Consider the following 56,241-nt stretch of genomic DNA (forward strand, 5'->3'; position numbering starts at 1 on the left):
AGAGCTTCAACGGCGCCTGGATCGAGCCCTGGCTTTCCAGACGCAGGTAGACGCGCTGCGGCTGATTGGGCTGCAGGCTGAGTTCGAACAGGTAGTTGTTCTGTTTGATCTGCCGGCTGGCGAACGGCAGCGCATCGCCAGTCCGCTGGGCTCGTTGGAAGCCCCCCTGGCCATCCGCCAGATAGAGATCCAGATGATCGAGCGGCGGGTAGGCCAGCTCCAGCAGCCACGGCTGCTGACCGACCAAGGTCTGCGGGCGATAGGCCAAATCCAGGCGCAGCCAGAACACCGAGCGCGAATAACCGGCGTTGAGTACCGGCTTATCGTGCCGCCGGAAACTGGCCTGCAGGGCCGGCGAGGTGATTTCGTTGATGCTGGCGTCGCCGCGCACATCCTCGAACACGTCCATTTCCTGGCCCAGCACTAGGCTGCGGGTATGCTCGTCGAACTCGACTGCGCCAGCCACCGCCGAGCACAGATAAAGGAGTAAAAAAAGGCCGTAGCGCATGCTGCCCCGCAAAGGCTTTGTCGGGCCACGCCGGAGAGCCCCACCTCCCCTGAATGACGCCGCCGCGCAGAGCCTGGTTATTCGAATTGGGCTCACTCTAGCACAGCCGCCCGGCGGAAAAAGCCGCTCGCCATCAGGCACTTACGCCCTTTCTCTGGCGCCGGCTCGGATACTGGCACTGTGCCTGGCAAGACGCGCAGTTGTGCACCGAACATTGCCGTGTCGAACGCAGCACGGAGGGCGTCTCAGCCAGCATCGGCTCATCGACGAAGCGGCCAATCCGGGCCCAAAAAAGGTGATTAGTGATAAGCTCGCGAACCATGAATATCTATAGCTCCCGTCCCGTTGTCCTCTGCCTCTCCGGCCATGACCCCAGTGGTGGCGCCGGCCTGCAGGCCGATATCGAAGCCCTGCTCGCTCAGGGTTGCCACGCCGCGCCAGTGGTCACCGCGCTGACTGTGCAAGACACGGTCAACGTCCGCGACTTTCGCGTGCTCGACCGCGCCTGGGTGATCGCCCAAGCCAATGCAGTGATTGCTGACATGCCGGTGGCTGCAGTCAAGCTGGGCATGCTTGGCTCCATCGAGATGGTCGAGACCGTACTGGAAATCATGCAAGCACTGCCCGGCGTACCGCTGGTCTGCGATCCGGTGCTGCGCGCCGGTGGTGGCGGCGCTCTGGGTAAAGATGAAGTCGGCTATGCCATGCGCGAGCGTCTGCTGCCACTGGCGACTATCGCCACGCCGAACCTGCCGGAAGCGCAAATCCTCGCCGAACTGCCAGACGGCACGGCGGATCAGTGTGCGGAAAAACTCCTGCCCTACTGCCAACACCTGCTGATCACCGGCGGTCATGGCGACGAGCAGGAAGTGCATAACCGCCTGTACTCGCGGGACGGTAGCCGCCAAACCTTCACCTGCCAGCGCCTGCCCGGCAGCTATCACGGCTCTGGCTGCACCCTGGCCAGCACCCTGGCCGGTCGCTTGGCGCAGGGGGAAAACCTGGCCAGCGCCGTGCAATCGGCACTGGCCTACACCTGGCGCACCCTACGCGATGCCGAGCAACTGGGCCATGGCCAGTTCGTCCCGCGCCGCCTGCCGTTGGATTTTTCTTCATGAGCCCGCAGTCAGTGAGGCTACGCGGCCTGTACGCCATTACCGACAGCCAACTGCTGGCCGATGGCAAGCTGCTGCCATACGTCGAAGCGGCGCTGGATGGTGGCGCGCGCCTGTTGCAATACCGCGACAAGTCCACCGACCAGGCACGCCGTCTGCGTGAAGCAGAGGCGTTGCGCAGCCTCTGTGAGCGTTACGGCGCCAACCTGCTGATCAATGACGACGCCGAGCTGGCCGCGCGCCTAGGCGTCGGCGTCCACCTCGGCCAAGGCGATGGCTCACTCGCCGCCGGCCGCGCCCTGCTCGGCAGCCAGGCGATCATCGGCGCCACCTGCCATGCCCAGTTGGCTCTGGCCGAACAGGCCGCCCGCGAAGGCGCCAGCTATGTGGCCTTCGGCCGTTTCTTTAATTCCAACACCAAACCCGGTGCGCCCGCTGCCACCGTCGAGCTGCTGCAGCAGGCCCGCGCCTGCTTGAGCCTGCCGATCGTCGCAATCGGCGGTGTCACCCTGGAAACCGCACCACAGCTGATTGCCAATGGCGCCAGCCTGCTGGCGGTGATCCACGCGCTGTTCAGCGCCGAGAGCGCCCAGGAAGTAGCGCGCCGCGCCCGCGCCTTCAGTGATCTGTTCGCAACTAACTGATACCCAATTACGGTGGATTACGCTGCGCTAATCCACCCTACGTTTTCGAGAGGTTCAACATGTCCCGTTCCGAAACCCTATTCGCCAACGCGCAAAAACACATCCCCGGTGGCGTCAACTCGCCGGTGCGCGCCTTCAAAAGCGTGGGCGGCACTCCGCTGTTCTTCAAACACGCGATTGGCGCCTATGTGACGGACGAAGACAATAAACAGTATGTCGACTACGTCGGCTCCTGGGGCCCGATGATCCTCGGCCACAGCCACCCGGACGTACTCGACGCAGTGCGCAAGCAGCTGGAACACGGCCTGTCCTACGGCGCGCCGACCGCGCTGGAAGTCGACATGGCGGATCTGGTCTGCTCGATCGTGCCATCCATGGAAATGGTGCGGATGGTCAGCTCCGGCACCGAAGCGACCATGAGCGCCATCCGCCTGGCCCGTGGTTTCACCGGGCGCGACAGCATCATCAAGTTCGAAGGCTGCTACCACGGGCATTCCGATAGCCTGCTGGTAAAAGCCGGCTCCGGCGCCTTGACCCAAGGCGTGCCGAGCTCCGCGGGCGTACCGGCGGCCTTCGCCAAACACACCCTGACCCTGCCGTTTAACGACATCGGTGCAGTCGAAAAAATGCTTGCCGAGGTCGGTAGCGAAGTGGCGTGCATCATCGTCGAGCCGGTGGCCGGCAATATGAACTGCGTGCCGCCGGCGCCAGGCTTCCTTGAAGGCCTGCGCGAGCAGTGCGACAAACACGGCGTAGTGCTGATTTTCGACGAAGTCATGACCGGCTTCCGCGTCGCCCTCGGCGGCGCTCAGGCGCACTTCGGAGTGACGCCGGACCTCTCCACCTTTGGCAAGATCATCGGCGGCGGTATGCCCGTCGGCTGCTTCGGCGGCAAACGCGAAATCATGTCGCACATCGCACCGCTCGGCCCGGTTTACCAAGCTGGCACGCTGTCCGGTAACCCGCTGGCCATGGCCGCAGGCCTGACCACCTTGAAGCTGATCAGCCGCCCGGGCTTTCATGCCGAACTGAGCGACTATACCCGCCGCCTGCTCGCCGGCCTGCAACAGCGCGCCGATGCCGCTGGCATTCCCTTCGTCACCACGCAAGCGGGCGGCATGTTCGGCCTTTACTTCAGCGCGGCCCCAGCCATCGTCACCTTCGACGATGTGATGACCAGCGATGCCGAACGCTTCAAGCGCTTCTTCCACCTGATGCTGGAAGGCGGCGTGTACCTGGCGCCCAGTGCGTTCGAGGCTGGCTTTACCTCCATCGCGCATGGCGACAAGGAACTGCAAATCACCCTGGACGCCGCCGAGCGCGCCTTCGCGGCCTTGCGCTAGTGCAATACAGCACGGCACTGTCCGATGGCATCCTGGCGCTGGCCTGCTTGGCTGGCGCCTTATGGATTTACCGCGCCCGAGCACCTTTTCCCGAAGCCGAGCGATCCACTTGGTTCTGCGCGCTACTCGGTTTTGCCTTACCGGCCAGCGCCGCGCTGTGCGGGGTACTGCGCTATGGCCTCGACCCAAGCTGGCAAGAGGCTCATGCCAGACTAAGCCAGGCCAGCAGCCTGCTCGGCCTGCCATTGCTTGGTATTGCCGCCCTGACCTTGGCTCGTGGCTGGGCGTGGCCGCGGATAGTCTGGTGTTGGGTACTGATCGGACTGAGCCTGCTGTTCGAGGCGGCCCAACGGCTGAGCCTGCTCGACGACTATCGCCTGCTGCTCAACCTCGTCACCTTGCTGCTGCTTCTCTATGTCGGCGCCCTGCAACTGCCGCAACGCGCCACGCCACTGCTGGCCGCTGCAGCAGCAGTGAGTTTGTTGCTGTTCGCCGGCTTGCTCGTAGGCACCGAGGGCTTTATCGGCCCGTTACGCCGCGTCGACCTGTTCCACGCCCTGCTCAGCCTGGCTTATCCACTCTTTGCCTGGCTCTTACTGGCATTGCCCGGCGGCTCCCGCTCGCATGCCCTTCTGACAGAAAAGCCAGAAAAGCCCGTAAAGACTTTGTAAGGATGGCCCCGCTTATTTCATAATGTGATGGCCGACGCGTTTCGTCGGCCGAGCACATTGCTCGTACTGCTTTTGAGGCACGCCGATTTCCATGAACCGCACCGGCCGCACCCTAACCTTGGGCTGCCTGTTGCTCTTTCTCCCGCTGCTTGCATCCGCCGGCGGTAATTCCTTGCTGATCCCGGCGACTGGCCGCTGCTCGCTCAACACCCTGCCCGAGGATCTGCCGGAGGCCTTGGCCGCTTGCCAACAGGCCGCCCAAGCAGGTGACCTTGAGGCAGAGTTCGAGCTCGGCGAGTTCTATTACGACGGCAAGCGCGCCCCGCGCGATCTGGCGCAAGCACTGAATTGGTTCGAGCAAGCCTCACTGCAAGGCCATGCGCAGGCACAATATCGCCTGGGGGTGATGTTCTACCGTGGCGAAGGCGTACCGGCCAACAATGTGCAGGCTTATATCGTGCTGAAGATGGCCGCCGTGAATGGCTCCGAAGATGCGCTGGACACCGCCGATCAGGTCGCCGCGCAGATGCCACGCGAGCAGTTGGAGATCGCCACCCAAGTGCTTGGGCAGATTTTCCGTAATTACCTGCTGGAGCTGCAGACCGCTGACGGCGGCTCGCCGTTCGCGCCGCTGCCGTAATTCGTAGGCTGGGTAGAGTCCGCAGGGCGAAACCCAGCGGGGGTTAATCGCTGGGTTTCGCTTCGCTCTACCCAGCCTACGGATTTTGCGCAGAATCGCGAGCAGAGCTCGCTCCTACTTATCCGGCATCGGCATCGGGAACGGCATGATATTGCTCACACCGCGTGCTTCGCTGATCTTCGGCGTGCCCAGGCGCTCGACTTCGTCGATCCGCACAATCGCGTGCATGGGCACGAAACTGCGCACCACGCCCTCGAACTGCGCCTTGAGCTTCTCTTCGCTGGGATCGACTACCACCTGCGTACGCTCACCGAAGACGAACTCCTCCACCTCTAGGAAGCCCCACAGATCACTTTGATAGATCTGCTTGGCGTACATCTCGTACACCTGGCCTTGGTTGAGGAAGATCACCTTGTAGATAGGTTCACGCTTGCTCATGGATGGCAGATAACCATGGGAGGAATTAGGGGGGCGAAATCATAGCATAGCCTCCGCGCAGGCAATGCTAGGAAGCCCACGACTCGCCCACTATAATGCGCGGTTCTTCGAACCACCCGACGACCTCGCATGACCAAGAAGCTTTATATCGAAACCCACGGCTGCCAAATGAACGAGTACGACAGCTCGCGCATGGTCGACCTGCTGGGTGAACATCAAGCCCTGGAAGTCACTGCGCGCGCAGAAGACGCCGACGTCATCCTGCTCAACACCTGCTCGATCCGCGAGCGCGCCCAGGATCGGGTGTACTCGCAACTCGGCCGCTGGCGTGAACTGAAATTGGCCAAGCCGGACATGGTGATCGCTGTCGGCGGCTGCGTGGCCAGCCAGGAAGGTGCGGCGATCCGTGATCGCGCGCCCTATGTCGACGTGGTGTTCGGCCCGCAAACCCTGCACCGCCTGCCGGAAATGATCGACGCCGCGCGCAGCACCCGCTTGCCGCAGGTGGATGTGTCGTTCCCGGAGATCGAGAAATTCGATCGCCTGCCCGAGCCGCGTATCGACGGCCCCAGCGCCTTCGTCTCGATCATGGAAGGTTGCAGCAAGTACTGCACCTTCTGCGTGGTGCCCTACACCCGTGGCGAAGAAGTCAGCCGGCCGTTCGACGATGTACTGGCCGAAGTCATCCACCTGGCCGAGCACGGCGTGCGCGAAGTCACCCTGCTCGGGCAGAACGTCAACGGCTTCCGCGGGGCAACCCATGATGGCCGCACCGCCGACCTCGCCGAGCTGATCCGGGTGATCGCGGCAATCGACGGGATCGACCGCATCCGCTACACCACTTCGCACCCGCTGGAGTTCTCCGACAGCCTGATTCAGGCCCACGCCGAGGTTCCAGAGCTGGTCAAGCACCTGCATTTGCCGGTGCAGGCCGGCTCCGACCGTATCCTCGCGGCGATGAAGCGCAACCACACCGCGCTCGAGTACAAGTCGAAGATCCGCAAACTCAAGGCTGCCTGCCCGGGCATCAGCATTACCTCGGACTTCATCGTCGGCTTCCCCGGCGAAACCGAGAAAGACTTCGAACAAACCATGCAACTGATCGCCGACGTCGGCTTCGACTTCTCCTATTCCTTCGTCTATAGCGCACGCCCGGGCACACCGGCGGCCGACCTGCCGAACGAGATTTCAGCCGAAGTGAATCGCGAACGCCTGGCGCGCCTGCAACACCTGCTAAACCAGCAAGGCTATGAGATCAGCCGACGAATGGTCGGCAGCGTTCAGCGCATCCTGGTCAGCGATTACTCGAAAAAAGACCCCGGCCAGCTCACCGGCCGCACCGAGAATAATCGGATCGTCAACTTCCGCTGCGACAATCCACGCCTGATCGGCCAGTTCGCCGACGTGCAGATCGATGAGGCTATGCCCCATTCCCTGCGCGGCAGTTTGTTGGCAGAGCACACCGCGAAACCGAGCCAACACTAAAGCCGTAGAAGCCCGAGCTTTCACCCTTGGACGCTCGGGGTTATCCTTCGATTCATCACCCCTGCCGACTGGCGGCTAACACACGACCTTGAACGCACCCATAGAACCGCATCGCTTCATCCTCGAGCCCTTTGAGGCTCGCCGCTTCGCCAATCTCTGCGGGCAATTCGACGAGCACCTGCGCTTGATCGAGCAACGCCTGGCTATCGAAATCCGCAACCGCGGTAATCAATTCGAGCTGATTGGCCCTGCCGAACACACTAACTCCGCCGAGCAGCTGCTGCGCCGGCTGTACCGCGAAACCAACGCTACCCAGCTGTCGCCGGATCTGGTGCACCTGTTCCTGCAGGAGTCCTGCATCGAAGAGCTGAACAACCCGCGAGCCGAGGCCAGCGTCACCCTGCGTACCCGCAAGGGCATAATTCGCCCCCGCGGTGCCAACCAGCAGCGCTACGTCAAAGCGATCCTCAACCACGACATTAACTTTAGCGTCGGCCCGGCCGGCACCGGCAAGACCTATCTGGCCGTCGCCTGCGCGGTGGATGCGCTGGAGCGCGAGCAGGTACGCCGTATCCTGCTGGTGCGCCCGGCGGTGGAAGCGGGCGAGAAGCTCGGCTTCCTCCCTGGCGACCTCGCGCAGAAGATCGACCCCTACCTGCGCCCGCTGTACGACGCGCTGTACGAGATGCTCGGCTTCGAACAGGTCGCCAAACTGATCGAGAGGCAGGTGATCGAAGTCGCGCCGCTGGCTTATATGCGCGGCCGCACGTTGAACAACAGCTTCATCATCCTCGACGAGAGCCAGAACACCACACTGGAACAGATGAAGATGTTCCTCACCCGCATCGGCTTCGGCTCCACCGCGGTCATCACCGGCGATATCACCCAGGTCGACCTGCCGCGCGGCACAAAATCAGGGCTGACCCATGTGATCGATGTGCTACGCGACGTACCCGGCATCTCCTTCACCCACTTCAAGTCCAAAGACGTGATGCGCCACCCGCTGGTGCAGCGCATCGTCGAAGCCTACGAGCGCCACGAGAACCGCATGCACGGCAAGCTCGACGACGAGTTCGACACGGATGGCGGCAATGCTTGAGCTCGACCTGCAAAACGCCAGCGCCGCCAACAGCCCCAGCGAAGCCGAGTTCCGCCACTGGTGCGAACTGGCCCTGCGCCAGCGCAGTGCCGATTCCGAGCTGACCATCCGCCTGGTCGATGAGCCGGAAGCCCGCGAGCTGAACCACACCTACCGGCACAAAGACTACGCCACCAACGTACTGTCATTCCCGGCCGATGTACCCGACGAGCTGCTGGATATCCCACTGCTCGGCGATCTGGTGATTTGCGTGCCCGTGGTCGCCCGCGAAGCGGCCGAGCAAGGCAAAACGCTGGAGGCCCACTGGGCGCACCTGGTGATTCACGGCTGCCTGCATCTGCTCGGCTACGACCATATCGAGGATGAAGAGGCCGCCGAGATGGAAGGCTTGGAACAACAATTGCTCGCCGAACTGGGTCACCCCGACCCTTACGCCGGCGACGAATAGCCTGACCACCGTCAGGCACCAGAAAGGAACACTGAGTAACCAGCATGAGCGAAGACCGATCGAGCAACGGGCAAAAATCCTGGTTGGGAAAAATCACCCAGGCCTTTGCCCACGAGCCGAAAAACCGCCAAGAACTGCTGTCGCTACTGCGCGAAGCCCATCAGAACAAGCTTCTCGACAGCGAAGCGCTGGCCATCGTCGAAGGTGCGATTCAGGTCGCGGACCTGCAGGTCCGCGACATCATGGTCCCGCGTTCGCAGATGATCAGCATCAAGTCCAGCCTGACGCCCCGGGAGTTCCTCCCGGCGATCATCGAGTCCGCCCACTCTCGTTACCCGGTGATTGGCGAAAGCCTTGACGACATTATCGGTGTGCTGCTGGCCAAAGACCTCTTGCCGCTGGTGCTGCACGACGAGAACCACACGTTCAACATCAAGGACCTGCTGCGCCCGGCCACCTTCGTGCCGGAGTCCAAGCGCCTCAATGTGCTGCTGCGCGAGTTCCGCGCCAACCACAACCACATGGCCATCGTCATCGACGAATACGGCGGCGTGGCGGGCCTGGTGACCATCGAGGACGTGCTGGAACAAATCGTTGGCGACATCGAGGACGAGCACGACGTCGAGGAAGACAGCTACATCAAACCGCTGCCCAGCGGCGACTTCCTGGTCAAAGCACTAACGCCGATCGACAGCTTCAACGAGTCCTTCTCCAGCCAGTTCTCCGATGACGAGTTCGACACCGTCGGCGGCCTGGTGATGGGTGCGTTCGGCCATCTGCCCAAGCGCAACGAAGTGACCGAGATCGGCGATTTCCGTTTCCGCGTACTGAGCGCCGACAGCCGCCGCATTCATTTGCTGCGCTTGACGCCAATGTCGCGCTGAACCAACGTGCACGCTTTGCCCATTGGGTAGAGGCTTTTTCTCGCCCTTCTCTCTGCCTGATGCAAGCCAAGCTAGAGAACCTGCTTAAGATCGTCGCGAGCGCAGGGCCGGCAAGGCGCAACGTAGCGAAGCGGAGTAACAACCAAAGGCTGGCCCGCAGGGCGAGCGAAGCGAGTCAAACAGGTGAGGAAGCGGAGTTGACTGCAGTCAATGAGCATTCCGAGCCTGTTTTCAACGCGGCATCACGCGCGAAGCCCGCAGCAGATATTAAGTAGGTTCTAAGGATTGAGCATGAATTGGATCGTTCGCCCGGGCTGGCCCGGCAATTTGCTGGCGACGCTGGCCGGCGCCCTGACCACCCTGGCACTCGCCCCCTTCGATATCTGGTCACTGGCGCTGCTGTCCATCGCCCTGCTCTACCTCGGCTTGCGCGACCTCAGTCCGCGTCAGGCGCTGTGGCGCGGCTGGTGCTATGGCTTTGGTCTGTTCGTCGCTGGCACCAGCTGGATCTATGTCAGCATCCACGACTACGGCGCCGCCTCGGCTCCACTGGCGACCTTCTTGACCCTGGTTTTTTGTGCCGGCGTGGCGCTGTTCTTTGCCTTGCCCGGCTGGCTATGGGCGCGTTGGTTACGCCGCAACGAGGCGCCTCTGGCCGACGCGCTGGCGTTCGCCGCCCTGTGGCTGGCCCAGGAGGCCTTTCGCGGCTGGTTTCTTACCGGTTTCCCCTGGCTCTACGCCGGTTACAGCCAACTGAACGGCCCACTCGCCGGGCTCGCACCGGTGGGCGGCATGTGGCTGGTGTCGTTCGTCCTGGCTCTGACCGCAGCCTTGCTGGTCAACCTGTCACGCCTACGTAGCCGCAAACTGTTTCTGGTCATCGGCCTGGTGCTGCTGGTCGCGCCCTGGGTCGCCGGTCTTGGCCTGAAAGGCCTGGCCTGGACCGAACCCGCTGGCGCCCCCCTGAAAGTGGCGGCGATGCAGGGCAATGTCGCGCAACAGATGAAATGGGACCCCGAACAGCTCAATGCCCAACTGGCCCTATACCGCGACATGACCTTCAGTGCACAGCCGGTCGACCTGATCGTCTGGCCGGAAACCGCAGTCCCCGTACTCAAAGAGTTCGCCGAAGGCTATCTCGGCGTCATGGGGCGCTTTGCCAACGAGCATCAGGCTGCGCTGATCACCGGTGTACCGATCCGCCAGGTCGATGAGCAAGGGGCGAAGCGCTACTACAACGGCATCAGCATTGTTGGCCAGGGCCACGGCACTTATCTGAAACAGAAGCTGGTGCCGTTTGGCGAATACGTCCCCCTGCAGGATGTGCTGCGTGGATTGATCGCCTTTTTCGACCTGCCGATGTCCGACTTCGCCCGCGGCCCGGCCGATCAGCCGCTACTCGTAGCCAAGGGGTACCAGATTGCTCCTTATATCTGCTACGAAGTGGTCTACCCGGAGTTCGCCGCCAGCCTCGCCGCGCAAAGCCAGATCCTCCTGACCGTCAGCAACGACACCTGGTTTGGCACCTCCATCGGCCCGTTGCAACACCTGCAAATGGCGCAAATGCGTGCCCTGGAAGCTGGCCGCTGGATGATCCGCGCGACCAACAACGGGGTGACCGGCCTGATCGACCCGTTCGGCAAGCTGGCCGTGCAGATTCCGCAGTTCCAGCGCGGCGTGCTGTATGGCGAAGTGGTACCGATGCAGAACCTGACGCCCTATCTCAAATGGCGCTTCTGGCCACTGGCGATCCTCTGTGGCCTGCTGTTTGGCTGGGCTTTACTGGCCAGCCGGATGGCAAAAACCCTATAAGAAGCTGTTCACGATCTAATCGTGCAGTAGCCGTAGGCTGGGTAGAGCGCAGCGAAACCCAGCGCTGTTTGAGCTGGGTTTCGCCAAGGCTCTACCCAGCCTACAGCCCTGCCGGCCGCTCAGCGGTAGACCAACGGATAAGCGAGCAACCCGACCGCCTCGTTCAGCAGCATGCCACTCTGCCAAACAGCCTTACTCTCCGGCAGCCAGCCACCCAACGGGCGAGCATTCGGCACGCCGAGAAAACCTACCGGCGCGGGTATCACCGTGAAACCAACCCGTTCGAAGCTCCAACGTGAGCGCGGCATATGTCCGGCCTGAGTGACCAGCACGACCCGCTTGATCCCCGCCTCCCGCAACATGTCGGCGCTGTAGCTGGCGTTTTCCCAAGTGGTGCGGCTCAGACCTTCCTGCCAGCGCACGGTGACGCCGAAGTCACGAGCCAACACCTGCGCCATCAATGCCGCCTCACTGGGCGGCTGACCGTAATGCAGACCACCACTGGTCAGCACCGGCAAGCCTGAGACCTTGGCCAGGCGTGCCGCATAGCGCAGACGCTCCACCGCTAGCGCGCTAGGTTGATCGCCACCCCAGGCCGGATCGTCCTTTTCGCGCCCGCTACCCAGCACCACAATGGCATCGGCACGCTGCGCCAAGCCGGCCCACTCGACCTCGGCCAACGCCGGCTCGCGCTCCAGCGCGCGCGCCGCCCACTCCACGGTGATCGGCAAACTCAGCAGCCAGAGACCAGCAAAACCCAGCACGAAGCAGGCCGCCGCCACGCGCGGGGAGCGGCGACGCAGCCACCAGCCGACGAGCAGCAACAGCAGCAAACCGCCCGGAGGCAGAACCAATTGTTTGAGAATGTATCGCAGCGGCATTGAGCACCTCCCAGGGTGCCCGCAGCCTAACGGGGATTACCGGCGCGGAAAAGCTGTGAACCACAAGCGAGACAGGCCTCAACACCCTCCCCCGGTTGCCAGTGCGCAGCCGTACCGCAAAGGGCGCAGAGTAGTTTTTGCCGACGCTTGAGCAGCGCTTTCGGTTTGTCATCCAGCCTATGACTGGTACGACTGGGTTTAGTCTGACGTAGCGGCATTTGCTCGAGCAGCGCCAACTCCGCAGCAGCAGCATGCCACCCCCGCAACCAATGCAGATCGCGATCCAGGTAAGCGCGAATCAGCTCCAGTTCGGCCGGGCTCAGCCCACGCAACTCCAACTCACGTGGTGGTTCCTTATGCAGGCGAGTAGCGCTATCGGCCTCATCCAGCGCCAAGGCGAGGCGTTGCAGTAACCGTTCATACAGCCCGCCTCGCGCGTCAGTTCGCCGCAATTCGCCCATCCACTCACCTCGCGCAACGCACGCCCCAAACCCACCCCCTTATTCAAAGCTTAGCGTGACGCATTCAACCGGATACGCGCCGCGACCAACGGTGGCCCGGGGCCAGCCCCACGTGGTGCCCAGCGTAATCAGGGTTTCCCACGGCCAAGGGCGCTCATGTATGCTACGACGTTTCCTGTAAGAGCCTGTTCACGATCTCGCGAGCTAAGGTCAGGCAAGGCGAGATCGGGCGCAACGTAGCGAAGCGGAGTAACAGCCAAAGGCTGGCCCGCAGGGCGAGCGAAGCGAGTCAAAAGCGCAGTTTACAAATAGTAAATGAGCATTTTGAGCCCGATTTCAACGCAGCATGGCCGACGCGCAGCAGATCATGAACAGGTTCTAAGCCCCCTTTTTCAGCCTAAGTAGCCATGCACGAACTCTATCAGCCCCGTGAAATCGAAGCCGCCGCGCAAACCTACTGGGACGAGCAACAGTCCTTCGTAGTCAGTGAACAACCAGGCAAAGACACCTTCTATTGCCTGTCGATGTTCCCCTATCCCAGCGGCAAGCTGCACATGGGGCACGTGCGCAACTACACCATCGGCGACGTGATCGCCCGCTACCAGCGTATGCAGGGCAAAAACGTGCTGCAGCCGATGGGTTGGGACGCCTTCGGCATGCCGGCGGAAAACGCCGCGATGAAGAACAACGTCGCGCCGGCCAAGTGGACCTACGAAAACATCGCCTACATGAAAACCCAGCTGAAAAGCCTGGGCCTGGCCATCGACTGGTCGCGCGAAGTCACCACCTGCAAACCGGACTACTACCGCTGGGAACAATGGCTGTTCACCAAGCTGTTCGAAAAGGGCGTGATCTACCGCAAGAACGGCACCGTCAACTGGGACCCGGTCGACCAGACCGTGCTGGCCAACGAGCAAGTCATCGACGGCCGCGGCTGGCGCTCCGGCGCCCTGGTCGAAAAGCGCGAAATCCCGATGTACTACTTCAAGATCACCGCTTACGCGGATGAACTCTTGAGCAGCCTGGACGAGCTGGATGGCTGGCCGGAACAGGTCAAGACCATGCAGCGCAACTGGATTGGCAAATCCCGCGGCATGGAAGTCAGCTTCCCTTACGACCAGGCGTCGATCGGCACAGCGGGCGCCTTGAAAGTTTTCACCACCCGTCCGGACACCTTGCTCGGCGCGACCTATGTCGCCGTCGCCGCCGAACACCCGCTGGCAACTCTTGCCGCCAAGGGCAATGCCGAACTGCAAGCCTTCATCGACGAGTGCAAACACGGTGGCGTGGCCGAAGCCGATATCGCCACCCAGGAAAAGAAAGGCCTACCGACACCACTGTTCGTCGAACACCCGCTGACCGGCGCCAAGCTGCCGGTTTGGGTCGCCAACTACGTGCTGATGAATTACGGCGAAGGTGCGGTGATGGCCGTACCGGCGCATGACGAGCGCGACTTCGAGTTCGCCCACAAGTACAACCTGCCGGTGAAAGCGGTGATTCGCACCGCCGCCGGCGATGAAACCCCGGCACCCTGGCAAGACGCCTATGGCGAGCACGGCCAACTGATCAACTCCGGCGAATTCGACGGCCTGGACTTTGCCGGCGCATTCGACGCCATTGAAGTCGCCCTGCTGAAGAAAGCCCTCGGCCAGGCGCGCACCCAGTTCCGTCTGCGCGACTGGGGCATCAGCCGCCAGCGTTACTGGGGCTGCCCGATCCCGATCATCCACTGCGACAGCTGTGGTGACGTGCCGGTGCCGGAAGAGCAATTGCCGGTCGTTCTACCGGAAGACGTAGTGCCGGATGGTGCTGGTAGCCCGCTGGCGCGGATGCCTGAGTTCTATAGCTGCACCTGCCCGAAATGCGGTGCGCCGGCCAAGCGCGAAACCGACACCATGGACACCTTCGTCGAGTCCTCCTGGTACTACGCGCGCTACGCCTCGCCGCAGTACAGCGGCGGCCTGGTCGACCCGGCCGTAGCCAACCACTGGCTGCCGGTGGATCAGTACATCGGCGGTATCGAACACGCCATCCTGCACCTGCTCTACGCGCGCTTCTTCCACAAACTGATGCGCGATGAAGGCCTGGTCAACTCCAACGAGCCGTTCAAGAACCTGCTCACCCAAGGCATGGTGATCGCGGAGACTTACTATCGCCTGGAAGCCAATGGCGCCAAGACCTGGTTCAACCCGGCCGACGTGGAAATCGAACGCGACGCCAAGGCCAAAATCACCGGCGCCAAGCTGAAAAGCGACGGTCTGCCGGTGGAGATCGGCGGCACCGAGAAGATGGCCAAGTCGAAGAACAACGGCGTTGACCCGCAGTCGATGATCGACCAGTACGGTGCCGACACCTGCCGTCTGTTCATGATGTTCGCCTCGCCGCCAGACATGAGTCTGGAGTGGTCGGATTCCGGCGTCGAAGGCTCCCACCGCTTCCTGCGCCGTGTCTGGCGTCTCGCCCAAGCCCACGTTAGCCAGGGCCTGCCGGGCACCCTGGATCAAGCCAACTTGAGCGACGGGCAGAAAGACGTACGCCGCGCCATCCACCTGGCGATCAAGCAAGCCAGCCAGGATATTGGTTTACACCACAAGTTCAACACCGCCATCGCCGCGGTGATGACCCTGATGAACGTGCTGGAAAAAGCCGCGCAAGACTCCACTCAGGATCGCGCGCTGCTGCAGGAAGGCCTGGAAACGGTGGCCCTGCTGCTGGCACCGATCACCCCGCATATCAGTCACGACCTCTGGCTGGAACTAGGCCATGACGGCGCGATCATCGACACCAACTGGCCCGTACTGGACGAGTCCGCGCTGGTGCTGGACAACCTGCAACTGGTGGTACAGGTCAACGGTAAGCTGCGCGGGCACATCGAAGTACCCGCCACGGCCTCGCGCGAAGACGTCGAGGCCGCCGCACGGGTGAACGAGAACGTGCTGCGCTTTACCGATGGCCTGACGATTCGCAAGGTCATCGTGGTGCCGGGCAAACTAGTCAATATCGTCGCGAGCTGATTAAGCTCTGCAGCAGTCAGGCAGACAGCTGCAGAGAGCCTATCGAGGTATCGCTGAGCCTTGGGCTGCAACGATGCAAATGGTTTAAGGGGATAACTAGATGATCAAACGGAATCTGATGGTAGTGGGTCTGGCTGCACTGCTGAGCGCCTGTGGCTTCCAGTTGCGCGGCACTGGCGAAACGCAGTTCGCCCTCAAGGAACTCGACCTCACCGCCCGCAATGCCTATGGCGCAACCGTCAAAGAAGTGCGCCAGGTTCTTGAAAGCAATGACGTCAAAGTTTATCCCGGCGCCCCTTACACCCTGGTCTTGGCGAAAGAAACCGAAAACCAACGCACCGCCAGCTACACCGGCAACGCGCGCAGCGCAGAATATGAGCTGACCATAACCCTCGACTATGAGATCCGTGGCGCCCAAAACCTGCTGCTGATGAGCAACCAGTTGGAAGTGCAGAACGTCTACGTCCAGGACGACAACAACCTGGCCGGCTCCGGCCAGGAAGCTGCGCAAGTGCGCCAAGAAATGCGCCACGACCTCGTCCAGCAATTGGCCCAGCGCCTGCAGCAGATCAGCCCGAGCCAGCTCGACCAATTGCAGCAAACCGCTGAAGCCAAGGCCAAAGCCGAAGCCGAGGCGCTGGAAGCCGCACGCCAGGCAGAACAAGCCCAGCCGCAGCAATCGCCGCTGCAACTACCGATCAAGACTCAGTAAGCCGCGCGGGGCCGCAGCTGCGGCCCCGTTATTTCCCGCCGATGAAACTCAACGCAGCCCAACTCGCCAAACATCTCCAGGGCCCCCTGGCGCCGGTGTATGTGGTCAGTGGCGACGATCCCTTGCTCTGCCAAGAAGCCGCTGACGCCATCCGCGCGGCGACTCGCAGCCAAGGTTTCTCTGAGCGCCAAGTGTTCAACGCTGAAGCCAACTTCGACTGGGGCACGCTGCTGCAAGCTGGCGCCAGCCTCTCGCTGTTCGCCGATAAGCGTCTGCTGGAACTGCGGCTACCCTCCGGCAAGCCCGGCGACAAGGGTACCGCCGCCCTGCTGGAATACCTCGCCCGCCCACCGGAAGACACGCTGTTACTGATCAGCTTGCCGAAACTGGATGGCAGCGCGCAGAAAACCAAGTGGGCCAAGGCACTGATTGACGGCCAACAGGCGCAATTTATCCAGATCTGGCCAGTCGACGTCCATCAGCTACCCCAGTGGATTCGCCAGCGCCTGGCGCAGGCCGGGCTGGCCGCCAGCCAGGAGGCGGTGGAGCTGATCGCCGCGCGCGTCGAAGGCAACCTGCTGGCCGCGGCTCAGGAAATCGAGAAGCTCAAACTGCTCGCCGAAGGCGGCCAGGTCGACGCCAGCACCGTACAAGCTGCGGTGGCTGACAGCGCGCGCTTCGACGTTTTCGGCTTGATTGACGCCGCGCTCAACGGCGAGGCCGCGCATGCCCTGCGCACCCTAGAAGGTCTACGTGGTGAGGGCGTGGAGACCCCCGTGATTCTCTGGGCGCTGGCCCGCGAACTGCGCCTGCTGGCCAACCTGGCGCAGCAATACAGCCAAGGTGTCCCCCTGGACAAAGCCTTCAGCCAGGCCCGCCCGCCGGTCTGGGACAAACGCCGCCCGCTGGTCAGCAAAGCCCTGCAGCGGCACTCCGCGGCACGCTGGGCCAAAATGCTGCTGGACGCGCAGCGCATCGATGCGCAGATCAAAGGCCAGGCGCCTGGCGACCCGTGGATCGACCTTAGCCGCCTGACCCTGATGATGGCCGGCCAACGCCTGTCATTACCTCACGAGCAATAGCAGCCTGGCGGGCTTAGAACTGTCCTACTGCAAAAGCCTGGGCCGCTCACCTAAGCGTTGGCCAGCTCCCTAGGTTGGTGCTGAGTCATCTGGACTTTCCCCGCCGCCTGGCCGATGATCCGCGCGCCTGCACTGCGCAGCGCCCACAAGAGGATCGGCGATGGCCAAACACTCCAAGCACGGCCCGAACAAGGCCAAATCTCTGGTAGCGCAACCGCTGTTCCGCTGTCGCCAGGAAAAGCCCAGCAAGGGCAAAGGTAGCTACCGCCGCGAAGCCTCCCCGTCTCACCACTGGGAGGCTTCGGTCTTTCTGGCGGCTTGAAAACCCACTACAGCCCCATCATGTTAAGGTTGCCGCTCGCGAAAAAGCTGTGAGAGCACCGATGCTGAACCTGTCCCCGCGCGCCTTTGTCTGCGCTGCCCTGAGCCTCAACCTAAGTCTGTTAACCGCTTGCGCTGAAGCGCCAACACAGACGCCCGCGAGCTCTGTACCCGCGAGCAGTGCGAGCCGTCAGCCCACTCCCAACGCACAGCCAAGCCTGCCGACATCCGCCCTGAGCTTTGCCGACTGGCGCAACCAGTTGCGCGACGAGGCCCTGGCCGCCGGCATCAGCCCAGCGCTGTTCGACCGCGCCTTTACCGGCATCACGCTGGATCCGGCGGTTCTTGCCGCTGACAGCAGTCAGCCGGAATTCACCCGGCCGATCTGGGAATACCTGGACGGCGCCGTATCCGCCAGCCGGATTGCTCGCGGTCAGACGCAGCAGGCGCAGCAAAGCGCAACGCTCAAGCGCATCGAGCAGCGGTATGGCGTGCAAGCCGAAACCTTGGTGGCCATCTGGGGCATGGAGAGTGGGTACGGTAGCAATATCGGCAGTAATAGCGTGATCCGCTCACTCGCTACCCTGGCTTACGAAGGCCGCCGCCAAGCATTCTGGCGCGACCAGTTGCTGGCCGCCCTGCAAATACTCGAACACGGCGACATCACCCCGGAACGCCTAATCGGCTCCTGGGCAGGCGCCATGGGCCAAACGCAATTTATGCCGACCACTTATAACCAGCACGCGGTGGACTTCGATGGCGATGGCCGACGCGACCTCTGGAGCTCGCCAGCCGATGCCTTGGCTTCCGCCGCCCACTACCTGCAAGCCTCTGGCTGGCAACACGGACAACCCTGGGGATTTGAGGTGCGGCTGCCGAGTGGCTTCGACTATGCCCTGGCCGACCCGGAGCGGCGCATAAGCCTGGCCGAATGGGCCGCCCTCGGAGTACAGCCGATAAACGGCGCGGCGCCACCAGCGCTGGCCGGCGAGTCTGCCACCTTGCTGCTGCCCACCGGCCATCGCGGCCCAGCCTTTCTGCTGATGAATAACTTTCGCAGCATTCTCAAGTACAACAACTCATCGTCCTACGCACTGGCAGTCGGCCTACTGTCCGACGGAATCCGCGGCGCCAACAGCCAAGTCGTCGCGGATTGGCCGCGTAACGATCCACAACTAGGCCGTAGCGAACGCATCGAACTGCAGGAACTGCTGGCTACCCATGGTTTCAATCCCGGTGCGGCCGACGGGATTATTGGCGCGAACACGCGTAAAGCCGTGCGTGCCTACCAGCAGACCTTGAAGCTGCCTGCCGATGGTTACCCAAGCCATGAACTGCTCGACGCGTTGCGCTCGCGCCTCTAAGACGGAACAGACCGTAGGCTGGGTAGAGCAAAGCGAAACCCAGCCTACGGAAAGCGACAAACAAAAAGGGCGACCCATTGGATCGCCCTTTTTTGTCTAACCTGTCTCGTCCTGAATAAGGTTTACACCTTCTGACCTATTTTCAGGACTAGACAACCATAACCGCTCTTAGCTGTTCTTCGCGCCATGCGCCTGTTGGTCGGCATGGTAGGACGAGCGCACCAGCGGACCGGAAGCGACGTTCTTGAAGCCCATCCTGGTACCTTCCTCGGCAAACCAGGCAAAGGTGTCTGGGTGGACGAAACGCTGCACAGCCAAGTGGCTACGCGAAGGTTGCAGGTATTGGCCGAGGGTGAGCATGTCGATATCGTGCTCACGCATGCGCTGCATGACCTCGATCACTTCCTCGTCGGTCTCGCCGAGGCCGAGCATCAAGCCGGACTTGGTCGGTACATGCGGGACCATTTGCTTGAACTTCTGCAGCAGGTCCAACGACCACTCGAAATCCGAGCCCGGGCGCGCGGCTTTGTACAGGCGCGGTACGGTCTCCAGGTTGTGGTTGAACACATCCGGTGGCTCAGTGGCGGTGATCGCCAAGGCAACGTCCATGCGGCCGCGGTAATCTGGCACCAGGGTTTCCAGTTGCACGCCCGGCGACAGCTTGCGGATCTCGCGCAGGCAGTCGACAAAGTGCTGAGCGCCACCATCGCGCAGATCATCACGGTCCACCGAGGTGATCACCACGTACTTCAGGCGCAAATCGGCAATCGCCACCGCCAGGTTCATCGGCTCGTCGACGTCCAACGGCTTCGGCCGGCCGTGGCCAACGTCGCAGAACGGGCAGCGGCGGGTGCAGATGTCACCCATGATCATGAAGGTCGCAGTGCCGCCGGAGAAACATTCGCCGAGGTTCGGGCAGGAGGCTTCTTCACAGACACTGTGCAGCTTGTGCTTGCGCAGCAGTTGCTTGATGCGATCGACCTCGGGAGAGATTGGCATGCGCACACGAATCCAGTCGGGTTTGCGTGGCAGCTCGTCGGTCGGAATGATCTTCACCGGAATCCGCGCGACTTTTTCCGCCCCGCGCAGCTTGACGCCAGCTTCCACTTTCACCGGGCCTTTGCCCGTCAACTCTACCGTGTTCATAGCGATTCAATTCCGCCCGTCAGGGTCGTCTGTTCAGCGTAGTCGAGGTGTTTGACGAGCTGCGCACGCAGCCGGGCACTTACCTCGGCAAATTCTATTGGGCCAACCAAATCACGCAGCTGGGTCATCGCCATTCCGGCATAACCACAGGGGTTAATCCGTCCGAACGGCTCCAAATCCATGTCCACATTCAGCGCCAGGCCATGAAAGGAGCGGCCGTTGCGAATCCGGAGGCCCAACGATGCGATTTTCGCACCGTCCACATAGACCCCAGGCGCATCGGCTTTGGCAATCGCGGTCACCCCATAACTGGCGAGCAGATCGATCAGACTCAACTCGATGCGACTGACCAGTTCGCGCACGCCGATATCCAGACGGCGCACATCCAGCAATAGATAACCGACCAACTGGCCGGGGCCGTGATAGGTCACCTGACCACCACGATCGACCTTGACCACTGGGATGTCGCCGGGAAATAACACATGCTCGGCTTTGCCGGCCTGCCCCTGGGTAAATACCGGCGGATGCTGCAGCAGCCAGATTTCGTCCGGCGTCAGCGGCCCGCGCGTATCGGTAAAGTGTTGCATGGCGTGCCAGGTCGGCTCATAAGGCACCTGGTTGAGCTCGCGAAAGCCCACGCTCAGCGACATCAGAGCACCATATGCACGCGCCCAGTGGCACGCAGGTCGCTATTGATGTCTTGTAGTTGGTCGATGCTGGTGGCCGTGATCAGCAGTTGCACGGTCTGATAACGCCCATTGCGACTATCGCGCAGCACCAAGGTGCCGACGTCGAGTCCGGGCGCGTGCCGGCTAAGGATTTCGATGACCAGATCAACAAATCCCTCGCCCGCATCACCGATCACTTTGATCGGATAGCGCTCACAAGGGAACTCGATGGTTACGGATTTGGCGTCAGTCATGATTTTAACTAATTAGTCTCAGCGAACTCGTGATTCGCAAGGGCCGCTGCCCACCCTACTCTTATGGAGACCGGATGGGCGCTTGCCGAAGGTCAGTTAAACAAACCGAAGAAGAACAGCCGAATGCTATCCCACACACGGCGGAAGAAGCCACCTTCGTCGACCGTTTCGAGGGCGATCAGGTCGGCGCTATGCACCACGGTATCACCCAGTTTGACCTCAACCTTGCCGATCACATCGCCTTGCTTGATCGGCGCAATCAGCTGCGGAGTCATGCTCATGCTGGCTGCCAGCTTCTTCAGCTGGCCCTTCGGCAGGGTCATGGTCAGATCCTGGGCCAGGCCAGCCTTGACCTGACGAACGGCACCTTTCCACACCGGAGCTTGCGCCAACTCGGCACCCTTCTGGTAGAAGGTCTGGGTTTCGAAGAAGCGGAAGCCGTAGGTCAGCAATTTCTGGGTTTCCGCCGCCCGGGCCTGCTCGCTGTTAGTACCGAACACGACGGAGATCAACCGCATGCCGTCACGCACGGCCGAGGACACCAGGCAGTAACCCGCCTCATCGGTATGGCCGGTTTTCAGACCGTCAACGGTCTTGTCGCGCCATAGCAGCAGGTTACGGTTGGGCTGTTTGATGTTGTTCCAGAAGAACTCTTTCTGCGAGTAGATGGCATAGTGCGCTGGGTCTTCGTAGATGATCGCGCGGGCCAGACGCGCCATGTCATGCGCCGTGGAGTAATGCTCGGGGTTGGGCAACCCTGTTGCGTTCATGAAGTGGCTGCCGCTCATGCCGAGCTTTTCCGCAGTGACATTCATCATGTCGGCGAACGCGTCTTCGCTACCGGCGATGTGTTCGGCGATCGCAACGCTGGCGTCGTTACCGGACTGAATGATGATGCCGTGCAGCAGGTCACTGACCGATACCTGGGTGCCAACCTGGATGAACATCCGCGAACCACCGGTACGCCAGGCATTTTCGCTGACAGTCACCAGATCGCCCTCGCCAATCTGGCCGCGGCGAATCTCCAGAGTCGCCATGTAGGCGGTCATCAACTTGGTCAGGCTGGCCGGCGGCAAACGCTGATCGCCATTGCTCTCGACCAACACGTTGCCGCTGGCGGCATCCATCAGCACATAAGCCTTGGCCGCCAGTTGCGGGGGCGCCGGAACAACCTGCTCGGCCGCCCAGGTAGCCGGCGCGGCGATCAACAGGACAAGTAGGCTCAAGCGTTGCGTAAAGGTGGTGATGTTCATCCGTCTCTCGAAGTCACTAATGGCAAACAGGCCCTTGCGGGCAAATCGGTCGAAGCCGTTATTCCGGCTTCACTAAGGTCGGTTGGCCCAGCTTGGCCAGCCGCACGCTGTCTTGCAGTTGCTCGGCTTCACCCTGCGTGTTGACCGGCCCCAGCCGCACTCGATGCAGGGTCTGCTGGTTGCGCACCACCGAGCTGATAAACACCGGGGCACTCACCGTCTCGCTCAGCTTGGCTCTGAGCAGTTCGGCAGCGTCCGGATTGGCGAAGGCGCCCACTTGGAGATACAGGCCAGAGGCTCCGACTGAAGCGTTTTTTTTTGCGTCGATCTGCACCGGCAGGACGGCCGCGGCATGCTGCTGGGGCGGTGGAGTGTACTGCTCGACCGGCTGGGCGATGGGCTGGGCGATGGATTGCGCCGCCGGTTGCGGCTGCGGTTGGGCCTTGGCCATTTGCGGCTGGGCCAGCACCATCGGCACCGGACGACCTTGCTGCGCCCACCACTCGTGCGGGTCGATGCCTTCGACCTTGACCCGTGCTGTACCGGTTTCGGCATAGCCGAGCTTCTTCGCCGCAGCAAAGGACAGGTCGATGATCCGGTCGGAATAGAACGGCCCGCGGTCGTTGACCCGCAGGATCACGCTCTGGCCATTGTCCAGGTTGGTCACGCGCACATAGCTCGGCAGCGGCAGGGTCTTGTGCGCCGCACTCATGCCGTAGAGGTCGTATTTCTCGCCGTTGGCCGTGGCCTGGCCGTGGAACTTGGTGCCATACCAGGACGCGGTACCAGTCGCCTGGTAACGCCGCGAATCGGGCATCGGGTAATAGGTCTTGCCCAGCACGGTGTAGGGGTTGGCCTTGTAGGCGCCGTAATGCGGCATTGGCACGGCGTCGGGAATCCGCGACACATCGACATCCCACCAGGGAGCGCCGTCCTTGTGCGGGCGAGAAAAATCGCCCGGCCCGGAAAGCGCCCCCGACTGCTCCGGTTGCGGGGCACGGCTGGTGGAGCAACTGGCCAGCAACAGCGCCAAAGCGCCATACGCCGCCAGCTTAGTCGGCAGTGCCTGCATTACTTAGTGCCCCGTGCCTGGACCAGCAAGTCGGACAGCTGATGCACGGCCATGGCGTACATCGCGCTGCGGTTATAGCGGGTGATCACATAAAAGTTCGGCAGGCCCAACCAGTACTCGGGACCCGCCTCGCCATCGAGCCGGAAAGCGGTGACCGCCAGATCATCACGCAACGCCTCATGACTGGCCCAGCCCAGCGCCCGTAGCTGGCCGACAGTCTTCACCGGGTCCAGCCCCTGGGTCAGCCCCTCGTCAGCCTTCTCGCCATTGACCTGTGCAGTACTCACCACCGGCTCGCCGGTTACCCAGCCGTGACGTTTAAAGTAGCTGGCAACACTGCCAATCGCATCATCCGGATCACTCCAGATGTTGATATGACCATCACCATCGAAGTCCACCGCATAAGCGCGGAAGCTGCTCGGCATAAATTGCGGCAGCCCCATGGCGCCAGCGTAGGAGCCTTTCAAGGTCAGCGGATCGACCTGTTGCTCGCGCGCCAGCAAGAGGAACTGCTTGAGTTCCTTGCGGAAGAATTCGGCCCGCGGCGGATAATCGAAGCCCAATGTCGACAGGGCGTCAATCACCCGGTAGCTGCCAGTGTTGCCACCGTAGAAAGTTTCTACCCCGATGATCGCGACGATCACCTGCGCCGGCACCCCATACTCCTGCTCGGCCCGCGCCAACGCCGCTTCGTGCTGGCGCCAGAAGTCCACCCCACGGGCGATCCGCGAGTCGGTGATAAAGATCGGCCGGTAGTCTTTCCAGGGTTTGACCTTCTCCGCCGGGCGCGAGATGGCGTCGAGGATCGTCTGCTTGCGCTCGACTTCGCGAAACAGACTGACCAATTGTTCACCGGCAAAACCGTAGTCGCGGGTCATCTCCGCGACGAACTCGGCGACCTGCGGCGACCCCTCATAATCAGCGGCAAGCGCCTGGTGAGCGAAACCACAAATGCCAGCGAGGCCGACCCAATGTGCCGTGCGAGTAGCCCAGCGACGCAAACCTAGCATTAAATCCCTCACCCCAATCAAACCTGAGCAATCCACTTACGATGCGTGTGGATTGCCATTAAGACCCCAAACCCTGACATCAGCGTCACCAGCGAAGTTCCGCCGTAACTAATGAAAGGAAGCGGCACCCCTACTACCGGCAATAGGCCACTGACCATGCCGATATTGACGAATACATAAACGAAGAAGGTCATCGTCAGGCTGCCGGCCATCAGCTTACCGAACAGCGTCTGCGCCTGGACAGTAATAACCAGGCCACGAGCAATCAGTAGCGAGTAAACCAGCAGTAATAAACAGATGCCGACCAGGCCGAACTCTTCCCCAAGGACCGCAATGATAAAGTCCGTATGGCTTTCCGGCAAAAAATCCAGGTGCGACTGGGTGCCGAGCAGCCAACCTTTACCAAACACGCCGCCCGAACCGATCGCCGCCTTCGACTGAATGATGTTCCAGCCGGTACCCAGCGGGTCGCTTTCCGGGTCGAGAAAAGTCAGCACCCGCTGCTTCTGATACGCGTGCATGACGAAGTACCACATGCCCACGGCGACCGGCACCACTGCCGCCACCGCGCCGAGAATCCAGCGCCACTGCAAGCCGCCCATGAACAGTACGAAAGCCCCCGAAGCGAGGATCAGCAACGCGGTACCCAGATCCGGCTGGCGGACGACCAACACAAACGGCACACCGATCATCGCCAAGCTGATCAGCAGATGTTTCAGGCGCGGTGGCAAGCTGCGTTTGGCCAGGTACCAGGCGATGGTCGCCGGCATCAGGATCTTCATGAATTCCGCGGGCTGGAAGCGGATCACCCCGGGAATATTGATCCAGCGCGTGGCGCCCATGGCGTTATGGCCCATCACATCGACCACCACCAGCAAACCGACGCCGATCACATAGCCCAGCGGTACCCAGCGCGCCAAAAAACGAGGCTCGAACTGGGCGATCACACACATCGCCAGCAGGCCAAGGCCGAATGAGCTGGCCTGTTTGATCAACAAATCCCAGTTTTTACCGCTAGCGGAATACAGCACGAACAGACTGCCGGCGGCCAACACCAGCAGCAGCAAGAGCAACAGACCGTCGATGTGCAGGCGCTGCAGCAGGCTGGCACGCCGGCGCATCACGTCCTCGTTGGACAGGGTGCGGTCGAAGTTACTATTCATAGGTGGGGAGCCTCGGCACTCAGGGGCGGCGCGTACTCGGCTTTCAACTGACCGTTTTCACCGAGCAGCCAGGCATCCATCACTTGCTTGACCACCGGCGCGGCGACGCCCGAGCCGGACTCACCGTTCTCGACCATCACCGCCACCGCAATTTTCGGGTTATCCGCCGGGGCGAAGCCGATAAACAGCGCATGGTCGCGATGCCGTTCCTGGACCTTGGAGCGGTCGTATTTCTCGCCCTGCTTGATCGCCACCACTTGCGCCGTGCCGCTTTTGCCGGCAATCCGGTAAGCCGCGGTGTCGCCGACCTTGCGCGCGGTGCCGCGCGGGCCGTGCATCACCATCTGCATACCGTTGCTGACCTGCTGCCAGATGCTCGGATCACGCAGCACGATGTCCGGCAGCGGGCTCGGATCAACCGGCGGCAGCCCTTCGATGGTTTTCGCCAAATGCGGGCGAATCCACTTGCCATGATTGGCGACCAGCGCGGTGGCTTGGGCCAATTGCAGCGGCGTGGCCTGCATATACCCTTGGCCAATCCCCAGAATCAGGGTTTCACCCGGGTACCAGGCCTGGCGGTAACGCGCACGCTTCCAGTCACGCGACGGCATCAGCCCGCTGGATTCCTCGAACATATCCAACGAAACGCGCTGACCAATACCGAAGCGGCTCATATAACTGTGCAGTCGGTCGATGCCGAGCTTATGCGCGAGGTCGTAAAAGTAGGTGTCATTGGAGCGCATGATGGCCATCTCCATGTTCACCGAGCCGTCACCGGAGCGGTTCCAGTTGCGGTATTTATGATTGTAATTGGGTAGCTGATAGAAGCCTGGGTCATACACCCGCGAGGCCGGAGTCACCACACCGCTGTCCAGCCCGGCGACAGCGACCATCGGTTTGATCGTCGAGCCCGGCGGGTACAGGCCGCGCAGCACTCGGTTGAACAGCGGCCGATCGATCGAGTCACGTAGCTCTGAATAAGCCTTGAAGCCGATGCCGGTGACGAACAGATTGGGGTCGAAGCTCGGCTGACTGACCATCGCCAGCACCTCGCCAGTGGCCGGATCGAGCGCCACCACCGAGCCACGCCGACCACCCAGCGCCGCCTCCGCGGCTTCCTGCAGACGGATATCGAGGGTCAGGATCACATCCGCACCGGGAATCGGATCGGTACGTTTTAGCACTCGCAACACCCGGCCGCGGGCGTTGGTCTCAACCTCTTCATAGCCCACCTGGCCATGCAGCTGATCTTCGTAGAAGCGCTCAATCCCGGTCTTGCCGATGTGGTGGGTGCCGCTGTAGTTGACCGGGTCGAGCTTCTTCAACTCGGCTTCGTTGATCCGCCCGACATAGCCCACCGAATGAGCGAAGTGCTCCTTCTGCGGGTAATGGCGCACCAACTGGGCAACCACCTCGACGCCAGGCAAACGGAACTGATTCACCGCGATACGGGCGATCTGCTCCTCGCTCAACTCGAACAGGATCGGTACCGGCTCGAACGGGCGCCGGCCCTGCTTCATCCGCCGCTCGAACAGCGTCCGATCTTCCTCGGTCAGTTCCAGCACCTCGACGATGACATCCAGCACCTGTTTCCAGTCACCGGCGCGCTCGCGAGTCATGCTCAGGCTGAAGCTCGGCCGGTTGTCGGCGATGATCACCCCATTGCGGTCGAAGATCAGCCCACGGGTCGGCGGAATCGGCTGGACGTGAACGCGGTTATTCTCCGACAACGTCGAGTGGTATTCGTACTGAATCACCTGCAGGTAATACAGGCGCGCGATCAACATACAGACCAAGAAAAGGATGGCGCCAGCGCCTACCACAACGCGTTTGCGAACTTGGCGGGCGTCTTTCTCGTGGTCCTTCAGGCGAATCGGCTGCGGCATAACTAGGCTCTAGAGCCTCTTACTTGTGATAAGGGTGCCCGGACAGCACGGTCCAGGCGCGATAAATCTGTTCGCCGATCAAGATACGCACCAGTGGATGCGGCAAGGTCAGCGGCGACAGCGACCAGCGCTGCTCGCTGCGGGCCTGTACCTCGGGCGCCAGCCCCTCGGGGCCGCCGACCATCAAGTTGACGGTGCGCGCATCCAGGCGCCAGCGATCCAGCTCGACCGCCAACTGCTCGGTACTCCACGGGCGCCCTTCTACCTCAAGCGTGACGATCCGCTCGCCCGGCTGCACTTTCGCCAGCATGGCTTCGCCCTCCTGACGGATCAGGCGGGCCACGTCGGCATTCTTGCCACGCGTATTCAAGGGGATTTCCACCAGCTCCAGCGGCAGCTCGGCGGGCAAACGCTTGGCATATTCCTGCCAACCATCCTCCACCCAACGCGGCATCCGCGAACCAACGGCGATCAGACGCAGGCGCAACGGACGACCTTACTCTTGCTCAGGATTGAGCTGCTCGGAACTGTGATGCGCACGGCTCTGCTCGGCACCCTGCCAGAGACGCTCGAGGTCGTAGAACTGCCGGGTGGCGACCTGCATCACGTGCACCACCACATCGCCCAGGTCGAGCAGCGCCCACTCGCCCGTATCCAGGCCTTCGCTACCGAGCGGGCGCACGCCCTTTTCTTTGACCTTTTCCAGCACGTTGTCGACCAACGACTTCACGTGGCGGCTGGAGGTACCGCTGGCAATCACCATGAAGTCGGTGATGCTGGTTTTCTCGCGCACATCAATCGTGGTGATGTCCTGTGCCTTGATGTCTTCCAGGGCGGCGATGGCCAGTTTGACCAGCTCTTCGCTTTGCATTGCTTTGTTCTTCATAGATGACTCGTTTATCTCGTGTTCAGTTCGGCGCACGGTACAGCCCGTGCGCATGGATATAGGCCAGTACCGCGTCGGGCACCAGAAAACGCACCGACTTTCCGCTGGCCAGCAGATTCCGGATCTGGGTAGCGGACACCGCTAAGGGTGTCTGCCAAACGAAAGCGATCTGCCCGCTCGGCCCGCTCAGGACCTGCGGGTCGCTGACACTGCGCGCCGCCAGCAAGTCGCGTAGCGCTTCCGGCGCCTCGCTGTCGGCATCCGGGCGTTGCAATACCAGGATATGGCAGTGTTCAAGCAGCTCTTCCCAGCGATGCCAGGTCGGTAGCCCGCAAAAGGCATCCCAACCCAACAACAGAAACAATTGATCCGCGGCCGCCAGTTCGGTCCGCAGGGACTCCAGGGTGTCGATGCTGTAGGACGGCATGTCGCGTTTCAGCTCGCGATCATCCACCTTCAACGGCGGCACTCCGGCTACCGCCTGCTCGACCATCGCCAGCCGATCGGCAGCGGACACTTGCGGCGTATCGCGGTGCGGCGGACGCGCGCTGGGAATCAGGCGCAGCTCTTCGAAACCGAGCTGCTCCGCCACTTCCAGCGCGCCGCGCAGGTGGCCGATATGGATCGGATCGAAGGTGCCACCGAAAATCCCGACTTTTTTAGCCACGCAACTGACCGTCGCCGATCACCACGTACTTCTCGCAGGTCAGACCTTCCAGACCGACCGGCCCACGGGCGTGCAGTTTATCGGTGGAAATGCCGATCTCGGCACCCAGGCCATACTCGAAGCCATCGGCGAAGCAGGTCGGGGTATTCAACATCACCGAACTGGAGTCGACCTCGGCGAGAAAACGCCGCGCCTGACCTTGATGCTCGGTAACGATCGAGTCGGTGTGGTGCGAGCCATAGTGATTGATGTGCTCGATAGCCTGATCCAGACCATCGACCACCCGAATCGACAGAATCGCCGCCAGGTACTCGGTGCTCCAGTCTTCCTCGGTTGCCGGCACCGCCTCGATCAACGCGCGTGTCCGCTCACAACCGCGCAGCTCGACGCCTTTGGCGCGAAACTCGGCCGCCATCGCCGGCAGGAAATCCGCGGCGACAGCCTGATCCACCAGCAAGGTCTCCATCGCTCCGCAGATGCCGTAGCGGTAACACTTGGCGTTGAAAGCAATCTTCTGCGCCTTAGCCAGGTCGGCCTGGGCGTCCACATACACGTGGCAGATACCATCCAAGTGCTTGATCACTGGCACCCGCGCATCGCGACTGATGCGCTCGATCAAGCCTTTGCCGCCACGCGGGACTATCACATCGACGAATTCCGGCATGCTGATCAACGCACCAACGGCGGCACGATCGGTGGTTTCCACCACTTGCACGGCGGCAGCCGGCAAACCGGCGTCGGCCAGGCCACGCTGTATGCAGGCGGCAATCGCCCGATTGGAATGAATCGCTTCCGAGCCGCCACGCAGGATGGTGGCGTTGCCGGACTTCAGGCACAGGCTGGCAGCGTCGATGGTCACGTTCGGTCGCGACTCATAAATGATGCCGATCACCCCAAGCGGCACGCGCATCTTGCCGATCTGGATGCCCGATGGGCGGTAGCTCATGTCTCGGATGGCGCCGACCGGGTCGGGTAGCGCGGCGACCTGGCGCAGGCCTTCGATCATCCCGTCGATCCGCGCCGGAGTCAGCGCCAGGCGCTCCAGCAGTGCCGGCTCCAGACCATTGGCACGGCCAGCGGCGAGGTCTTGTTCGTTGGCCGCGGACAGCTCCGAGCGCGCCGCGTCGAGGGCGGCAGCGGCGGCTTGCAGGGCACGGTTCTTCTGCGCGGTGCTGGCGCGGGCCACCACGCGAGAGGCTTCGCGCGCGGCGCGGCCCAGGCGGGTCATATAGTCGAGCACGGACTCAGTCATGGTCTCGGTGGTCTGGCAATGAGGAAAGCGGCTGATTATAGCGGCGCAGCCGCCCCACGCCCAGCGGCGTCGGGCGGGTGGTAAACAGCTCGTCCCAATACCGCCTGCGGTAACGCCCATAGCCGCTGCCGCCAGGCCCGATCGGCGAGACGGTGACACCCAGGGTTCAGCGCCGCCCGAAGGTTGGGTAAACAAAAGCCTTGCTGATGTTTACCTTCAACCTAGCGCCAATCAACCAGGCCCCGTTTGCCGCATAACAATGTGCCGCATACCCGTTTACCGAATAACAACAAGACGCCGCCGGAGTGCTCGCCATGCGTTACCGCACTGACTACAGCGCCACGCTACTCAGTAGCGCCACCGAAACACTCGAGCTGGGCTGCTGGCGCCTGCACTACCAGGCGTATGCGACCCGCGCCGACGACCCGCGCGCGCCGGTGCTGCTGCTCGGCGGCGCCTTTCAAAGCTTTCGCTCCTTCACCGGCGAAGTCGGTGAACTGCTCGCCGAACACCCGGTGATCCTCCTCGACCTGCCTAGCCAGGGTTGCAACCTGCAACTGGCGCCAGAACTTGGCCTGGAGGAGTTAGCCGACCTGATCGCCGCCTTCGCCGCAGAACTGCAACTGCCGCCGTTGATGCCGATCGGCCTGTCCTATGGCTCGGCGCTGGCGGCGCTGTTTGCTGTGCGCCATCCGCAGCGCTGCGCACGCCTGCTGCTGGCCGGGATCACCGCCTTTGGCCGACCTGGTGCGCGTCGCCTGCTGGAGGAAGGTCTGGCCCTGCTGGCCGAAGGCCAGACCGCCGCCTTTGCCCAAGGCGCGCTGACCGGCCTGCTGAACCCTCTGCGCCTCAACGAAACCGGGGTTTCGCCGGTATTTCGCAAAGCCCTGCTGCGACAGATGCAGCGACTGTCGCCGACCGAGGTGGAACGCTACCGGCAAAACAGCCTGCGCCTGCTTGGTTTTCAAGGGTTTGCGCAACACCCGGCGTGCCCGACGCTGGTCCTCGCCGGCGAATACGATCACTTCACCCAACCCTGGGAGCACGCCAGCTTCGCTGCGGCCTGCGCCGATGCCGATTGCGTACTGATTCACGACGCCGACCACCTCGCCCAGTTCGAACGCCGGAGCGCCTGCGCCAGCCTCTATAGCCCGTTTCTGCGCGGGGAGCCGCTACCGCTGGTCAGCCCTGGCAGCACCCGTCTGGCCCGCAGCCAGCTGTTGCAGCTGGAGAAACGCCATGAAGCCCGTCGCCCACCGCTTAATCGTCGCGCCCGCCTGACTCACGCCGAGGCTGGCGAGTGGGCCGTCGAGGTAGCCGAGCTGGGCTTCTTCGGTGGCTTGTTGCAGGGCGACTTACCGGCCGCGCCACCGCTGCGTGGTTGGCAACTACAACTGCCCGGGTTGCCGGCGCTACCGCTATTACCGCTACGTCTTAGCACGAATGGTTTGGCGCTGGTCTTTTCGCATACCGACGCGCAGGCCAGTGCAGCGCTGGCGGAGCTAGTCACCCCGCCCGCTCTGCCAGCGGTAGCCTGCGCCTAAGGTCGTCGCTCAAGCGCACTTCACACCCGCGCTTCAATCACCCGCACCAAGCTTGGCAGTGACATCGGCGGTAAGCCAAGGGCGGCGCCATGCTCACTGGGATCGAGCACCTGGGTCGCGCGAAACCCACAGTTGCTAAAGGCCGCGACGATTTCCTCGGCATTGCGGTAGTGCAGCGGATAGTTGCCGCGCGTCAACCGGCCGACCAAGCCAACACCCCAACGCAATTGCCGGTAACGCGGATGCTCGCGCAAGTCCGGATAGAGCTCGGTGAGGTAGGTCCCCTGCGGGAACTGGTTGAGCTGCTGGGCCAAGCGCGTCCAAAAACCTTCAATCACCGGCCGTTCGAAGTAATTGACCAGCCCCTCGGTAATCACCAGCACCGGCTCGTTGTGATCCAACCCTGCGAACAAAGCAGTCAAGCTCTGCGCGCCCTGCTCGGCGAGGATATTCACCGATTGCACCTGATGCAGACCATTCAACCAGCCCTCGCTGTGCAACAGCAGGCGTTTGCGCGCGGCCATTGCCGGCAAATCCGCCTCCAGGTAACGCAGCTCAGGGTAGCGCTGGCAAAAACGCTGACCACGTGGCGACAGTCCACAGGCGATTTCCACCACCTGGCGCACGCCGCCTTGCTCGATGGCCGCGGTCAAACGCGCGTCGATCAGCAAATGGCGTTGCAGCAGAAAGTTTTCGATATCCAGGCCGAAACCGACCCGCGCGCCCCAGGTGATCGGCGCCAACAGGCCATGTACCCAGCGCCCGAAGGTGGTGGCGAACGCCGGATCAGCCAACTGGTGGCGATACCAGACATAGCCGGTGTAATGCGCACTAGGGCTGATATGGGCACTGTCCGTGCGGGCATGGCGGCTCATGAGAGGCACTCTAAATTGTTATGATCGCCCCAGCCTATGCCCTGCCACCCAGCGATGACAGCACATGCCTAGCGATCCCACCCTTAGTTTGTCCTTGTCGAATGGTTTGCCTTGGTCGAGTAATTTGCCGTGGCCGAATGCACGCCCCTTACCCGACGCCTTTTTCGACCGTGATGCGCAAACCGTCGCCCGCGCCTTGCTCGGCAAAGTCATCCGTCACCGCATGGGCGAACTCTGGCTGGCAGCGCGAATCATCGAGACCGAGGCTTACTACTGCGCAGAAAGAGGCAGCCATGCCTCGCTCGGCTACACCGAGAAACGCCGCGCGTTGTTTCTCGATGGCGGGCACATCTACATGTATTACGCCCGTGGTGGCGACTCGCTGAACTTCAGCGCCCAGGGGGCAGGCAATGCAGTGCTGATCAAGTCGGCTTACCCCTATCTCGATGCCCAGAGTGGCCCCGACAGCCTGGCGCAGATGCAACGCAACAACCCCGATGCACAAGGGCGAGCGCGCCCGCTAAACAAGCTCTGCGCTGGCCAGACGCTGCTGTGCAAAGCCCTCGGCCTGAAGGTGCCGGCCTGGGACGCACAACGCTTCGACTGGCAGCGGCTGTTCGTCGAAGACGTCGGCGAGACGCCCGAGCAGATTATCCAGACCACCCGCCTGGGCATACCGCGCGGGCGCGATGGGCACTTGCTCTACCGCTTCGTCGACGCGGCCTACACTCGCCACTGCACGCGCAACCCGCTGCGCCGCGGCCAAGTCGAGCAACGTGATTTCTATTTAATTAATCAGCATCTTATCAATCAGCAACTGCTCAGTCAGGAGTCAAACCCATGAGCGAGTGGCTCAACAGCCTGACTGGCTGGCTAAGTGCTCACCCGGAATGGCTCGGCCTGAGTATTTTCCTGGTGGCTTGCATCGAATGCCTGGCTATCGCCGGCATCATCGTGCCAGGCACTGTGCTGCTGTTCGCCATCGCCGTACTGGCCGGCAGCGGCGCCCTGAGCCTGGGTGAAACCCTGCTGCTCGCCTACACCGGCGGGTTGCTCGGCGACGCCCTGTCCTATGCCTTGGGCCGCCGCTTCCATCAAAACATCCGCCGTCTGCCGCTGCTGCGCCACCACCCGGAATGGCTCATCGGGGCCGAGCAGTACTTCCAGCGCTATGGCGTGGCCAGCCTGCTAGTCGGCCGCTATATCGGCCCGCTGCGACCGATGCTGCCGATGGTCGCCGGCATGCTCGACATGCCACTCGGTCGTTTTATCGTGATCAGCCTGATCGCCGCTGCCGGCTGGTCGGTCGCCTACCTTTTGCCCGGCTGGGCCACCGGCGCCGCCATGCGCTTGCCGTTGCCGGAAGGCTTCTGGGGCGAGGCCGCCACGGTAGCGCTCAGCTTGACGCTGTTCCTCGCGGTGAGCATTCACAGCATCCTGCGCAATCAGCGCTGGGCCACTGCGCTCGCGGCAGGGTTGAGCCTGTCGATTCTGCTCGTGCTGTTCATCGGCTGGCCGCGCCTGGCGCAACTCGATCAAGGCCTGATGACCCTGGTGCAGGAACAGCGCCATCCAAGCCTGGATAGCGTGATGGTGTTGATTACCCGCCTTGGCGACCTCAATACCCAGCTAAGCGTCGGTATCTTGCTGGGCCTGCTATTGCTACTGACCCGGCAATCGCGGGAGCTGCTGTTCGCCGCCAGCACCCTGCTCGGCACCGCCGTGGCCAATCAGACCCTAAAGCTGCTGATCGCCCGTGCGCGCCCGGAAGTCCTGCTCGAGCCACTGCACAGCTTCAGTCTGCCCAGCGGGCATAGCTCCGCCTCTTTCGCGTTTTTTCTGGTGCTGGGGGTCTTGGCCGGTCGCGGCCAACCGGCACGTCTACGGCTTACCTGGCTGCTGCTGGCAAGCCTGCCGGCGCTGGCGATCGCGCTGTCACGGGTGTATCTGGGCGTGCACTGGCCAACCGACATCATCGCCGGCGCGCTGCTGGCGACTGGCGTCTGTGCGCTGAGCCTGACCCTGACGCAGTGGAAAATTCCGCTGGCAGCGCTGCCGCCGCGCGTCTGGTGGCTGATTCTACCCGCCTGCCTGGGCCTGCTCGGCGCCATTGCAACCTGGGCACTGCCGGCAGCGTTGTTGCAGTACCGCTATTGAGATCGAGCGATTCGCTTACCTACCGGTATCTGTAGGCTGGGTAGAGCGAAGCGAAACCCAGCGGGGTATGAGCTGGGTTTCGCTTCGCTCTACCCAGCCTACGCAATCATCTCGCCCTGCAACTGATCCAACAGCCGCTGAATATGCGCCAGGCGTTGTTGCGGATCGGCCAGCACCAACAGCTCCAGCTTCTGCTGCGCGGTAAAAGGCAATAAATACGCAAGCTGGTACGCCAATGCCTGTTGCCCCGTCACCAGCCCGCCCATGCCCAACTCGGCGACCATCGGGTGTTCGGCCAGGGCGCTTAATAGAGCGGCCAAATCGGCGTGTTCGGGCAGCAATGGGCACTCATCGACCTCATCCAGCCAGTCGATATCGGCCGTGGTCAGCTGATCGCGCTGCACTTCGGCGCGGCTAACCTTGAAACGCCGCGCACCTTCGACCCGAATCCCCAGCAAACCATTCGGGCGCTGCTGCCAATCGCGGATCAGCGCCTCACAACCGATTGCGGCGAAGCGCTCGGCAGCCTCGCCGACCTCTTCACCGTCAAGAATGCAGACCACACCAAAACCTTCGCCGCGCTTCATGCAGGCGCTGATCATATCCAGGTAGCGCGCCTCGAAAATTTGCAAATCGAGCACGCAACCCGGGAATAACACCGCATTAAGGGGAAACAACGGCAACTTCATCAAATGCTCCTTCTTCCGCGGCCCGCTCCCTCGCACCAGTCAGACCCGCCGGCACAAGGCAGCAGGGTAATCACACCAGCAAAGCTACTACTAACGGTAGCAACACTGCCGTGGCCACCCCCATCAAACTCATCGCCAACGCGGCAAAGGCGCCACACTCTTCGCTTTCCTGTAGCGCCCGCGAGGTGCCGACCGCATGCGCGGTCAGGCCCAGGGCCATGCCTTGCGCGGCGTGATGGTGCACTCCACAGCGGCGTAGCAGTTCCGGACCGAGAATCGCGCCAATCACCCCGGTGATCAGCACGAATACCGCAGCCAGGGCGGCGATGCCGCCAATCTGATCGGCCACCAACATCGCAATGGGTGAAGTCACCGACTTCGGCGCCATGCTCATCAGCATCATATGCTCGGCGCCAAACAACCAGGCCAGCGCCACGCCCAATACAGTCGCCACAACCCCGCCGACCACCAGGGTCAGCAAGGTTGGCCAGAACAATTGACGGATCCGCCGCAAGTTAAGAAACAGCGGCACCGCCAGCGCCACGGTCGCCGGACCGAGGAAGATGGTCAGCACCTTGGCGCTTTCACGGTACTCGGCATAGCTCAGGCCGCATGCCAGCAAAACGCCGATCACTGCGAGCATCGATACCAGCACCGGCTGCAAAAACACCCAGCGGGTTTTCTCGTAGGCGCTCAGTGCCAGTTGATAAGCACCGAGGGTCACCCCGACCCCGAACAGCGGATGGTGGATCAGCGCCTGCCAGGCGCCATGCCAGTCAAGGCTCATGTGTCCTCCCGCCGGCGCGCTTGACGCTCGATCAGCTTCTGCATCAGCCAACCGGCGAAGACCAAGGACAATAGCAGCGACAAGCTCAACGCCCCCACCACCGCCCAGAAATCTGCGGCAATCGCCTTGGCATACACCATTACGCCCACCGCTGCGGGCACCAACAACAGCGGCAGATAGCGCAACAAGCTGGAGGCCGCCAACGTCAACGGCTCGCTCACCTCGCCACGCTGCACCAGGAACACCAACAACAACAGCAGACCGATGATCGGCCCGGGCAGCATGGGCAAAAGCAACGCATTGATCGCGGTGCCGAGCAATTGGAACAGCACCAGCCAGGTCAGGCCGCGTAGCAGCATGAGAGTCTCCGATTCAGGTCACAGCGAGCCATTCAACATCACGGCGCGGCAGGGCTATGCGGGCTAAATCCAGGCCGCTGTCGCGTCCTGCAAGATCAAGCCAGACATCCCTCTCAAGGGTCGCCGGCAGCGGATTTAGCTTTCTCAGTTTGCGCCAAAGAATCGCGCCGCGGCTCGTAACAGGCCGTATAACCGAGCGCAGCAATTTTCACACAGGCTGCAAGCCCGGCCATTATAAGCATGCTAAACAAACCGCTATAACTCGCCATTCGCCGTAGCGATCCAGGCTTGACCCCATGCACGGCGCATGATGATCTAGGCCCCCACGAGACATTAATTCAAAAAACAACAAAACCCGTCTCCTCAAGGAGTATCTATGCCGTTCGTACCCGTTGCAGAACTCAAGGATTATGTTGGCAAGGAACTGGGCCGTTCCGACTGGCTGACCATCGACCAAGAGCGCATCAATCAATTCGCCGAATGCACCGGCGACCATCAGTTCATTCACGTCGACCCGGAGAAAGCCAAGCTGACCCCGTTCGGCACCACCATCGCCCATGGCTTCCTCTCGCTGTCGTTGGTGCCGATGCTGATGGAAAAGATCATGATCATGCCTCAGGGCCTGAAAATGGCGGTCAACTATGGCCTGGACAGCGTGCGCTTCATCCAGCCGGTCAAGGTCAATTCCAAGGTTCGGCTGATCGTAACCCTGACCGATGCCAACGAGAAAAACCCCGGCCAATGGCTGCTCAAAGCCAAGGTCGTGCTGGAGATCGAAGGCCAGGAGAAACCGGCCTATATCGCCGAGCCGCTGACCCTCTGTTTCGTCTAAGTCATAACGGTCACAACGGGGTGTAGCAACACTGTTGCTGCACCCCGTTTTCGTTTCCAAGTTGTGATCGCACAGCACGCGCACCAACGGCTTTACGGCATACTTCAGCGATTCCCAAGCCCGACAGGCTCTTCGACCTGGATGTCTCGCATGCGCCGCCTATTTCTTGCCCTCTTGGTCCCACTGGCCCTCGCGCTACTCGCCGCCTGCGGTGAGGGCGAGCCGCTGACCCCACCGAATGCCGTGCTGCCGGATGGCGGCCGTTATCGCGGGGAAGTAGTCAACGGTTTATTGCAGGGCCCAGGCCGAGTGGATTACGCCAATGGCAGCTGGTTCCAAGGCCAGTTCAAGGACGGCCAACCGGAAGGCCCCGGCAAATGGCAGGGGCCGAGTGGCGAGTCCTACGTCGGCGAGTTCCACCAGGGCCTGTTCGATGGCCAAGGCAAGCTCACCTACAGCGACGGCAGCACCTACGAGGGTGGCTTCAAACAGGCCCGGATGGACGGCGAAGGGACCCTCAAGCAAGGTGGCCTGAGCTACCGCGGCGAGTTCAAGCAGGATCGCTACCAAGGCCTCGGCAAACTCGAACGGGCCGACGGCAGCAGTTTCCAGGGCCGCTTCGTGCAGGGGCAACCCAGCGGCGAAGGCCTGCTGATCGACGACAGCGGCAATCAGTTCAGCGGCAACTTCGTGCAGGGCCAACTGAACGGCACGGGCAGCTACAAAAGCAGCGCCGGCGACTTCTACAACGGTGGCTTTCGCGACAACCAGTTCCACGGTAAGGGCCGCTACGAGAATGCCGACGGCGACGTCTGGCTGGGTCAATTCGCCGGGGGGGCGCTGAGCGGCAAAGGCGAATACCACAGCGCCGACGGCAGCCACTATGAAGGCATGTTCCACGACTGGGGTTACCACGGCGAAGGCCGCCTGACACTCGCCGACGGCAGCGTCTACCAAGGCCACTTTGCCTATGGCAGCTACGATGGCCGCGGCAGCCTGACCTTGGCCGACGGCACCGTGCAGGCGGGTATCTGGCAGCACGGGCTGCGCTTGCGTGATAGTCAGGGCAAGGCCCTGCCCGATCCGCTAGAGGTCGGCCTACTGGAACAAGGTCACTTGCTTGAACAAGCCATCGCTGCGCTTCCCGCCTCCACCCCGGCACTTGAGCTCTACAGCCTGACCCTCGCCGGTGACGGCAAGCAGAGCGTGTTTATGCGCGAAGCCGACTACGTCAACCAACTGCTCGGCGAGCGCTTCGGCGCACGCGGCCAGATTACGCTGGCCAACCACCGCGACCATCTCGCCGACCGCCCGCTGGCAACCCGCGAGAGCCTGACCCGTGCGGTGCGCGCGCTAGCCCAACGCAGCGGCCCGGAAGACCTGATCTTCATCTACCTGACCAGCCACGGCTCGCGCAGCCATGAGCTGAGCCTTGATCAGCCGCGCCTGCAACTGGCCGACCTGCCGGCCAGCGAACTGGCCGCGCTGCTGCAACCGCTCAAGGATCGGCACAAGGTCGTGGTGATTTCGGCGTGTTTCTCCGGCGGCTTTATCCCGCCGCTGAAAGACGACAAGACCCTGGTGATGACGGCGGCGCGTAGCGACCGGGTGTCCTTCGGCTGCTCGGAGGAAAATGACTTTACCTATTTCGGTCGCGCCCTGTTCGCCGAAGCCTTGAGCCAAACCGATGATCTGCAACGGGCTTTCAGCCTGGCCAAAGCCAAGGTCGCCGAGCGCGAAAAAGCCGAAGGCTTCGAACCCTCAGAGCCACAGATCTGGGCACCGAAAGCGGTGCTGGCACACTGGCGCAAGCTGCGTGAAAGCCAAGCCGAGCACGCATTCACAGCAACCACAACCGACAAAACCAGCGGCAGGCACTAGACTCACCTGTAACTGCGGAGAGACACAATTCATGTACCTGACGCCCCAGCATATCCTGCTCGCCGGTGCCACCGGCCTGACTGGCGAGCACTTGCTCGATCGCCTGCTCAACGAACCAACGGTGACGCGCGTGCTGGCGCCGACCCGACGGCCACTGGCTGAGCATCCACGCCTGGATAACCCGCTGGGCGAGCTGCCGGCCTTGCTGCCACTGCTGACCGGCCTGCTGGATACAGCCTTCTGCTGCCTCGGCACCACGCTGAAACAGGCCGGCTCGCAGGAAGCCTTCCGCGCAGTCGATCACGACCTGGTACTGGCGGTCAGCCAACGTGCCCGCGCCCTCGGCGCCCGACACTTCCTGGTGATCAGTGCGCTAGGGGCCGACGCCAACTCCTCGGTGTTCTACAACCGCGTCAAAGGCGAGCTTGAAGAAGCCTTGAAGGCGCAGGACTGGCCGCAACTGACGATCGCCCGACCGTCCCTGCTGCTGGGCACCCGAAACGAGTTCCGCCTCGGCGAACGCCTGGCCGCACCGCTGATGCGCTGGGCTCCAGGCAAATATCGCGGCATCCATGCCTGCACCCTGGCCCGCGCGCTCTGGCGCTTAGCCCTGGAAGAACAGGACGGGGTGCGCATCGTCGAGTCGGACGAGCTCAGAAAGCTCGGACGCTAAACGCACCCGTCACCCGGGTGTAAAACTTCAATCCTTCGAGACACCGCACAATTCTCCTGACGTGCACGGCGTCAGTTAATTTTCAGATGAGATCCCGCACCATGAGCACCTCTCCCGCAAACCTCCTCGTCGCGCTTGAAGCGGCCGACATGCTTGAGATTGATGGCCTGTACGCCTGGCAGTTCGAGCTGGCCCTGGACGCCCAGCAGAACGCCGAGCGCGCGCTGGCGATTGAGTGCATGGACGGGCGCACCCTGCGCAAATGGCAGTTCTCCCGAGCCGAACTGCTGGCCGCGACCTTCTCGCCGGCGACGCAGAGCTGGAACCTCACAGGCAGCAGCGGCACGCACGAGCTCAAGTGCCTGTCCGGGGTGACGGCTGACAACTCCGAGCAGGCCTGGGACGCTGAAGACGCTGAAGACGCTTAAGCGAGTCGGCCGTGTTAGCGCCTGGATGAAAAAACCTGATTCAGCATCCGCCACTTTGACCGAATAGCCCGCAGCCGCCGACAGCCGAGCTTGCTATGGTCATGCTCCCGTCGACTAGCGGAATTACCTATGGGTCTCTACAGCCGTCACATCCTGCCGCACCTGATCGACTTCGCCTGCGGCATGGGCGCAGTGATGAAGGCCCGTTCGAAGATTGTCCCGCAGGCCCACGGGCGGGTGCTGGAGATCGGCATTGGTAGCGGCCTGAATCTCGAATTTTATGACCCGGCCAAAGTGAGCAGGATTGTCGGCGTCGACCCGGCGGCCGAAATGCAAACCTTGGCCCGCGAACGCGCGGCCCGGATAGCCATTGCGGTCGAGATGATCCCGCTGGAGCTGGGACAGATCCAGGCCGCCGCTGCCAGCTTCGACAGCATCGTTTGCACCTTTACCCTGTGTACGATTCCGGATGCCGTGGCGGCACTGCAAGAGATGCGCCGAGTGCTCAAACCCGGCGGTCGCCTGCTGTTTTGCGAACATGGTTTGGCGCCGGATCTGCCGGTGGTGCGCTGGCAGAATCGGCTGACACCGCTGTGGAAACCGTTGGCCGGTGGCTGCCACTTGAACCGTGATATTCCGGCGCTGCTCAGCGCCGGCGGCTTTCACATCGGTGAGCTGGACACCCGCTACCTGAAAGGCCCCAAGCCGATGACCTATGTCTATTCCGGCTGGGCCGATTGATCGGCTCTAGATCGCAAGATCGCTAATACCCGCCCGACACACCCAAATCGATACCCAGCGCCGCCGCCAGCGAAAGCGGTAGCAGCAGAGTATCCAGCAACGCGCTGGCGGGCAGGTCGAAGCCCGCGTACTTCGGCGCCTCGGCACCAAAACGATCCAGCGGACAGCAGCCGCCATTCAGCGAGTACCAATCCAGGCGCGTCCCGGCATACACCAGCGGCGCGCCAGGCTTGGCCGCGTTCAACGTGCGTGCGGTTGCGCAACCGAATAGGTTGCCCGCCAGCAGCAGAATCAACAGAAGCCTAATCATCACTGCTCAAATGGTGCTCGCCCCAACGCGGCAGCATATCCTGCGGGATGTTGAGGACGTTGAGGATCCGTGCGACAACGAAGTCGATCAGGTCATCGATGGTCTGCGGCTGATGGTAGAAGCCCGGCGCCGCCGGCAGGATCACCGCACCGAGGTTCGACAGCTTGAGCATGTTCTCCAGATGAATGCTGGAGAACGGCGCCTCGCGCGGCACCAGAATCAGTTGCCGGCGCTCTTTCAGCACCACATCCGCCGCACGCTCGATCAGGTTATTGCAGGCCCCCGTGGCGATGGCCGAGAGTGTGCCAGTCGAGCACGGCACTATCACCATCGCGCTGGGCGCACCGGAGCCGGAGGCCACTGGGGCCATCCAGTCTTCCTTGCCGTACACGCGAATCTGCCCCGCCGCCGCTCCGGTGTACTCGCTGAGAAACGCCTGCATCGCCTGCGGTTTAGTCGGCAGGGTCACGTCCGTCTCCGTGGCCAGCACCAACTGCGCCGCCTTGGAAATCAGGAAATGCACCTCACGTTCTTCCTGTACCAGACAATCGAGCAGGCGCAGGCCGTACTGAGCGCCGGAGGCGCCGGTCATGGCCAGGGTGATGCGTTCCGGACCGCTCATCTCAGCTCTCCAGGGCCGTGGCGAGCTTGCCGTGCAGGCCGCCGAAACCACCGTTACTCATGATCACCACCTGAGTGCCCGGCTGCGCCTGGGCTTTAACTGCGGCGATGATCGCCTCCAGCGAATCACACACCTGCGAGGGCACCGCGCAGGTCGCCGTGGTCGCCGCCAGATCCCAACCGAGGTTGGCCGGCGCGAACCAGAACACCTGATCGGCCTGCTTGACCGAGTCCGGCAAGCCGTCGCGGTGTGCACCGAGCTTCATCGAATTGGAGCGTGGTTCGATGATCGCAATCAGCTTGGCGTCGCCCACCCGCTTGCGCAGACCGTCGAGGGTGGTGGCAATCGCCGTCGGGTGATGGGCGAAGTCGTCATAGATCGTGATGCCGTTGACCTCGGCGACCTTCTCCATCCGCCGTTTGACATTCTTGAACTCGCTCAGCGCGGCGATGCCTTGCCCCGGCACCACGCCGACATGGCGCGCGGCAGCCAGGCAGGCCAAGGCGTTGGCGACGTTGTGTTGGCCGGTCAGTTGCCACTCGACCACGCCTTGCAGCGCACCGTCGAACAGCACCTCGAAACGCGAACCGTCTTCGCTGAGCAATTTGGCCTGCCATTGACCGGCATCACCGGTGGTCTGCACTGGCGTCCAGCAGCCCATCTCGATCACCCGCTTGAGCGCGGTCTCGGCCTGCGGATAGATCACCAGGCCGTCGCTCGGGATGGTGCGCACCAGATGATGGAACTGTCGCTCGATGGCCGCCAGATCAGGGAAGATGTCGGCGTGATCGAACTCCAGGTTATTCAGGATTGCGGTGCGCGGACGGTAATGGACGAACTTCGACCGCTTGTCGAAGAAGGCGCTGTCGTACTCATCGGCCTCGACCACGAAGAACGGCGTGCCACCGAGGCGTGCGGACACGGCAAAATTCTGCGGCACCCCGCCGATCAAAAAGCCCGGGCTCATGCCAGCGTATTCCAACACCCAGGCGAGCATGCCGCTGGTGGTGGTCTTGCCGTGCGTGCCGGCCACCGCCAACACCCAGCGCCCTTGCAGCACATGGTCGGCCAGCCACTGCGGCCCGGAGACATAGGGCAAGCCCTTGTTCAGCACATATTCGATCGCCGGGTTACCGCGCGACAGGGCGTTGCCGATCACCACCAGGTCCGGCGCCGGCTCCAGCTGGGCGGGATCGTAGCCCTGAGTCAGCTCGATGCCTTGAGCCTGCAACTGGGTGCTCATCGGCGGGTAAACGTTGGCGTCGGAACCGGTCACCCGATGGCCCAGCTCTTTCGCGAGAACGGCCAGCGAGCCCATGAAGGTGCCGCAAATGCCCAGAATATGGATGTGCATGATTTACCTTGAAGGCGACCTCGAAAGCGGGCGGCGCAGCCCGAAGAAACTGGCCGGCAGGTTACCGCACGCAACCATGGGGGGCCAGAGCGCTGTCACTGGACGGTAGGGGAATGGCAGCAGTTGTAGGCTGGGTAGAGCCCTGCGGGCGAAACCCGGCTCAATCGCTGCAAATGCTGGGTTTCGCTAACGCTCTACCCAGCCTACGACCTAAATGCGCGTGGGCGCCTACAGGTTTTGCGCTTTGCCACTGCGCGCCCGGGGACACGCACTCAGGTGTGCTGATCCCGCGCAATCGCATGTTTGCGCAGCTTGCGATACAGCGTATTGCGACTGATGCCCAACTGCTCCGCCGCGCGCGTCATGTGCCAGCGCTGGCCTTCCAATGCCGCGAGCAAGGCAGAGCGCTCAGCATCTTCCAGCGGACTGGCCGAGTTCGTCTCATGCTCCGACGCCTGCGGCAGGGCCTGACGGATTTCCAGCGGTAGATCCGCCAGGCGTACGCAGTCATCCTCACAGAGAGCCGTCAGCGTGCGCAGCACGTTACGCAGCTGGCGGACATTGCCGGGCCAGGCATAGTCGAGCAGGGCCTGACGGGCGCTGTCCTCCAGATAAATGTTCTGCCCGCGCGCCTCTTCCGCCAGCAGATGCTCGAGCAACTCCAGCCGATCGGTGCGCGCGCGCAACGACGGCAGATTGAGCACCAGCCCGTTGAGCCGGTAAAACAGGTCTTCGCGGAAGGTGCCGGCCTGCACCCGCTCGCCCAGCTCGCGGTGAGTCGCGCTGATGATGCGCACATTCACTTCTTGCGGCTCGCCCCCGATCGGCACCACCAGGCGATCTTCCAGCACCCGCAGCAAGCGGGTTTGCAGCGCCAGCGGCATATCGCCGATTTCGTCGAGGAACAAGGTGCCGCCATCGGCCTGCTGCAACTTACCGCGCATGCCTTCCTTACGCGCGCCGGTGAAGCTGCCACCACGATAGCCGAACAGCTCGCTCTCGATCAGCGTCTCGGGAATCGCCGCGCAGTTCAGCGCGACGAACGCCTTGTCGGCCCGTGAGCTGGCCTGGTGAACGGCCTTGGCAAAGGCTTCTTTACCGGAGCCGGTCTCGCCATTAATCAGCAACGGCACATCGCGCTCGAAGACCCGCAAGGCCCGGCGAAAATCGCTTTGCAGCGCCGCATCGCCCAGGCATAGAGACGGCGCAGCCACGGCAGGCCCAGCCAGAGTCGGTCGTGCTATAGGCATCGGTACGCTGCGCGGCACACCCCGCAGCATGGCGAACAAGGCCCGCCCATTGCGCGCCCGCAACGGCCAGCTGGCACTCGGTTGCGGACTGGCGCGGCCGAGCAGTTCATCCAGCCGGCAATCGAAAAACGCCTCGACCGGCTGCCCGAGCAAATTCGCCCGAGTGCGGCCCAACAGGTTCATCGCACTCTGGTTGACCGCGCTAATCCGCCCGTCGCCGTCGAACGCCAGCAGGCCTTCGCTGAACAGCCCGACGTACTCGGCCTGCAGGTGAAAGCGCAGCAGCCACTGCCCTTCGAAACGGCGGAGGAAATAGCAGCTCTCGATCATCTTCGCCGACAGATTGACCAGCGCCATGGTGTGGAACTGGCTCTGCCGCGAAACCTCATGGCGCGCCGAGGAGACGTCCAGAACGGCGAGCAAATCGCCTTGGGAGTCGAACACCGGGCTCGCCGAGCAGGTCAGCCCGGTGTGCCGGCCACGGAAATGCTCATCCTGGTGAATCGTCAGGGCTTGCCGCTCGATCAGGCAGGTGCCGATCCCATTAGTGCCCTCGCAGGCCTCGCTCCAATCGGCGCCGAGCCAGAGCCCGGCGCGCTCGAAGGTCTTGCGCTCGGCGGCGGCGGTGACGCTGTTGAGGATCACCCCGCGGGCGTCGGTCAGCAGCACCGCGTGACCGGAGCCGGAAAGTTGCTGATGCAGGCTGCTCATCTCGCCGCTGGCGATTTCCAGCACCTGCTGCAAGCGCTCGCGGCACTCGAGTACGCGCGCGTGCTCCAGCACCGTCGGCGCCATGGTCAGCGCCGGGTCGAGGTGGTAGTCCTCCAGGCAGCGCAGCCAGGAGCGGGCGATCGACGGATCCGCCGCCGGCCCAGCCGACTGGGCCTTGCCTTGCGCCACCGTCAGCACCTGCTGCGTGTGACGACTGAGATGATTCGCAGGCATTGTTATTGTTCTCCGCCGTGGGGGATTGGGCGACAGCCCCGTGCGCCGTCAGCGCGGGCACTTTTTCGCAGCATCGCCCAGGGTCATGAGCATAGCAATCGCGGCTTGACCAGCAGGTCATGGGCTGTATCGAGACTGGGACAAAGTGTCACCCGCCGCTGTCCCAGGTCCGCCACAAAGCTGCTCATCCACGCCATCCTCAAACATCAGCGAGCCGCTCTGTTCCGCCCTTTCCCGCAGTCTGGCCCAACCCTTGCTCTCTAACTGGCAAGCGCCCCAGGCGCGTCCTCCCCAATAAGCACAAAAGCCAGGAGAATCTCACCATGCGTTACGCCCACCCCGGTACCGACGGCGCCATCGTTGCCTTCAAGGCCCGTTACGGCAACTACATCGGCGGCGAGTTCGTCGCGCCGGTCAACGGCCAGTACTTCACCAACCTCTCGCCGGTCAACGGCCAGCCGATCGCCGAGTTCCCGCGCTCGAGCGCCGCCGACATCGAGCGCGCGCTGGACGCCGCGCATGCCGCCGCCGCGGCCTGGGGCAAGACCTCGGTGCAGGAGCGTTCGGGCATCCTGCTGAAGATCGCCGACCGCATCGAAGCCAACCTCGAAGTGCTCGCCGTCACCGAAACCTGGGACAACGGCAAGGCCGTGCGCGAGACCCTGAATGCCGACATTCCGCTGGCCGCCGACCACTTCCGCTACTTCGCCGGCTGCCTGCGCGCCCAGGAAGGCGGCGCCGCCGAGATCGACGGCAACACCGTGGCCTACCACATCCATGAACCGCTGGGCGTGGTCGGGCAGATCATCCCGTGGAACTTCCCGCTGCTGATGGCCGCCTGGAAGCTGGCCCCGGCGCTGGCCGCCGGCAACTGCGTGGTGCTCAAGCCGGCCGAACAAACCCCGCTGGGCATCAGCGTGCTGCTGGAGCTGATCGGCGATCTGCTGCCGGCCGGCGTGCTCAACGTGGTGCAGGGCTTCGGCAAGGAAGCCGGCGAGGCGCTGGCGACCAGCAAGCGCATCGCCAAGATCGCCTTCACCGGCTCGACCCCGGTTGGCGCGCACATCCTCAAGTGCGCGGCGGAGAACATCATCCCCTCCACCGTCGAGTTGGGCGGCAAGTCGCCGAACATCTTCTTCGAAGACATCATGCAGGCCGAGCCGAGCTTTATCGAAAAAGCCGCCGAAGGCCTGGTGCTGGCGTTCTTCAACCAGGGCGAGGTTTGCACCTGCCCGTCGCGGGCGCTGGTGCAGGAGTCGATCTACCCGGCGTTCATGGCCGAGGTGATGAAGAAGGTCGAACAGATCAAGCGCGGCGACCCGCTGGACACCGAGACCATGGTCGGCGCCCAGGCCTCCGAGCAGCAGTTCGACAAGATCCTCGCCTACCTGGAGATCGCCAAGCAGGAAGGCGCCGAACTGCTCACCGGCGGCGGCGTGGAACAGCTTGCCGGCAGCCTGGGCGGCGGCTATTACATCCAGCCGACCCTGCTCAAGGGCCACAACAAGATGCGCGTGTTCCAGGAAGAGATCTTCGGCCCGGTGGTCGGCGTGACCACCTTCAAGGACGAAGCCGAAGCCCTGGCGATCGCCAACGACACCGAGTTCGGCCTCGGCGCCGGCCTCTGGACCCGCGACATCAACCGCGCCTACCGCATGGGCCGGGCGATCAAGGCCGGGCGGGTGTGGACCAACTGCTACCACCTGTACCCGGCGCACGCGGCGTTTGGCGGTTACAAGAAGTCCGGGGTCGGCCGCGAAACCCACAAAGTGGCGCTGGAACACTACCAGCAGACCAAGAACCTGCTGGTCAGCTACGACATCAACCCGCTGGGGTTCTTCTAAGAGCCGGACTGCGCATAAAAGTCTGGAAACGCCTTCTGCATAGCTAAAACCGCAGCCTGCCCTGCCAGTCGTAACAACTTGTTGCAGCTGGCATGGGCGTTGCGTGCATCCGTGGGTCTCTTGGTCTGTTCAACTCTCAGGGCGGGTAAGCAATGACTACAACAACGACACTCAAACCTACACTCGGCACCCTGCATCTATGGGGTATCGCCGTCGGCCTGGTGATTTCCGGCGAGTACTTCGGCTGGAGCTACGGCTGGGGCACCGCCGGTACGCTGGGTTTTCTCGTCACCGCACTGATGGTGGCGGCGATGTACACCTGCTTCATTTTCAGCTTCACCGAGCTGACCACCGCCATTCCCCACGCCGGAGGCCCGTTCGCCTACAGCCGGCGCGCCTTTGGTGAAAAAGGCGGATTGATCGCCGGGATCGCCACACTGATCGAGTTCGTCTTCGCGCCACCGGCGATTGCCATGGCCATCGGCGCCTATCTGAACGTGCAGTTTCCGGAGCTCGACCCGAAACACGCGGCGGTCGGCGCCTACTTCGTGTTCATGACCCTGAACATCCTCGGCGTCAGCATCGCCGCCACCTTTGAACTGGTGGTGACGGTACTGGCGGTCGCCGAATTGCTGGTGTTCATGGGCGTGGTCGCGCCAGGCTTCAGCTTCAGCAACTTCGCGCTGAACGGCTGGGCCGGCTCCGACACCTTCAGCAGCGCGTCGATTTCCGGGATTTTCGCGGCGATCCCCTTCGCCATCTGGTTCTTTCTCGCCATCGAGGGCGCCGCAATGGCCGCCGAAGAAGCCAAAGACCCGAAACGCACCATCCCCAGAGCCTACGTCAGCGGCATTCTGACCCTGGTGTTCCTGGCGCTCGGCGTGATGGTCATGGCCGGCGGCGTGGGCGACTGGCGCCAACTGTCGAATATCAACGACCCGCTGCCGCAAGCGATGAAAGCCGTGGTCGGTGACAACTCCACCTGGATGCATATGCTGGTGTGGATCGGCCTATTCGGCCTGGTGGCGAGTTTCCACGGCATTATCCTCGGCTACTCGCGGCAGTTCTTCGCCCTCGCGCGCGCCGGTTACCTGCCGGCCGGCCTGGCCAAGCTGAACCGCTTCCAGACCCCTCACCGGGCGATCATCGCCGGCGGCGTGATCGGCATCGCAGCCATCTACAGCGATGGTTTGATCAACCTGCAAGGCATGACCCTGACCGCCGCGATGATCACCATGTCGGTGTTCGGCGCCATCGTGATGTACATCATCAGCATGCTCAGCCTGTTCAAACTGCGCCAGACCGAGCCGAATCTGGAGCGCACCTTCCGCGCACCGGGCTACCCGATTGTGCCGGGTATCGCGCTGCTGCTGGCGGTGGTCTGCCTGGTGGCGATGGCTTGGTTCAACACGCTGATCGGCCTGATCTTCCTCGGTTTCATGGCCGCGGGCTTCCTCTACTTCCAACTGACCGCTCATCAGCGCTCCAGCGCCCCAGCTGACGCCATGCTGACCGGAGCTTAAGAACCTGTTCAAAATCTAGTCGAGCGCAGCTCAGGCAGATATTGAACAGGTTGTAAGCTGCACCTCTGTCGGGCCCAGGCCCGGCAGAGGCTCCATTCAGGTGCAGGCAACCGCCCATGCTATAAGCGTCGTGCGGTTTGCCTTTTATAGCGATGACGAGCCGTTTCAGGAGTACCCGCGCATGGCCCGTTTTTCCCATTCCGTCGGTGTGGAAACCTACCGCTTCGACAGCCTCAAGGACGTCATGGCCAAAGCCAGCCCCGCCCGCTCCGGCGATTTTCTCGCCGGTGTGGCCGCGAGCAACGATGGCGAACGTGTCGCCGCACAGATGGCGCTGGCCAACATCCCGCTCAAACACTTCCTCGACGAGGTGCTGATCCCCTACGAAGAGGACGAAGTCACCCGGTTGATCATCGACAGCCACGATCCCCAGGCGTTTGCCGCCGTCAGCCACCTGACCGTCGGCGGTTTGCGCGACTGGCTGCTCAGCGATCACGCCGATGAGGCCAGCCTACGCGCCCTCGCTCCCGGCCTGACGCCGGAGATGGCCGCCGCGGTATCGAAGATCATGCGTGTGCAGGACTTGGTCCTGGTGGCGCAGAAGATCCGCGTGGTCACTCGCTTTCGTGGCACCCTCGGGCTACAGGGGCGTCTATCCACCCGCCTGCAGCCGAACCACCCGACCGACGAACCGGCCGGGATCGCCGCGAGCATCCTCGACGGCCTGCTGTATGGCAACGGCGACGCCATGATCGGCATCAACCCGGCCACCGACAGCATCGCCTCGATCTGCGCCATGCTGGAGATGCTCGACGCGATCATCCAGCGTTATGAAATCCCGACCCAGGCCTGCGTCCTGACCCACGTCACCACCTCGATCGCCGCAATCGAGCGCGGCGTGCCGCTGGATCTGGTGTTCCAGTCGATCGCCGGCACCGAGGCGGCGAACGCCAGTTTCGGTATCAACCTGAATGTACTGCAGGAAGGCTACGAGGCCGGGCTTTCACAGAAGCGCGGCACCCTCGGCAACAACCTTATGTACTTCGAGACCGGCCAGGGCAGCGCGCTGTCGGCCAACGCCCACCATGGCATCGACCAGCAGACCTGCGAGACCCGTGCCTATGCGGTGGCCCGACACTTCAAGCCGTTTCTGGTGAACACCGTGGTCGGCTTCATCGGCCCGGAGTATCTCTACAACGGCAAGCAGATCATCCGCGCCGGGCTGGAGGATCACTTCTGCGGCAAGCTGCTCGGCGTGCCGATGGGTTGCGATATCTGCTACACCAACCACGCCGAGGCCGATCAGGACGACATGGACATGCTGCTGACGCTGCTCGGTGTGGCTGGCATCAACTTCATCATGGGCATCCCCGGCTCCGACGACATCATGCTCAATTACCAGACCACCTCGTTCCACGACGCGCTCTATGCGCGGCAGACTCTCGGCTTGAAACCGGCGCCGGAATTCGCGGCCTGGCTGCAACGCATGGGCATCTTCACCCAGGCCGACGGCCGTGTACGCTTCGGCGACAATCTGCCGCCGGCGTTCCGCCAGGCGCTGGCACAGTTGAGCTAACGCTGAACCTGTAGGAGTGAGCTCTGCTCGCGAATCGGCGCCCCAACAGAGCTTCCCTCGCGCCTACAAAAGCATCGAGAACAGATAATGAATGACGACAGCCCTATCTCCGGCGCCACCGACAACCCCTGGCAAGAACTGCGCCGCCTGACCCCGGCGCGGATCGCCCTCGGGCGCGCCGGCACCAGCCTGCCGACCGACGTGCAGTTGGACTTTCAATATGCCCACGCGCAGGCGCGCGACGCCGTGCACCTGCCGTTCGATCATCCCGGTCTCAGCGCACAACTGGCCGAGCGCGGCCGCGCCAGTTTGCTGCTGCACAGCGCTGCCAGCGACCGCCACAGCTACCTGCAACGGCCTGATCTTGGCCGTCGCCTGAATGCCGCCTCGGCGCAACAGTTGCGCGACTACGCCCAGGCCACCCCCGGCGGAGTCGACCTGGCGATAGTCGTGGCGGACGGCCTTTCGGCACTCGCCGTGCACCGGCATACCCTGCCGTTTCTCGCACGCATGGAGGAGCAGGCGCTGACCGAAGGCTGGTCGCTATCGCCGGTGATATTGGTGGAACAGGGCCGGGTCGCGGTGGCCGATGAAGTCGGCGAACTGCTCGGTGCCCGCATGGTGGTGATCCTGATCGGCGAACGCCCCGGTCTGAGCTCGCCGGACAGCCTCGGTTTGTACTTCACCTATGCGCCCAAGGTCGGGCTGACCGATGCCTACCGCAACTGCATCTCCAACGTGCGCCTGGAAGGCTTGAGCTACGGCATGGCCGCGCATCGCCTGCTCTACCTGATGCGCGAGGCGTGTCGGCGCCAGCTGTCTGGAGTCAACCTGAAGGATGAGGCCGAAGTGCAGACCCTGACGTCCGTAGAAGGCCAGGGCATGACGACTAACTTCCTCCTTGCGGAGCCGAAAAATCCAAAGAACGCGAGCTGATCAGCTAATCCAGGAGCGAGCGCTGCTCGCGATGGGGGCCATCCCCCCGACCACGTTTCGCGAGCAGAGCACGCTGATAAACGCAGCCTCTCCTTCGTGCCGCAAACCGAGCAGGGCGAAACCAGGCAAAAGGCTTTTGACTCATCCGAAAAAATCAAACGCTTGCTTGGATTGCGCTTTCTATATGCTTTAGGCAGCATCGATTCGACCGCTGGCATAACACCTGCACTGCCAGCCTTGCCCCATTCAATTGCAGCCGAGGCCTCTCATGCGCATCGTCCAAGCCACCCTGGAGCATCTGGATCTGCTGACCCCGCTATTCGTCAGATACCGCGAATTTTATGGCGAGCTGCCTTATCCCGATTCGTCGAAAAAATTTCTCGAAAAACGCCTACGCCGCAAAGAGTCCGTGATCTACATGGCGTTGGCCGATGACGATGACAAGCTGCTCGGCTTCTGCCAGCTCTACCCGAGTTACTCCTCGCTGTCGCTGAAACGCGTGTGGATTCTCACGACATCTTCGTCGCCGAAGACGCCCGCCGCCAGTTGTCGCGACCGCTCTGCTGCAAACCGCCAAGAAGATGGCCAAAAGAGACCCAGCCGTGCGCATGCGCGTATCCACCCAGCAGCAACAACGAAGGGCGCAGAAGGTGTACGAGTCGATCGTTTTCGCGAAAGACACTCAGTTCAAGAGCCTGACGTGCTACCGATCAACGGGCGGGACTGAAGCGCTAACAGGCCGTTGAAGAAATGTAGCCGAGCGAAGGCTTAGACAAGGACGCAACGCAGCCGAAGGCGGAAAGTAACAGGCCACAGCTGGCCCACGCAGGGGCGAAGCGTAGCGAGTCAAAAGCACAGTTTACGTGCTGTAAATCGAGCATTTTGAGCCTGAGTTCAACGCCGTATTAGCGCCGCAAGCCCGCAGTAGTTTTTTCAACGGCCTGCTAATGCACGGCTCCAGGCTACGCTGGACAGCCCTCGTCCACGGGCAAACCCTGGAAGGCTTGCCGCGCAGTATCGGCCGCACCCAATAGGCGCGCCGGCTGTCATCCGCACAAACCGCTAATCCAAGGCCGTAGGCAAGCCACCGTCTTTACACATGGCTAACGCGCCACTCGCCCGCAGCACCCAACAGCCCTTCGTCGTAAGATCGGACATCGGCTGCAACCAAAACTGGAACGTAGCGACTTAGCCTTGCCCTTATAATGCCGGATCAGCGCCCGCCCCGTCCAGGCCCGTGCATCGACTCCCCGGCGCAGCGAAACAGGCGTTACCATGGATTCAAAACCCCGCTTGACCTCATCCTCCACCTACACGTCTACCTGGACTTGCTAGTCGCGAATTATTTGCGTCGGATTCTACGCCATCCTGTTTCTGGTGATCTTCCTCTTCTGCGAGACCGGCCTGGTGGTGACGCCCTTCCTGCCCGGCGACTCCCTGCTGTTTATCGCCGGCGCCGTCTGCGCTAGCGGCAGCATGGACCCGGTCCTGCTGGCCGGGCTGTTGATGCTGGCGGCGATCAGTGGTGACAGCACCAACTACGTGATCGGCCGTACCGTCGGCGAACGCTTGTTCCGCAACCCGACGTCGAAAATCTTCCGCCGCGACTACCTGCAACGCACCCACGACTTCTACGATCGCCACGGCGGTAAAACCGTGACTCTGGCGCGCTTTCTGCCAATCGTGCGGACCTTCGCGCCCTTCGTCGCCGGCGTTGGCAAGATGCCCTACCCACGTTTCCTCGCATTCAGCGTGGCTGGCACCCTGGCCTGGGTCGGCGGCCTGATCACCCTCGGTTACTTTTTCGGCAATGTGCCCTTTATCAAGCAGAACCTCACGCTGGTGATCATCGCCATCATCGGCCTGTCCCTGCTGCCGATGCTGATCGGCTGGCTGCACCATCGCTTGCACCCGACACCGTCCAGCAACCACGCCAAACAACCCAACTGACGAGCCAGCGCCTATGTGGTTTCTCCGCTCCTGGCGCCACCGCCGCATCCTCGCCAAACATCCGCTTGATCCCGCCCTCTGGGCTCGCGTGCACCAACGCTTGCCGATTCTCGACGGCCTGAGCGCCGCTGAGGATCAGCGCCTGCGCCAGCGTGCCGTGCTGTTTCTGCATACCAAGCACCTGACCTCGCTGCCCGGCGTCGAATTGGGTGCCGAGGAGCGACTGCTGCTGGCCGCCCAAGCGCAACTCCCCCTGCTGCACCTGGCCGACCTGGACTGGTATCAGGGTTTTCACGAACTGGTGCTCTACCCGGATGACTTCGTCAGCCCGCAGCGCCATCGCGATTCCAGCGGTGTGGTGCATGAGTGGCAGGGCCAGCACAGTGGCGAAGCCTGGCAACAAGGCCCTGTGATTCTGGCCTGGCCCGGCGTGCTCGGCAGCGGCGGCTGGGAGGCTTACAACCTGGTGATCCACGAACTGGCGCACAAGCTCGACATGCTCAACGGCGACGCCAACGGCCTGCCGCCGCTACACAGCGATATGCGCCTCGAAGACTGGGCCAGCGCCATGCAGAGCGCTTATGACGACTTGAATGCCCGCCTCGACCGGCATTCGGATGCGCACACGCCGATCGATCCTTACGCTGCGGAAAACCCCGGCGAGTTCTTCGCCGTCACCAGCGAATACTTCTTCAGCGCCCCGGATTTGCTGGAAAGCGCATACCCCGCGGTGTACGCGCAACTGCAAGCCTTCTACCGGCAAGACCCGCTGGCGCGCTTGCGCCTATTGCAGGCCAGCCAACCCGGTTATCCCCACGCGACCAAAGGCTAAGCGCTCAAGCATGGTAACGGCCGGGGAATATGCCTATAATCGCGCCCACTTTTTGACCTGAGCCTTAGAGGTCAAAGCCTGTTTGGCCAACCCAGGAAACATCACCCATGAGCTACAGCAAGATCCCGGCCGGCAAAGACCTGCCGAACGACATCTACGTCGCCATTGAGATTCCGGCCAACCACGCGCCGATCAAATACGAAATCGACAAGGACAGCGATTGCCTGTTCGTCGACCGTTTCATGGCCACGCCGATGTTCTACCCGGCCAACTACGGCTACATTCCCAACACCTTGGCAGACGACGGCGACGCCCTCGACGTGCTGGTGGTGACCCCGTATCCGGTGGCCCCAGGCTCGGTGATCCGCGCGCGCCCGGTTGGCATACTGCACATGACCGACGAAGCCGGCGGTGACGCCAAGCTGCTCGCCGTACCGCACGACAAACTGTCCGTGCTGTACAAAGACGTGCAGGAATACACCGACCTGCCGGCCCTGCTGCTGGAGCAGATCAAGCACTTCTTCGAGAACTACAAAGATCTCGAGAAAGGCAAATGGGTCAAAGTTGAAGGCTGGGGCAATGCCGACGCGGCCCGCGCCGAAATTCTTAAGGCGGTTGCGGCTTACCAAAAATAAGCCAAACCCACCCCCGAAAGGCCGGCCACAAGCCGGCTTTTTTATGCCTGCAATTCAGATCTTTGGTCGTACTTGGGTGGTCAGGTGGTCAGGTTTTACTCTTGCCTCCTTTTGGTGCGAGCACGGTCGATGCCAATTCCTGATCTTTACCTACAGGTTCTCGCCGGCTTCGCTGCCGGCGGCATGAACGCCCTGGCCAGTGGCGGCACCTTTTTCTCCTTCCCCCAGCCCTAGTCGCCGCCAGCCTGCCGCTGATGACCGCCAACGCCACCAAGCCGTGGCGCTGTGGTCTGCTAGCCTGGCCGGTGCCAGGGCCACGCGCGATTCGCTGCGCCCGCTCGGCCGCTACCTGGTCCGCTACTGCTCGCCGGCTTGTGCGGCGGTCTGTTGCTGCAAACCGGCGGCGCTGATGCACGCCTTCGTCATCCTGGTCGGCGGCAGCATGCCCCTCTACTACGGCTTCTGGACCACCTATTTCGCCGGCTGATCGTCAGGCTAGACCTTCCACGACAAGCAGAGCGACTCGACCATCCGGGTCAGGGCCTCGATCACTTCGTCGCGCTCGAGCAACAGCGGCTCCAGGCTGAAGTAGCGCGCCGTGGTGTACTGCACCGAGTTGATCAGCACGAACAGCGTGGCCGGCAGATTGTCGATGCGGTATTCGTCGACGTGGCGCATTAGGTATTGCCGGCACACTTCGGTCATGTCCTTCTCCAGGGCCTGGAACACCGCGCTGGAGTGCAGGTGGTGCCTGTGCCGCACCAGTTCGCGCAGCCCCTTGTCCTGTTCGACCTGCTCGAAGATACCTTGCAGGATGGCGCGCGTGACGGTCCTGACATCGCTGCCGAGCAACGGCCGCAGACGCTGGTGCACAACCGCCATGAGCCGGCCGGCCTGGCGCTGCAGCAAGGCTTCGATCAACGCCTCCTTGCTGTCGAAGTACTGATAAAGCGAGCCGATGCTGGCCCCGGCACGGCGGGCGATGTGGTTGGTGGTGAGACAGTCCAGACCACGCTCGCCCAGCTCCAGCACTGTCGCATCGAGCAGGGCCACTACCATCTCGCTCGAGCGTTTCTGTGTCGGCTGCTTCCTCATACCGCCTCCCGTACGCGAGTTGTTTGCGAGCAAAAACTCGCAATAGCGTAAGCGTAACTAGACCCCATGCCCGCACAACCAACCAAGGTATGAACATGCCCCAGCCAGCCATCCGCATTCCCGCCCGCCATGGCGCCGACCTGGCCCTCGCGCAGCGCACCGCCGCGCCCATCCGCCGTTTCATCAAGGGCCAGGCCGAGCCCGATGCCAGCGAGTGGCAGGCG

At 62.5% G+C, this 56,241-nt stretch carries 55 protein-coding genes and 3 pseudogenes (2 of these 58 running past the window's edge); 33 read left to right on the forward strand and 25 right to left on the reverse strand.

Features of this window, described 5'->3' with window-relative positions:
* Positions 1 to 508, reverse strand: the beginning of a protein-coding gene (locus D3879_RS01870) for a hybrid sensor histidine kinase/response regulator (RefSeq protein WP_119952441.1). Its footprint begins 1,889 nt before the window's first position; 508 of the gene's 2,397 nt are visible here — the first part of the coding sequence; its start codon is at positions 506 to 508; the stop codon falls past the left edge of the window.
* 320 nt (positions 509 to 828) lie between these two features.
* On the opposite strand from D3879_RS01870, the gene D3879_RS01880 reads away from it, so the two are divergent.
* The 5 genes from D3879_RS01880 to D3879_RS01900 all read left to right on the forward strand — a co-directional run bounded on the left by D3879_RS01880 (position 829) and on the right by D3879_RS01900 (position 4,921).
* Complete coding sequence (locus D3879_RS01880) at positions 829 to 1,626, forward strand: hydroxymethylpyrimidine/phosphomethylpyrimidine kinase (protein ID WP_119952442.1); 798 nt, start codon at positions 829 to 831, stop codon at positions 1,624 to 1,626.
* Positions 1,627 to 1,637: 11 nt separating this feature from the next.
* Positions 1,638 to 2,267 carry a thiamine phosphate synthase gene (gene thiE, locus D3879_RS01885; RefSeq protein ID WP_119954858.1) on the forward strand — a complete coding sequence of 210 codons (630 nt, stop codon included), beginning with the start codon at positions 1,638 to 1,640 and terminating at the stop codon, positions 2,265 to 2,267.
* Positions 2,268 to 2,326: 59 nt separating this feature from the next.
* Complete coding sequence (gene hemL / locus D3879_RS01890) at positions 2,327 to 3,610, forward strand: glutamate-1-semialdehyde 2,1-aminomutase (RefSeq protein WP_119952443.1); 1,284 nt, start codon at positions 2,327 to 2,329, stop codon at positions 3,608 to 3,610.
* Positions 3,610 to 4,281 (forward strand): hypothetical protein, encoded by a 672-nt coding sequence (locus D3879_RS01895; RefSeq protein WP_119952444.1) that lies wholly within the window; start codon positions 3,610 to 3,612, stop codon positions 4,279 to 4,281. The genes hemL and D3879_RS01895 overlap by 1 nt, the downstream gene beginning before the upstream one ends.
* Before the next feature lie 91 nt (positions 4,282 to 4,372).
* Positions 4,373 to 4,921, forward strand: a complete 549-nt coding sequence (locus tag D3879_RS01900) for a tetratricopeptide repeat protein (protein WP_119952445.1) — start codon at positions 4,373 to 4,375, stop codon at positions 4,919 to 4,921.
* A 114-nt stretch (positions 4,922 to 5,035) separates the two neighbouring features.
* Here the strand turns inward: D3879_RS01900 and D3879_RS01905 are convergent, their stop codons facing one another.
* Positions 5,036 to 5,359, reverse strand: coding sequence for a DUF1820 family protein (locus D3879_RS01905; protein ID WP_119952446.1), 324 nt, complete (start codon positions 5,357 to 5,359; stop codon positions 5,036 to 5,038).
* A gap of 129 nt (positions 5,360 to 5,488) precedes the next feature.
* On the opposite strand from D3879_RS01905, the gene miaB reads away from it, so the two are divergent.
* The 5 genes from miaB to lnt all read left to right on the forward strand — a co-directional run bounded on the left by miaB (position 5,489) and on the right by lnt (position 11,087).
* Positions 5,489 to 6,844, forward strand: a complete 1,356-nt coding sequence (gene miaB, locus D3879_RS01910) for a tRNA (N6-isopentenyl adenosine(37)-C2)-methylthiotransferase MiaB (RefSeq protein WP_119952447.1) — start codon at positions 5,489 to 5,491, stop codon at positions 6,842 to 6,844.
* Positions 6,845 to 6,932: 88 nt separating this feature from the next.
* On the forward strand, positions 6,933 to 7,943 hold the full coding sequence (locus D3879_RS01915) for a PhoH family protein (RefSeq protein WP_119952448.1): 1,011 nt from the start codon (positions 6,933 to 6,935) through the stop codon (positions 7,941 to 7,943).
* Positions 7,936 to 8,391, forward strand: coding sequence for an rRNA maturation RNase YbeY (gene ybeY / locus D3879_RS01920; RefSeq protein WP_119954859.1), 456 nt, complete (start codon positions 7,936 to 7,938; stop codon positions 8,389 to 8,391). Before D3879_RS01915 ends, ybeY begins: the two co-directional genes overlap by 8 nt.
* A gap of 44 nt (positions 8,392 to 8,435) precedes the next feature.
* A complete protein-coding gene (locus D3879_RS01925) occupies positions 8,436 to 9,275 on the forward strand; it encodes an HlyC/CorC family transporter (RefSeq protein WP_119952449.1) in 840 nt (279 codons plus the stop codon).
* Between the two features lie 291 nt (positions 9,276 to 9,566).
* Positions 9,567 to 11,087, forward strand: coding sequence for an apolipoprotein N-acyltransferase (gene lnt / locus D3879_RS01935; RefSeq protein WP_119952451.1), 1,521 nt, complete (start codon positions 9,567 to 9,569; stop codon positions 11,085 to 11,087).
* Positions 11,088 to 11,206: 119 nt separating this feature from the next.
* On the opposite strand, the gene D3879_RS01940 is transcribed toward lnt, so the two are convergent.
* Complete coding sequence (locus tag D3879_RS01940) at positions 11,207 to 11,968, reverse strand: YdcF family protein (protein WP_119952452.1); 762 nt, start codon at positions 11,966 to 11,968, stop codon at positions 11,207 to 11,209.
* 26 nt (positions 11,969 to 11,994) lie between these two features.
* The gene (locus D3879_RS01945) at positions 11,995 to 12,429 is read right to left on the reverse strand and encodes a hypothetical protein (protein WP_119952453.1); all 435 of its coding nucleotides are present in this window, start codon (positions 12,427 to 12,429) and stop codon (positions 11,995 to 11,997) included.
* A 407-nt stretch (positions 12,430 to 12,836) separates the two neighbouring features.
* Between D3879_RS01945 and leuS the strand changes: the two genes are divergently transcribed.
* From leuS to D3879_RS01970, 5 genes are all read left to right on the forward strand, one after another.
* Positions 12,837 to 15,443 (forward strand): leucine--tRNA ligase, encoded by a 2,607-nt coding sequence (gene leuS / locus D3879_RS01950; RefSeq protein WP_119952454.1) that lies wholly within the window; start codon positions 12,837 to 12,839, stop codon positions 15,441 to 15,443.
* A gap of 100 nt (positions 15,444 to 15,543) precedes the next feature.
* Positions 15,544 to 16,155 carry an LPS-assembly lipoprotein LptE gene (locus D3879_RS01955; protein WP_119952455.1) on the forward strand — a complete coding sequence of 204 codons (612 nt, stop codon included), beginning with the start codon at positions 15,544 to 15,546 and terminating at the stop codon, positions 16,153 to 16,155.
* A 41-nt stretch (positions 16,156 to 16,196) separates the two neighbouring features.
* Entirely contained in the window at positions 16,197 to 17,237 is a 1,041-nt protein-coding gene (holA, locus tag D3879_RS01960) for a DNA polymerase III subunit delta (protein WP_119952456.1), read from the forward strand.
* Positions 17,238 to 17,397: 160 nt separating this feature from the next.
* Positions 17,398 to 17,559 carry an alternative ribosome rescue factor ArfA gene (gene arfA, locus D3879_RS01965; protein ID WP_119952457.1) on the forward strand — a complete coding sequence of 54 codons (162 nt, stop codon included), beginning with the start codon at positions 17,398 to 17,400 and terminating at the stop codon, positions 17,557 to 17,559.
* 61 nt (positions 17,560 to 17,620) lie between these two features.
* Entirely contained in the window at positions 17,621 to 18,922 is a 1,302-nt protein-coding gene (locus tag D3879_RS01970; protein ID WP_119952458.1) for a lytic murein transglycosylase, read from the forward strand.
* Positions 18,923 to 19,090: 168 nt separating this feature from the next.
* On the opposite strand, the gene lipA is transcribed toward D3879_RS01970, so the two are convergent.
* The 12 genes from lipA to D3879_RS02030 all read right to left on the reverse strand — a co-directional run bounded on the left by lipA (position 19,091) and on the right by D3879_RS02030 (position 30,179).
* Positions 19,091 to 20,068, reverse strand: a complete 978-nt coding sequence (lipA, locus tag D3879_RS01975; protein WP_119952459.1) for a lipoyl synthase — start codon at positions 20,066 to 20,068, stop codon at positions 19,091 to 19,093.
* The gene (gene lipB / locus D3879_RS01980) at positions 20,065 to 20,718 is read right to left on the reverse strand and encodes a lipoyl(octanoyl) transferase LipB (RefSeq protein WP_119952460.1); all 654 of its coding nucleotides are present in this window, start codon (positions 20,716 to 20,718) and stop codon (positions 20,065 to 20,067) included. Before lipB ends, lipA begins: the two co-directional genes overlap by 4 nt.
* On the reverse strand, positions 20,718 to 20,990 hold the full coding sequence (locus D3879_RS01985) for a DUF493 domain-containing protein (protein WP_119952461.1): 273 nt from the start codon (positions 20,988 to 20,990) through the stop codon (positions 20,718 to 20,720). Before D3879_RS01985 ends, lipB begins: the two co-directional genes overlap by 1 nt.
* Before the next feature lie 92 nt (positions 20,991 to 21,082).
* On the reverse strand, positions 21,083 to 22,243 hold the full coding sequence (locus tag D3879_RS01990; protein WP_119952462.1) for a D-alanyl-D-alanine carboxypeptidase family protein: 1,161 nt from the start codon (positions 22,241 to 22,243) through the stop codon (positions 21,083 to 21,085).
* A 58-nt stretch (positions 22,244 to 22,301) separates the two neighbouring features.
* The gene (locus tag D3879_RS01995; protein ID WP_119952463.1) at positions 22,302 to 23,315 is read right to left on the reverse strand and encodes a septal ring lytic transglycosylase RlpA family protein; all 1,014 of its coding nucleotides are present in this window, start codon (positions 23,313 to 23,315) and stop codon (positions 22,302 to 22,304) included.
* Positions 23,315 to 24,325 (reverse strand): lytic murein transglycosylase B, encoded by a 1,011-nt coding sequence (mltB, locus tag D3879_RS02000; RefSeq protein ID WP_119952464.1) that lies wholly within the window; start codon positions 24,323 to 24,325, stop codon positions 23,315 to 23,317. Before mltB ends, D3879_RS01995 begins: the two co-directional genes overlap by 1 nt.
* A gap of 17 nt (positions 24,326 to 24,342) precedes the next feature.
* Positions 24,343 to 25,446, reverse strand: a complete 1,104-nt coding sequence (gene rodA, locus D3879_RS02005) for a rod shape-determining protein RodA (RefSeq protein WP_177412412.1) — start codon at positions 25,444 to 25,446, stop codon at positions 24,343 to 24,345.
* 38 nt (positions 25,447 to 25,484) lie between these two features.
* Complete coding sequence (mrdA, locus tag D3879_RS02010) at positions 25,485 to 27,374, reverse strand: penicillin-binding protein 2 (protein WP_119952466.1); 1,890 nt, start codon at positions 27,372 to 27,374, stop codon at positions 25,485 to 25,487.
* A 19-nt stretch (positions 27,375 to 27,393) separates the two neighbouring features.
* Positions 27,394 to 27,861 carry a 23S rRNA (pseudouridine(1915)-N(3))-methyltransferase RlmH gene (rlmH, locus tag D3879_RS02015; protein WP_119952467.1) on the reverse strand — a complete coding sequence of 156 codons (468 nt, stop codon included), beginning with the start codon at positions 27,859 to 27,861 and terminating at the stop codon, positions 27,394 to 27,396.
* A gap of 9 nt (positions 27,862 to 27,870) precedes the next feature.
* Positions 27,871 to 28,245, reverse strand: coding sequence for a ribosome silencing factor (gene rsfS, locus D3879_RS02020; protein WP_119954860.1), 375 nt, complete (start codon positions 28,243 to 28,245; stop codon positions 27,871 to 27,873).
* Positions 28,246 to 28,282: 37 nt separating this feature from the next.
* Positions 28,283 to 28,927, reverse strand: coding sequence for a nicotinate-nucleotide adenylyltransferase (nadD, locus tag D3879_RS02025; RefSeq protein ID WP_119952468.1), 645 nt, complete (start codon positions 28,925 to 28,927; stop codon positions 28,283 to 28,285).
* On the reverse strand, positions 28,920 to 30,179 hold the full coding sequence (locus tag D3879_RS02030; RefSeq protein WP_119952469.1) for a glutamate-5-semialdehyde dehydrogenase: 1,260 nt from the start codon (positions 30,177 to 30,179) through the stop codon (positions 28,920 to 28,922). Before D3879_RS02030 ends, nadD begins: the two co-directional genes overlap by 8 nt.
* 314 nt (positions 30,180 to 30,493) lie before the next feature.
* Between D3879_RS02030 and D3879_RS02035 the strand changes: the two genes are divergently transcribed.
* Positions 30,494 to 31,723 (forward strand): alpha/beta fold hydrolase, encoded by a 1,230-nt coding sequence (locus D3879_RS02035; RefSeq protein ID WP_119952470.1) that lies wholly within the window; start codon positions 30,494 to 30,496, stop codon positions 31,721 to 31,723.
* 20 nt (positions 31,724 to 31,743) lie between these two features.
* On the opposite strand, the gene D3879_RS02040 is transcribed toward D3879_RS02035, so the two are convergent.
* A complete protein-coding gene (locus D3879_RS02040) occupies positions 31,744 to 32,598 on the reverse strand; it encodes a class I SAM-dependent methyltransferase (protein ID WP_119952471.1) in 855 nt (284 codons plus the stop codon).
* A 64-nt stretch (positions 32,599 to 32,662) separates the two neighbouring features.
* Between D3879_RS02040 and D3879_RS02045 the strand changes: the two genes are divergently transcribed.
* Positions 32,663 to 33,442 (forward strand): DNA-3-methyladenine glycosylase, encoded by a 780-nt coding sequence (locus tag D3879_RS02045; RefSeq protein WP_119952472.1) that lies wholly within the window; start codon positions 32,663 to 32,665, stop codon positions 33,440 to 33,442.
* Positions 33,439 to 34,755 carry a bifunctional DedA family/phosphatase PAP2 family protein gene (locus D3879_RS02050; protein ID WP_119952473.1) on the forward strand — a complete coding sequence of 439 codons (1,317 nt, stop codon included), beginning with the start codon at positions 33,439 to 33,441 and terminating at the stop codon, positions 34,753 to 34,755. The genes D3879_RS02045 and D3879_RS02050 overlap by 4 nt, the downstream gene beginning before the upstream one ends.
* Positions 34,756 to 34,853: 98 nt before the next feature.
* Here D3879_RS02050 and D3879_RS02055 read toward each other — a convergent pair whose 3' ends face one another.
* The 3 genes from D3879_RS02055 to D3879_RS02065 form a co-directional block, all read right to left on the reverse strand.
* On the reverse strand, positions 34,854 to 35,444 hold the full coding sequence (locus tag D3879_RS02055) for an LON peptidase substrate-binding domain-containing protein (protein ID WP_119952474.1): 591 nt from the start codon (positions 35,442 to 35,444) through the stop codon (positions 34,854 to 34,856).
* 70 nt (positions 35,445 to 35,514) lie between these two features.
* Complete coding sequence (locus tag D3879_RS02060; protein ID WP_119952475.1) at positions 35,515 to 36,231, reverse strand: LrgB family protein; 717 nt, start codon at positions 36,229 to 36,231, stop codon at positions 35,515 to 35,517.
* Positions 36,228 to 36,590 carry a CidA/LrgA family protein gene (locus D3879_RS02065; protein ID WP_119952476.1) on the reverse strand — a complete coding sequence of 121 codons (363 nt, stop codon included), beginning with the start codon at positions 36,588 to 36,590 and terminating at the stop codon, positions 36,228 to 36,230. The genes D3879_RS02060 and D3879_RS02065 overlap by 4 nt, the downstream gene beginning before the upstream one ends.
* Positions 36,591 to 36,966: 376 nt before the next feature.
* Here D3879_RS02065 and D3879_RS02070 point away from each other — a divergent pair, with 376 nt between their 5' ends.
* From D3879_RS02070 to D3879_RS02090, 5 genes are all read left to right on the forward strand, one after another.
* Positions 36,967 to 37,422 carry a MaoC family dehydratase gene (locus D3879_RS02070; protein ID WP_119952477.1) on the forward strand — a complete coding sequence of 152 codons (456 nt, stop codon included), beginning with the start codon at positions 36,967 to 36,969 and terminating at the stop codon, positions 37,420 to 37,422.
* 150 nt (positions 37,423 to 37,572) lie between these two features.
* Entirely contained in the window at positions 37,573 to 39,303 is a 1,731-nt protein-coding gene (locus D3879_RS02075) for a C13 family peptidase (protein WP_119952478.1), read from the forward strand.
* Positions 39,304 to 39,334: 31 nt separating this feature from the next.
* A complete protein-coding gene (locus D3879_RS02080) occupies positions 39,335 to 39,976 on the forward strand; it encodes an oxidoreductase (protein WP_119952479.1) in 642 nt (213 codons plus the stop codon).
* Between the two features lie 101 nt (positions 39,977 to 40,077).
* Positions 40,078 to 40,404 (forward strand): DUF5629 family protein, encoded by a 327-nt coding sequence (locus tag D3879_RS02085; RefSeq protein WP_119952480.1) that lies wholly within the window; start codon positions 40,078 to 40,080, stop codon positions 40,402 to 40,404.
* 129 nt (positions 40,405 to 40,533) lie between these two features.
* Positions 40,534 to 41,145, forward strand: a complete 612-nt coding sequence (locus D3879_RS02090) for a class I SAM-dependent methyltransferase (protein ID WP_119952481.1) — start codon at positions 40,534 to 40,536, stop codon at positions 41,143 to 41,145.
* 22 nt (positions 41,146 to 41,167) lie between these two features.
* Here D3879_RS02090 and D3879_RS02095 read toward each other — a convergent pair whose 3' ends face one another.
* The 4 genes from D3879_RS02095 to D3879_RS02110 all read right to left on the reverse strand — a co-directional run bounded on the left by D3879_RS02095 (position 41,168) and on the right by D3879_RS02110 (position 45,626).
* Positions 41,168 to 41,458, reverse strand: a complete 291-nt coding sequence (locus tag D3879_RS02095) for a YceK/YidQ family lipoprotein (protein WP_420800898.1) — start codon at positions 41,456 to 41,458, stop codon at positions 41,168 to 41,170.
* Positions 41,448 to 42,077 carry a flavin prenyltransferase UbiX gene (gene ubiX, locus D3879_RS02100; RefSeq protein WP_119952483.1) on the reverse strand — a complete coding sequence of 210 codons (630 nt, stop codon included), beginning with the start codon at positions 42,075 to 42,077 and terminating at the stop codon, positions 41,448 to 41,450. Before ubiX ends, D3879_RS02095 begins: the two co-directional genes overlap by 11 nt.
* A gap of 1 nt (position 42,078) precedes the next feature.
* Entirely contained in the window at positions 42,079 to 43,431 is a 1,353-nt protein-coding gene (gene mpl, locus D3879_RS02105) for a UDP-N-acetylmuramate:L-alanyl-gamma-D-glutamyl-meso-diaminopimelate ligase (RefSeq protein WP_119952484.1), read from the reverse strand.
* A gap of 272 nt (positions 43,432 to 43,703) precedes the next feature.
* Complete coding sequence (locus D3879_RS02110) at positions 43,704 to 45,626, reverse strand: sigma-54-dependent Fis family transcriptional regulator (protein WP_119952485.1); 1,923 nt, start codon at positions 45,624 to 45,626, stop codon at positions 43,704 to 43,706.
* A gap of 323 nt (positions 45,627 to 45,949) precedes the next feature.
* Between D3879_RS02110 and exaC the strand changes: the two genes are divergently transcribed.
* The 9 genes and pseudogenes from exaC to D3879_RS02155 form a co-directional block, all read left to right on the forward strand.
* A complete protein-coding gene (gene exaC / locus D3879_RS02115) occupies positions 45,950 to 47,470 on the forward strand; it encodes an acetaldehyde dehydrogenase ExaC (RefSeq protein WP_119952486.1) in 1,521 nt (506 codons plus the stop codon).
* A gap of 152 nt (positions 47,471 to 47,622) precedes the next feature.
* Entirely contained in the window at positions 47,623 to 48,993 is a 1,371-nt protein-coding gene (gene eat / locus D3879_RS02120; RefSeq protein ID WP_119952487.1) for an ethanolamine permease, read from the forward strand.
* Between the two features lie 181 nt (positions 48,994 to 49,174).
* A complete protein-coding gene (locus tag D3879_RS02125) occupies positions 49,175 to 50,569 on the forward strand; it encodes an ethanolamine ammonia-lyase subunit EutB (protein ID WP_119952488.1) in 1,395 nt (464 codons plus the stop codon).
* A gap of 87 nt (positions 50,570 to 50,656) precedes the next feature.
* Positions 50,657 to 51,505: an ethanolamine ammonia-lyase subunit EutC gene (eutC, locus tag D3879_RS02130; RefSeq protein WP_119952489.1), complete on the forward strand. Its 849-nt coding sequence runs from the start codon at positions 50,657 to 50,659 to the stop codon at positions 51,503 to 51,505.
* A 268-nt stretch (positions 51,506 to 51,773) separates the two neighbouring features.
* Positions 51,774 to 52,251: pseudogene (locus tag D3879_RS02135) on the forward strand (GNAT family N-acetyltransferase).
* A gap of 495 nt (positions 52,252 to 52,746) precedes the next feature.
* Positions 52,747 to 53,455 (forward strand): annotated as a pseudogene (locus tag D3879_RS02140) (DedA family protein).
* A gap of 13 nt (positions 53,456 to 53,468) precedes the next feature.
* Positions 53,469 to 54,287 (forward strand): M90 family metallopeptidase, encoded by an 819-nt coding sequence (locus tag D3879_RS02145; RefSeq protein ID WP_119952490.1) that lies wholly within the window; start codon positions 53,469 to 53,471, stop codon positions 54,285 to 54,287.
* A 107-nt stretch (positions 54,288 to 54,394) separates the two neighbouring features.
* Positions 54,395 to 54,922, forward strand: coding sequence for an inorganic diphosphatase (gene ppa, locus D3879_RS02150; protein ID WP_119952491.1), 528 nt, complete (start codon positions 54,395 to 54,397; stop codon positions 54,920 to 54,922).
* A gap of 129 nt (positions 54,923 to 55,051) precedes the next feature.
* Positions 55,052 to 55,333 (forward strand): annotated as a pseudogene (locus D3879_RS02155) (sulfite exporter TauE/SafE family protein); the annotation flags it as partial.
* Positions 55,334 to 55,417: 84 nt separating this feature from the next.
* Here the strand turns inward: D3879_RS02155 and D3879_RS02160 are convergent.
* Positions 55,418 to 56,017 carry a TetR/AcrR family transcriptional regulator gene (locus D3879_RS02160; RefSeq protein ID WP_119952492.1) on the reverse strand — a complete coding sequence of 200 codons (600 nt, stop codon included), beginning with the start codon at positions 56,015 to 56,017 and terminating at the stop codon, positions 55,418 to 55,420.
* A 95-nt stretch (positions 56,018 to 56,112) separates the two neighbouring features.
* Here D3879_RS02160 and D3879_RS02165 point away from each other — a divergent pair, with 95 nt between their 5' ends.
* A protein-coding gene (locus D3879_RS02165; protein WP_119954861.1) for an oxygenase MpaB family protein crosses the window boundary here: on the forward strand, positions 56,113 to 56,241 show its beginning. The gene runs 1,098 nt beyond the window's last position; the window shows 129 of its 1,227 coding nt (coding positions 1-129); the start codon lies at positions 56,113 to 56,115; the stop codon falls past the right edge of the window.

This window comes from Pseudomonas cavernicola, from assembly GCF_003596405.1.
GTDB classification, from domain to species: Bacteria; Pseudomonadota; Gammaproteobacteria; order Pseudomonadales; family Pseudomonadaceae; genus Aquipseudomonas; species Aquipseudomonas cavernicola.

Bases quoted from the DNA above. Each gene is read 5' to 3' on its own strand.
- D3879_RS01880 (WP_119952442.1), top strand. From the start codon at position 829: ATGAATATCTATAGCTCCCGTCCCGTTGTCCTCTGCCTCTCCGGCCAT.
- hemL (WP_119952443.1), top strand. From the start codon at position 2,327: ATGTCCCGTTCCGAAACCCTATTCGCCAACGCGCAAAAACACATCCCC.
- D3879_RS01900 (WP_119952445.1), top strand. From the start codon at position 4,373: ATGAACCGCACCGGCCGCACCCTAACCTTGGGCTGCCTGTTGCTCTTT.
- D3879_RS01905 (WP_119952446.1), bottom strand. From the start codon at position 5,359: ATGAGCAAGCGTGAACCTATCTACAAGGTGATCTTCCTCAACCAAGGC.
- miaB (WP_119952447.1), top strand. From the start codon at position 5,489: ATGACCAAGAAGCTTTATATCGAAACCCACGGCTGCCAAATGAACGAG.
- ybeY (WP_119954859.1), top strand. From the start codon at position 7,936: ATGCTTGAGCTCGACCTGCAAAACGCCAGCGCCGCCAACAGCCCCAGC.
- D3879_RS01925 (WP_119952449.1), top strand. From the start codon at position 8,436: ATGAGCGAAGACCGATCGAGCAACGGGCAAAAATCCTGGTTGGGAAAA.
- lnt (WP_119952451.1), top strand. From the start codon at position 9,567: ATGAATTGGATCGTTCGCCCGGGCTGGCCCGGCAATTTGCTGGCGACG.
- D3879_RS01940 (WP_119952452.1), bottom strand. From the start codon at position 11,968: ATGCCGCTGCGATACATTCTCAAACAATTGGTTCTGCCTCCGGGCGGT.
- D3879_RS01945 (WP_119952453.1), bottom strand. From the start codon at position 12,429: ATGGGCGAATTGCGGCGAACTGACGCGCGAGGCGGGCTGTATGAACGG.
- leuS (WP_119952454.1), top strand. From the start codon at position 12,837: ATGCACGAACTCTATCAGCCCCGTGAAATCGAAGCCGCCGCGCAAACC.
- D3879_RS01955 (WP_119952455.1), top strand. From the start codon at position 15,544: ATGATCAAACGGAATCTGATGGTAGTGGGTCTGGCTGCACTGCTGAGC.
- holA (WP_119952456.1), top strand. From the start codon at position 16,197: ATGAAACTCAACGCAGCCCAACTCGCCAAACATCTCCAGGGCCCCCTG.
- arfA (WP_119952457.1), top strand. From the start codon at position 17,398: ATGGCCAAACACTCCAAGCACGGCCCGAACAAGGCCAAATCTCTGGTA.
- D3879_RS01970 (WP_119952458.1), top strand. From the start codon at position 17,621: ATGCTGAACCTGTCCCCGCGCGCCTTTGTCTGCGCTGCCCTGAGCCTC.
- lipA (WP_119952459.1), bottom strand. From the start codon at position 20,068: ATGAACACGGTAGAGTTGACGGGCAAAGGCCCGGTGAAAGTGGAAGCT.
- lipB (WP_119952460.1), bottom strand. From the start codon at position 20,718: ATGTCGCTGAGCGTGGGCTTTCGCGAGCTCAACCAGGTGCCTTATGAG.
- D3879_RS01985 (WP_119952461.1), bottom strand. From the start codon at position 20,990: ATGACTGACGCCAAATCCGTAACCATCGAGTTCCCTTGTGAGCGCTAT.
- D3879_RS01990 (WP_119952462.1), bottom strand. From the start codon at position 22,243: ATGAACATCACCACCTTTACGCAACGCTTGAGCCTACTTGTCCTGTTG.
- D3879_RS01995 (WP_119952463.1), bottom strand. From the start codon at position 23,315: ATGCAGGCACTGCCGACTAAGCTGGCGGCGTATGGCGCTTTGGCGCTG.
- mltB (WP_119952464.1), bottom strand. From the start codon at position 24,325: ATGCTAGGTTTGCGTCGCTGGGCTACTCGCACGGCACATTGGGTCGGC.
- rodA (WP_177412412.1), bottom strand. From the start codon at position 25,446: ATGCGCCGGCGTGCCAGCCTGCTGCAGCGCCTGCACATCGACGGTCTG.
- mrdA (WP_119952466.1), bottom strand. From the start codon at position 27,374: ATGCCGCAGCCGATTCGCCTGAAGGACCACGAGAAAGACGCCCGCCAA.
- rsfS (WP_119954860.1), bottom strand. From the start codon at position 28,245: ATGCAAAGCGAAGAGCTGGTCAAACTGGCCATCGCCGCCCTGGAAGAC.
- D3879_RS02030 (WP_119952469.1), bottom strand. From the start codon at position 30,179: ATGACTGAGTCCGTGCTCGACTATATGACCCGCCTGGGCCGCGCCGCG.
- D3879_RS02035 (WP_119952470.1), top strand. From the start codon at position 30,494: ATGCGTTACCGCACTGACTACAGCGCCACGCTACTCAGTAGCGCCACC.
- D3879_RS02040 (WP_119952471.1), bottom strand. From the start codon at position 32,598: ATGAGCCGCCATGCCCGCACGGACAGTGCCCATATCAGCCCTAGTGCG.
- D3879_RS02045 (WP_119952472.1), top strand. From the start codon at position 32,663: ATGCCTAGCGATCCCACCCTTAGTTTGTCCTTGTCGAATGGTTTGCCT.
- D3879_RS02050 (WP_119952473.1), top strand. From the start codon at position 33,439: ATGAGCGAGTGGCTCAACAGCCTGACTGGCTGGCTAAGTGCTCACCCG.
- D3879_RS02055 (WP_119952474.1), bottom strand. From the start codon at position 35,444: ATGAAGTTGCCGTTGTTTCCCCTTAATGCGGTGTTATTCCCGGGTTGC.
- D3879_RS02060 (WP_119952475.1), bottom strand. From the start codon at position 36,231: ATGAGCCTTGACTGGCATGGCGCCTGGCAGGCGCTGATCCACCATCCG.
- D3879_RS02065 (WP_119952476.1), bottom strand. From the start codon at position 36,590: ATGCTGCTACGCGGCCTGACCTGGCTGGTGCTGTTCCAATTGCTCGGC.
- D3879_RS02070 (WP_119952477.1), top strand. From the start codon at position 36,967: ATGCCGTTCGTACCCGTTGCAGAACTCAAGGATTATGTTGGCAAGGAA.
- D3879_RS02075 (WP_119952478.1), top strand. From the start codon at position 37,573: ATGCGCCGCCTATTTCTTGCCCTCTTGGTCCCACTGGCCCTCGCGCTA.
- D3879_RS02080 (WP_119952479.1), top strand. From the start codon at position 39,335: ATGTACCTGACGCCCCAGCATATCCTGCTCGCCGGTGCCACCGGCCTG.
- D3879_RS02085 (WP_119952480.1), top strand. From the start codon at position 40,078: ATGAGCACCTCTCCCGCAAACCTCCTCGTCGCGCTTGAAGCGGCCGAC.
- D3879_RS02090 (WP_119952481.1), top strand. From the start codon at position 40,534: ATGGGTCTCTACAGCCGTCACATCCTGCCGCACCTGATCGACTTCGCC.
- ubiX (WP_119952483.1), bottom strand. From the start codon at position 42,077: ATGAGCGGTCCGGAACGCATCACCCTGGCCATGACCGGCGCCTCCGGC.
- mpl (WP_119952484.1), bottom strand. From the start codon at position 43,431: ATGCACATCCATATTCTGGGCATTTGCGGCACCTTCATGGGCTCGCTG.
- D3879_RS02110 (WP_119952485.1), bottom strand. From the start codon at position 45,626: ATGCCTGCGAATCATCTCAGTCGTCACACGCAGCAGGTGCTGACGGTG.
- exaC (WP_119952486.1), top strand. From the start codon at position 45,950: ATGCGTTACGCCCACCCCGGTACCGACGGCGCCATCGTTGCCTTCAAG.
- eat (WP_119952487.1), top strand. From the start codon at position 47,623: ATGACTACAACAACGACACTCAAACCTACACTCGGCACCCTGCATCTA.
- D3879_RS02125 (WP_119952488.1), top strand. From the start codon at position 49,175: ATGGCCCGTTTTTCCCATTCCGTCGGTGTGGAAACCTACCGCTTCGAC.
- eutC (WP_119952489.1), top strand. From the start codon at position 50,657: ATGAATGACGACAGCCCTATCTCCGGCGCCACCGACAACCCCTGGCAA.
- D3879_RS02145 (WP_119952490.1), top strand. From the start codon at position 53,469: ATGTGGTTTCTCCGCTCCTGGCGCCACCGCCGCATCCTCGCCAAACAT.
- ppa (WP_119952491.1), top strand. From the start codon at position 54,395: ATGAGCTACAGCAAGATCCCGGCCGGCAAAGACCTGCCGAACGACATC.
- D3879_RS02160 (WP_119952492.1), bottom strand. From the start codon at position 56,017: ATGAGGAAGCAGCCGACACAGAAACGCTCGAGCGAGATGGTAGTGGCC.